The organism is Micromonospora sp. DT48 (genome assembly GCF_049844495.1).
GTDB lineage: Bacteria > Actinomycetota > Actinomycetes > Mycobacteriales > Micromonosporaceae > Micromonospora.
In genome coordinates, this window is the sequence record NZ_JBNCLE010000015.1 from 57,672 (window position 1) to 115,342 (window position 57,671).

The 57,671-nt window shown below is 69.2% G+C and carries 39 protein-coding genes, 1 tRNA gene and 2 pseudogenes (2 of these 42 cut by a window edge); 23 read left to right on the forward strand and 19 right to left on the reverse strand.

Going from position 1 to position 57,671, the window contains the following annotated elements:
* From ACLQ2S_RS19190 to ACLQ2S_RS19210, 5 genes are all read right to left on the reverse strand, one after another.
* Nucleotides 1-105: the beginning of a hypothetical protein gene (locus tag ACLQ2S_RS19190; protein ID WP_425702231.1), read on the reverse strand. 138 nt of this gene lie to the left of the window's left edge; the window shows 105 of its 243 coding nt (coding positions 1-105); its start codon is at nucleotides 103-105; its stop codon lies off the left edge, out of view.
* Nucleotides 106-249: 144 nt separating this feature from the next.
* The gene (locus ACLQ2S_RS19195) at nucleotides 250-2,454 is read right to left on the reverse strand and encodes a cell division protein FtsK (RefSeq protein WP_425702232.1); all 2,205 of its coding nucleotides are present in this window, start codon (nucleotides 2,452-2,454) and stop codon (nucleotides 250-252) included.
* Between the two features lie 91 nt (nucleotides 2,455-2,545).
* On the reverse strand, nucleotides 2,546-3,412 hold the full coding sequence (locus tag ACLQ2S_RS19200; RefSeq protein ID WP_425702233.1) for an ABC transporter permease: 867 nt from the start codon (nucleotides 3,410-3,412) through the stop codon (nucleotides 2,546-2,548).
* Nucleotides 3,409-3,783: an RRQRL motif-containing zinc-binding protein gene (locus ACLQ2S_RS19205; RefSeq protein ID WP_425702234.1), complete on the reverse strand. Its 375-nt coding sequence runs from the start codon at nucleotides 3,781-3,783 to the stop codon at nucleotides 3,409-3,411. Before ACLQ2S_RS19205 ends, ACLQ2S_RS19200 begins: the two co-directional genes overlap by 4 nt.
* Nucleotides 3,783-4,025, reverse strand: a complete 243-nt coding sequence (locus ACLQ2S_RS19210) for a DUF6284 family protein (RefSeq protein ID WP_425702235.1) — start codon at nucleotides 4,023-4,025, stop codon at nucleotides 3,783-3,785. The genes ACLQ2S_RS19205 and ACLQ2S_RS19210 overlap by 1 nt, the downstream gene beginning before the upstream one ends.
* 638 nt (nucleotides 4,026-4,663) lie before the next feature.
* On the opposite strand from ACLQ2S_RS19210, the gene ACLQ2S_RS19215 reads away from it, so the two are divergent.
* Complete coding sequence (locus tag ACLQ2S_RS19215; RefSeq protein ID WP_425702236.1) at nucleotides 4,664-5,524, forward strand: GntR family transcriptional regulator; 861 nt, start codon at nucleotides 4,664-4,666, stop codon at nucleotides 5,522-5,524.
* Nucleotides 5,521-6,063: a kinase gene (locus ACLQ2S_RS19220; RefSeq protein ID WP_425702237.1), complete on the forward strand. Its 543-nt coding sequence runs from the start codon at nucleotides 5,521-5,523 to the stop codon at nucleotides 6,061-6,063. The genes ACLQ2S_RS19215 and ACLQ2S_RS19220 overlap by 4 nt, the downstream gene beginning before the upstream one ends.
* 71 nt (nucleotides 6,064-6,134) lie before the next feature.
* Here ACLQ2S_RS19220 and ACLQ2S_RS19225 read toward each other — a convergent pair whose 3' ends face one another.
* From ACLQ2S_RS19225 to ACLQ2S_RS19245, 5 genes are all read right to left on the reverse strand, one after another.
* Nucleotides 6,135-6,866 carry a hypothetical protein gene (locus tag ACLQ2S_RS19225; protein WP_425702238.1) on the reverse strand — a complete coding sequence of 244 codons (732 nt, stop codon included), beginning with the start codon at nucleotides 6,864-6,866 and terminating at the stop codon, nucleotides 6,135-6,137.
* Nucleotides 6,867-7,737: 871 nt separating this feature from the next.
* On the reverse strand, nucleotides 7,738-8,514 hold the full coding sequence (locus tag ACLQ2S_RS19230; protein ID WP_341719155.1) for an ATP-binding cassette domain-containing protein: 777 nt from the start codon (nucleotides 8,512-8,514) through the stop codon (nucleotides 7,738-7,740).
* Nucleotides 8,515-8,517: 3 nt separating this feature from the next.
* The gene (locus ACLQ2S_RS19235; protein ID WP_425702239.1) at nucleotides 8,518-10,482 is read right to left on the reverse strand and encodes a dipeptide/oligopeptide/nickel ABC transporter permease/ATP-binding protein; all 1,965 of its coding nucleotides are present in this window, start codon (nucleotides 10,480-10,482) and stop codon (nucleotides 8,518-8,520) included.
* A complete protein-coding gene (locus ACLQ2S_RS19240; protein WP_341719157.1) occupies nucleotides 10,479-11,531 on the reverse strand; it encodes an ABC transporter permease in 1,053 nt (350 codons plus the stop codon). Before ACLQ2S_RS19240 ends, ACLQ2S_RS19235 begins: the two co-directional genes overlap by 4 nt.
* Nucleotides 11,528-13,084 carry an ABC transporter substrate-binding protein gene (locus ACLQ2S_RS19245; protein ID WP_341719158.1) on the reverse strand — a complete coding sequence of 519 codons (1,557 nt, stop codon included), beginning with the start codon at nucleotides 13,082-13,084 and terminating at the stop codon, nucleotides 11,528-11,530. The genes ACLQ2S_RS19240 and ACLQ2S_RS19245 overlap by 4 nt, the downstream gene beginning before the upstream one ends.
* A gap of 289 nt (nucleotides 13,085-13,373) precedes the next feature.
* Between ACLQ2S_RS19245 and ACLQ2S_RS19250 the strand changes: the two genes are divergently transcribed.
* Entirely contained in the window at nucleotides 13,374-14,627 is a 1,254-nt protein-coding gene (locus ACLQ2S_RS19250) for an MFS transporter (RefSeq protein ID WP_341719159.1), read from the forward strand.
* Nucleotides 14,628-14,831: 204 nt separating this feature from the next.
* Here ACLQ2S_RS19250 and ACLQ2S_RS19255 read toward each other — a convergent pair.
* Nucleotides 14,832-15,692: pseudogene (locus ACLQ2S_RS19255) on the reverse strand (pyridoxal-phosphate dependent enzyme); the annotation flags it as partial.
* A gap of 316 nt (nucleotides 15,693-16,008) precedes the next feature.
* Here ACLQ2S_RS19255 and ACLQ2S_RS19260 point away from each other — a divergent pair.
* On the forward strand, nucleotides 16,009-17,232 hold the full coding sequence (locus tag ACLQ2S_RS19260) for an ATP-grasp domain-containing protein (RefSeq protein ID WP_341719160.1): 1,224 nt from the start codon (nucleotides 16,009-16,011) through the stop codon (nucleotides 17,230-17,232).
* Here the strand turns inward: ACLQ2S_RS19260 and ACLQ2S_RS19265 are convergent.
* Nucleotides 17,229-17,966 (reverse strand): class I SAM-dependent methyltransferase, encoded by a 738-nt coding sequence (locus tag ACLQ2S_RS19265; protein WP_341719161.1) that lies wholly within the window; start codon nucleotides 17,964-17,966, stop codon nucleotides 17,229-17,231. The two genes, ACLQ2S_RS19260 and ACLQ2S_RS19265, sit on opposite strands and share 4 nt — an antisense overlap.
* Nucleotides 17,967-18,064: 98 nt before the next feature.
* Here ACLQ2S_RS19265 and ACLQ2S_RS19270 point away from each other — a divergent pair, with 98 nt between their 5' ends.
* The 4 genes from ACLQ2S_RS19270 (at nucleotide 18,065) to ACLQ2S_RS19285 (ending at nucleotide 22,197) form a co-directional block, all read left to right on the forward strand.
* The gene (locus ACLQ2S_RS19270) at nucleotides 18,065-19,075 is read left to right on the forward strand and encodes an enolase C-terminal domain-like protein (protein WP_341719162.1); all 1,011 of its coding nucleotides are present in this window, start codon (nucleotides 18,065-18,067) and stop codon (nucleotides 19,073-19,075) included.
* A gap of 67 nt (nucleotides 19,076-19,142) precedes the next feature.
* The gene (locus tag ACLQ2S_RS19275) at nucleotides 19,143-19,865 is read left to right on the forward strand and encodes a class I SAM-dependent methyltransferase (RefSeq protein WP_341719163.1); all 723 of its coding nucleotides are present in this window, start codon (nucleotides 19,143-19,145) and stop codon (nucleotides 19,863-19,865) included.
* Nucleotides 19,862-21,043 carry an MFS transporter gene (locus tag ACLQ2S_RS19280; RefSeq protein WP_341719164.1) on the forward strand — a complete coding sequence of 394 codons (1,182 nt, stop codon included), beginning with the start codon at nucleotides 19,862-19,864 and terminating at the stop codon, nucleotides 21,041-21,043. The genes ACLQ2S_RS19275 and ACLQ2S_RS19280 overlap by 4 nt, the downstream gene beginning before the upstream one ends.
* The gene (locus ACLQ2S_RS19285) at nucleotides 21,040-22,197 is read left to right on the forward strand and encodes an acyl-CoA dehydrogenase family protein (RefSeq protein ID WP_341719165.1); all 1,158 of its coding nucleotides are present in this window, start codon (nucleotides 21,040-21,042) and stop codon (nucleotides 22,195-22,197) included. The genes ACLQ2S_RS19280 and ACLQ2S_RS19285 overlap by 4 nt, the downstream gene beginning before the upstream one ends.
* Before the next feature lie 83 nt (nucleotides 22,198-22,280).
* On the opposite strand, the gene ACLQ2S_RS19290 is transcribed toward ACLQ2S_RS19285, so the two are convergent.
* The gene (locus ACLQ2S_RS19290; protein WP_341719166.1) at nucleotides 22,281-22,541 is read right to left on the reverse strand and encodes a superoxide dismutase; all 261 of its coding nucleotides are present in this window, start codon (nucleotides 22,539-22,541) and stop codon (nucleotides 22,281-22,283) included.
* Between the two features lie 5 nt (nucleotides 22,542-22,546).
* Nucleotides 22,547-23,161, reverse strand: coding sequence for a superoxide dismutase (locus tag ACLQ2S_RS19295; protein WP_341719167.1), 615 nt, complete (start codon nucleotides 23,159-23,161; stop codon nucleotides 22,547-22,549).
* 56 nt (nucleotides 23,162-23,217) lie between these two features.
* Between ACLQ2S_RS19295 and tsaD the strand changes: the two are divergent.
* The 9 genes and pseudogenes from tsaD to ACLQ2S_RS19340 all read left to right on the forward strand — a co-directional run.
* Nucleotides 23,218-24,219: pseudogene (gene tsaD, locus ACLQ2S_RS19300) on the forward strand (tRNA (adenosine(37)-N6)-threonylcarbamoyltransferase complex transferase subunit TsaD); the annotation flags it as partial.
* Nucleotides 24,220-24,533: 314 nt separating this feature from the next.
* Nucleotides 24,534-25,106, forward strand: a complete 573-nt coding sequence (locus tag ACLQ2S_RS19305) for a type IV toxin-antitoxin system AbiEi family antitoxin domain-containing protein (protein WP_341719168.1) — start codon at nucleotides 24,534-24,536, stop codon at nucleotides 25,104-25,106.
* 119 nt (nucleotides 25,107-25,225) lie between these two features.
* Complete coding sequence (locus ACLQ2S_RS19310; protein WP_341719169.1) at nucleotides 25,226-26,065, forward strand: nucleotidyl transferase AbiEii/AbiGii toxin family protein; 840 nt, start codon at nucleotides 25,226-25,228, stop codon at nucleotides 26,063-26,065.
* 57 nt (nucleotides 26,066-26,122) lie between these two features.
* The gene (locus ACLQ2S_RS19315; RefSeq protein WP_341719170.1) at nucleotides 26,123-27,580 is read left to right on the forward strand and encodes a DUF3375 domain-containing protein; all 1,458 of its coding nucleotides are present in this window, start codon (nucleotides 26,123-26,125) and stop codon (nucleotides 27,578-27,580) included.
* 1 nt (nucleotide 27,581) lies between these two features.
* Complete coding sequence (locus ACLQ2S_RS19320) at nucleotides 27,582-28,193, forward strand: DUF4194 domain-containing protein (RefSeq protein ID WP_425702240.1); 612 nt, start codon at nucleotides 27,582-27,584, stop codon at nucleotides 28,191-28,193.
* Nucleotides 28,190-31,576, forward strand: coding sequence for an ATP-binding protein (locus ACLQ2S_RS19325; protein ID WP_425702241.1), 3,387 nt, complete (start codon nucleotides 28,190-28,192; stop codon nucleotides 31,574-31,576). Before ACLQ2S_RS19320 ends, ACLQ2S_RS19325 begins: the two co-directional genes overlap by 4 nt.
* Before the next feature lies 1 nt (nucleotide 31,577).
* The gene (locus ACLQ2S_RS19330) at nucleotides 31,578-32,786 is read left to right on the forward strand and encodes a Wadjet anti-phage system protein JetD domain-containing protein (protein WP_341719173.1); all 1,209 of its coding nucleotides are present in this window, start codon (nucleotides 31,578-31,580) and stop codon (nucleotides 32,784-32,786) included.
* Between the two features lie 232 nt (nucleotides 32,787-33,018).
* A tRNA-Ala gene (locus ACLQ2S_RS19335) sits at nucleotides 33,019-33,150 on the forward strand.
* A gap of 334 nt (nucleotides 33,151-33,484) precedes the next feature.
* Nucleotides 33,485-34,192: a DUF4304 domain-containing protein gene (locus ACLQ2S_RS19340; protein WP_425702242.1), complete on the forward strand. Its 708-nt coding sequence runs from the start codon at nucleotides 33,485-33,487 to the stop codon at nucleotides 34,190-34,192.
* Between the two features lie 123 nt (nucleotides 34,193-34,315).
* Here ACLQ2S_RS19340 and ACLQ2S_RS19345 read toward each other — a convergent pair whose 3' ends face one another.
* From ACLQ2S_RS19345 to ACLQ2S_RS19365, 5 genes are all read right to left on the reverse strand, one after another.
* Nucleotides 34,316-35,218: a sulfite exporter TauE/SafE family protein gene (locus ACLQ2S_RS19345; RefSeq protein ID WP_425702243.1), complete on the reverse strand. Its 903-nt coding sequence runs from the start codon at nucleotides 35,216-35,218 to the stop codon at nucleotides 34,316-34,318.
* Nucleotides 35,215-35,820, reverse strand: coding sequence for a rhodanese-like domain-containing protein (locus ACLQ2S_RS19350; protein ID WP_425702244.1), 606 nt, complete (start codon nucleotides 35,818-35,820; stop codon nucleotides 35,215-35,217). The genes ACLQ2S_RS19345 and ACLQ2S_RS19350 overlap by 4 nt, the downstream gene beginning before the upstream one ends.
* Before the next feature lie 90 nt (nucleotides 35,821-35,910).
* A complete protein-coding gene (locus ACLQ2S_RS19355) occupies nucleotides 35,911-37,323 on the reverse strand; it encodes a rhodanese-like domain-containing protein (protein WP_425702245.1) in 1,413 nt (470 codons plus the stop codon).
* Between the two features lie 176 nt (nucleotides 37,324-37,499).
* Complete coding sequence (locus ACLQ2S_RS19360) at nucleotides 37,500-37,769, reverse strand: metal-sensitive transcriptional regulator (RefSeq protein WP_309222628.1); 270 nt, start codon at nucleotides 37,767-37,769, stop codon at nucleotides 37,500-37,502.
* A gap of 230 nt (nucleotides 37,770-37,999) precedes the next feature.
* Nucleotides 38,000-40,153 (reverse strand): N,N-dimethylformamidase beta subunit family domain-containing protein, encoded by a 2,154-nt coding sequence (locus ACLQ2S_RS19365; RefSeq protein WP_425702246.1) that lies wholly within the window; start codon nucleotides 40,151-40,153, stop codon nucleotides 38,000-38,002.
* Between the two features lie 1,596 nt (nucleotides 40,154-41,749).
* On the opposite strand from ACLQ2S_RS19365, the gene ACLQ2S_RS19370 reads away from it, so the two are divergent.
* The 6 genes in view from ACLQ2S_RS19370 to ACLQ2S_RS19395 are tightly spaced (at most 3 nt apart) and all read left to right on the forward strand, a layout consistent with a single transcriptional unit that may run on beyond the window.
* Nucleotides 41,750-42,013, forward strand: a complete 264-nt coding sequence (locus tag ACLQ2S_RS19370; RefSeq protein WP_230462305.1) for an acyl carrier protein — start codon at nucleotides 41,750-41,752, stop codon at nucleotides 42,011-42,013.
* Nucleotides 42,010-45,165: a type I polyketide synthase gene (locus ACLQ2S_RS19375; RefSeq protein WP_425702247.1), complete on the forward strand. Its 3,156-nt coding sequence runs from the start codon at nucleotides 42,010-42,012 to the stop codon at nucleotides 45,163-45,165. The genes ACLQ2S_RS19370 and ACLQ2S_RS19375 overlap by 4 nt, the downstream gene beginning before the upstream one ends.
* Nucleotides 45,162-48,506, forward strand: a complete 3,345-nt coding sequence (locus ACLQ2S_RS19380) for a non-ribosomal peptide synthetase (protein ID WP_155215052.1) — start codon at nucleotides 45,162-45,164, stop codon at nucleotides 48,504-48,506. The genes ACLQ2S_RS19375 and ACLQ2S_RS19380 overlap by 4 nt, the downstream gene beginning before the upstream one ends.
* 3 nt (nucleotides 48,507-48,509) lie before the next feature.
* Nucleotides 48,510-53,915, forward strand: a complete 5,406-nt coding sequence (locus ACLQ2S_RS19385; RefSeq protein ID WP_425702248.1) for an SDR family NAD(P)-dependent oxidoreductase — start codon at nucleotides 48,510-48,512, stop codon at nucleotides 53,913-53,915.
* A gap of 1 nt (nucleotide 53,916) precedes the next feature.
* Nucleotides 53,917-57,195 carry a non-ribosomal peptide synthetase gene (locus tag ACLQ2S_RS19390; protein WP_425702249.1) on the forward strand — a complete coding sequence of 1,093 codons (3,279 nt, stop codon included), beginning with the start codon at nucleotides 53,917-53,919 and terminating at the stop codon, nucleotides 57,193-57,195.
* Nucleotides 57,192-57,671: the 5' end (the start) of an amino acid adenylation domain-containing protein gene (locus tag ACLQ2S_RS19395; RefSeq protein ID WP_425702250.1), read on the forward strand. 5,535 nt of this gene lie beyond the right edge of the window; 480 of the gene's 6,015 nt are visible here — the first part of the coding sequence; it begins with the start codon at nucleotides 57,192-57,194; the stop codon falls past the right edge of the window. Before ACLQ2S_RS19390 ends, ACLQ2S_RS19395 begins: the two co-directional genes overlap by 4 nt.

The following is a 57,671-nucleotide window of genomic DNA, read 5'->3' on the forward strand; positions in this document are numbered from 1 at the left end:
GTGGCAGGCGCGGCAGCGCGGCATCGGCGCGGCGTAGCACAGGATGAGATGCCACGCTGCGTAACCAGCGAGGGTGAGGCTAGCGAGTAGGGCGAGGGTGACCACGAAACGCCTCCCAGGGGCCGTTTTCAGGGTGAGCGGGGCCGTCGCCGCTAGGGGCTAGGGCGCTGGCCAGGTTTCGGATTGGTCGCTAGTGGTGCCGCTAGGTCTAGCGGGCGTGCGTGCTAGACCTAGCGGCGATCGGCGCGGCTAGCTGGCGGCCCTGCCGCCCTGCTCGCGGTCACGCTTGGTGATGGCGGTGAGGATGTGCGCGCGGTCGATGCCGCGCCGGTTGGCACCCCGCCCGGTGTCGGGGTCCGTGCCCCATACCTGTCCGGTGGTGACGCCGTACGGCTTGAGCGCGGCGGTCAACTGCTCCCGCGTCAAACCGGCGTACACGTCGGGCCGTAGGCCGGTAAGGCGTTCGCAGACGACCTCGGACCACAGCTTGGCCTCGCTGTCGGACATCACGGCCGCGATGTCGTCCAACAGCGTGTCTAGCCGCACAGCGGTGGTGTCCATGACCTGCCCGGCCGCGTGGCCGGACAGCGTGCCAGCCTGCTCCCGCAACGTCCGCGCACGGCGAATGACCTGCTCGGCGGTCGGCCCATCGATGTAGAACGTCCGGGTGATCGTCGGGTCATCACCTTCACCGGCGAGGTAACCGATCCCCCGGTCCCGGCGAGAGAACATGGTCGCCTTGATGCCGGCCTTGTGCATCGACGTACCAAGAACCATGTCGTTCTCGGTGTGCCCCATGACCTTGAGACAGAACCGCAGCACCGCGTTCGCGGAGATACCGGTCGGCAGACTCTTCGCATCCGGCCGCTGCGTGGCCAGGATCAGCGTGATTCCGGCGGCCGGGCCACGCTTGATCAGGTCGGTGCAGATCTCTTCGAACTCATCGCCGTAGCGCGGGTGCTCAAACCACACCTGGCACTCGTCCACCCCGATCACGATCGGCTGCAACCCGAGGCGCTTCGTGCTGGCCAGGTCCGGGGTGACCTTGTTTTCCGGGCACAGGTCACGCGGCAACTCCCGAATCACCTTCGTCCGGCGGCGCAGCTCGGCGCGTACCTCGCGCATCGCGGCGAGGCCGTAGGCGATGTCCTCATCGTCGTCACCGGCGCGGTAGCGGTGGCAGATCGGCGCAAGCGGCGACAGGTCACCGGTGCCCTTCAAGTCGAACGCGAGGATCCAGGCGCGCGGGTCGAGGGCCGCGCCAAGCATGGCCAGACGCAGGGAGAACGTCTTACCCATACGCGGAATCGACCCCACGATCATCGAGGCGAACATCAGCGTGAGCGTCACGGCCCGGCCGCGCGGGTCGGTGCCGAACGGGAACGGCTTGAACAGGTCCACCGCACCCGACTTGAGCAGCGGCCAGGCGGCCTGCTTCGACCGGGACAGATCCTTGTCGGCCACGAACAGCACCAGGCGGCCGGGGTGCACCTCGGCGTTGGCCTCGGGCCACACACAGCCCAGCGGGCGGGTGAGCGCGGCGGCCAGCTCCTCCCGCTTCTCGACCACCGCCGAGGCCGTCACCCCGCGCGGCAGTTCGACGTCGGCCCGCCACCCGGTGCCGTTCTCCCGCGTGATTGGTGCGGGGAACCACCGCTTGCCGGTGTCGCCTCGGCGTAGGGCCTGGTTGATGCCGGAGATATTCAGCGCCGCCAGGGCGCGCACCACCTCATCCGAGGTCAGCGGCGTCACCGGGCTGCGGACCACGGCGGTGTCGAGCAGCGGCCGGTCCGCCGGTGCGCCGAGGATCCCGAACACCACCACCACGGCGGCGACCGTCGCGATGACGGCGGAGGCCGGGGCGGTGGCGAGCAGGCCGAGGCCGACCAGCAGCACCACGGCGGTCGGGACGGCGGTCAGGCCACGCCACCGGACCCGCCGATCCCGCTGCCGGGCAAGCGTTTGGTACAGGCGGGCCTCTTCGGGCCGGTCGATGGCCGCGCGGACCACCGATTGGCGGACCGGTTCGCCTTCCAGGTCGAACAACCACCGCGTGTATCCGCGCGTGACCCGGTACACGCCGACCGGGGCACGCCACGCGAGTTTCCCGGCGTACTTCGGCACCCGCAGCAGGTGGTAGCCGGCGGTGTGCGCGGTCAGCCCGGCAGCCCACGCCAGGTTGCCGGTGAACTCCGTACGGGAACGCAGCCAACCAGGCAGGATCGGCCGACGCTGCGCGTCGCGGAACCCGGCCAGGGTGAACCGCGGGCGACGCTGCGCGTCGATGCTGTCGACCAGCACCAGCCCACCCTCACCGCTGTCATCGGCGGGGTCGGTGGCGGCGCGGCGGGAACGGGCCGCGTCCAGGTCGACCACCTCGGCATCCGGCCCGGTGTCGGTCAGATCACGCTCGGCGGCCTGCCAGTCGAAACGGTCATCATCAGGGGCAGTCATGATGGGGGTTCCTCCAACGGTCGGGAGATCGGAAGGGGACCGGCGGCACAGCGAGGTTTCCTAGGCCCGTGTGCTGTGCCGCCGGGCGGAACTAGTCGTGCGAACGCACCAGGTGCGCCAGGGCCGCGCCCATGCCGAGCACCGCCACCGGCAAGCAGGCAACGGCGGTGGTGATCCACCACGGGGCCGACTCGACACCGGCCGCGACCAGCAGGTGATAGGCCACCTGGCCGAGCGCGCCGACCAGTAGCGACGCGATAGCCGACCACTTCGCGAACCGGCGTGCCCGCTCGGGCACGCGGCCGGACAGCCACACGTACAGCGCGTACGCGCCGTACGTCTCGACGCCGATCGGCAGGGTGATCGCGGTGTTGATGGCGAACCCGTCCGCGATACCGGGCAGCGGGTGCACCACCCCGAACCCGGTGAGTCCGCCGAGTCCGACCCACCCGGACCAGATCGCCACGAACGCCGGCAACGCCAGCAGGATCACCGGCCACACCACCGCCGACCGGACCGGCGCTGTCGGGGTGGGCGTGTCCGGGTGACCGACCGTGCCAACCTCGGCGACCGGCTCGGCCGGTGGGATCTTCACCGGCTCGGCGGGCGGCGGCGCGTGCTCGGGCACGACCGGGGTGGGTGCCGGGTCCGGGCCGATCGGCTCGGCGTACTCCAACCGGGGCGTGGGCGGGGTGTCGGTGTCGGTCTGTGGTGCCAGCAGGGCACCCCGAACGGCCATTGCGGTCCGCAGGGTGTCGGTGCGGGTCCGGTCGGCGTGCTCGGCCCGCAGTCGGGCGAGCAGTTCATCGGCCTTCGGTGCGCCGATGCGGAACTCGCGCATCAGCCGGTTGCGTGACGGGAACTCCTGCCCGTCGGGCAGTTCCAGCGCGCGGGCGGCGGGCAACAGCTTCTCGACGGGTTGCGGGTAGCGGGTGTCGTTGATCGTGGGGGCGGTCATGCTGCTTCCTCCATCGGGTAGGCGCAGTCGACGCACTCGCCGAGCGAGCGCGGGATGCAGTAGGGCCGGACAACTCGGCAGGTCGGGCAGGTACGGCGCGCGGTCAACGCCGCGCGTATCGCGCGCAGCTGCGCGGGGGTGGCGGTGCGCTTCGGCCGGGCCAGGTCCAGGCGGTACAGGTAGGCGGTGCGGGTACCACCAATGCCGCGCCAGAGGATCTGCGCGGCGATCGGCTGACCACCGGGGCACAGGCCGGCGGCGCGCAGTTGGCGGCGGGTGGCGTAGCCGGCGGGTGCGCCGCGCCACCAGAACGTCGGGATGCCGTACCGCGACCCGTCCGGGTCGTGGAAGGCGGCGCGGATGCGGGACATCAGGCCGCGCGCTGCGGGTCGGTGGCGCGGTGGGCGAGGTCGGCGGCGGCGCGGGTCACACGGGCCTCAGCCCGACGCAGCCTGCGCCAGTCCAGCGGCGAGGGTCCGCCGTGGTCCTCGGCGTAGATCAGGGTGATCTCGGCGTCCAGCTTGTCCAGCTCGGCGGCGATCAGCGGCCACTCGGTGTCGATCGCGGCCAGGTCGGCGGCGGTCGGCTCGACGGTAGGCAGGTTGGTGATCACTTCGATCGGTTCCTTCCAGAACGGCGAGAGCGCGACATCGGCCGGCAGGGGCGGCAGTGACGCTCATCGGGTGCCAGCGGGGCGAGCCCGCCGCAGCGGTGGCAGGTACGCCACACGGCGCTGTTGCGGGTGGTCACTCGAACGGCAGCGAAGACGCTCACGGTCATGACGGCTCACCTCCACAAGCGGGAATCAAGACGGGAAACCCGGGGTGAGGCCGCGCAACAGAGCAGCGCGACACCCCACCCCGGGACAGGTGCAGATACGAAGAGGCAGAAGACAGTCCGCGCGCCAAGACCCGACCCGCTCGGCCCGCTCGCTCGGGATCTACCGAGGTCGGCCACCGTGTGACTCAAGGCGGGAATACCGCAAGCCAAATCAAACGCGGCGCTTCTGCTGTGAAGTTGTCAGGTAACGGCCAGACACAGCAGCACGTAGGCGCGCAGCGACGAGCCGCTGCCTTCCCCGGTTGCTGCTGGCTGGGGTGTGACGCAAGCAACCTAACAACTGATATGACAACGGGTCAACTGTGATGGCCGAAGTCGCGCATGACCAGGCACGACGGTACGGAGCGACCTATCATCTGGTAGGCCGCTGATAGGCTCCGAGGGTTGCCGTTGCCACGCGAGAGGACTCCCATGCCTACCCCTGAGCCCCGGCTAGCTCGGTCTGAGGCGCTGCACCAGCAGGTGGCCCGAAACCTTCGCAACGACATTGAGTCGGGCGCACTCCGACATGGCGAGGCGTTACCGACGACTCGGGAGCTGGCCGAACAGTGGGGAGTGAGCGTATTCACGATTACTGAGGCAATGCGTCTGCTCGCCGCAGAGGGCCTAGTGGTCAGCAAGTCGCGATCTAAGCGGGTTGTCAACGCGCCAGAACAAAGCAGGCGAGTAGAAATCCGGCCCAGCAACCCGCATGTGTTGATGATTGGTGGGTACGCTGGCAGCGGTAAAACCGAGTTGGGTCGCATCCTTACCCGTGAAACGGGTTGGCCAATGCTTGATAAAGACACGCTGACGCGCCCAATTGTTGAAGCGGCCCTTGAGGTCATGGGTCTTTCGCCTAACGACCGCGAATCAGACGGGTATCTCAAACTCATGAGGCCGCGCGAGTATGAGTCACTAGTGGCGGCCACAATCGAGAATGTCTCGTGCGGCAACAGCGCGATCGTTACAGCGCCCTTCGTGGCGGAGTTCAAGGATCCAGCTTGGCTAGAGCGCATGCAGGCGTCTCTAGCCGAGATGAAGGCTGTAACCACCTTTGTTTGGGTCTACTGTGACGCCAGTACGATGCACACCTACATTCGCCACCGAGGAGCGGCCCGAGACGCTGCCAAGCTAGCTAATTGGTCCGAATACCTAAGCAGAATCGACTTGGATTTCCGGCCCGGAATTCCTCATGCGCTGGTGGATAATTGTGCATCCGGAGTACCGCTACAGGCGCAGGCGCGTAGCCTGCTTCGACAAGTGTTGAAGGCTGAGGGTGGTCGTCAATGAGTTCAGCAGGCGTAATTTTGTACGGCCCACCGGCGGCGGGCAAGGACACCGTGACCCGCGAACTAGCCAAAATTGATGACAAGTTTGCTTTATTCCCCCGGTTGAAAGCGGGTGGCGGCCGAACCTACGGGTACCGTTTAGTAACGCCTAGCCATTTCGTCGAGTTGCGTAAGCATGGTGACATGATCTGGGAGAACAGGCGATACAACTCACTGTACGGTGTCGACCGGCCAGCCCTCGTATGTTTTGCCGAGCACCGGGTACCGATCCTGCACCTCGGTCAGATAGAGGCGATTGATGCTGTCAAGCGATCAACGCCAGGTATCTGTTGGGTTGTTGTTTGCCTCTGGTGTGCTCGGGATGTAGCTGCGGAGCGAATTGCAGCGAGAAAAACCGGCGATACCCTGGAACGCCTTATCGTTTGGGATCAAACCCAACCAGGAATCGCCGCAGACCTTGAATTCGACACGGGAAAGATCGACCCGGCGGAGGTTGCCCAACAAATTTCAGCCCGAATTGAGGCTAGGCGGGCAACGTAGACGATTCGAGCGCACGACGGCGGCGCAACAATAGTCATTCCTACCCGCACCCCCCGTGTGACGGATCGACATCAGCTTCCAGTAATCGCCTTGACTACCTCTGCGGTACTGGCCGCCGTTGAAGCGATGGCCTCTGCCCCTTGGGCATGCTCGCTTAGCTTTCCCCATAGGCGGGCGACGAAGGAGCCAGCCTGCGCGCGCTCTCCGCTATCCGGCTCTGTCGCCCGCATCGCCGCAAACGTGAGAGAATCCATGGCTTTCTCGACGCTCGCATACCCACCAATGCGGACGTTGAGTAGCGATACTTCAACGTCTCTCAGGCGGTCGACCAGAAGCTCCTTCAGGCTCTCCGGAAGGTCACTGACAATTACGTCGTCAATGATCGCTCGAACGTCGTTCACAAGCTGTTTTACGGAGTCATCCGCGATCAGCGGCTCGATCCGACCGTTGCGTCGCAGTGCTCGTGCACAGCTTGCCACGCTGTAAATCACTCCGACGTGGGCATGCTTTGCAAATTCGACCATCGACACCTTGCCAACAATGGCAAATGTCTCGATGAGCTTTCGGAGCAAAGGTAGGTAAGAGAGAAGATGTTCCGGATCCTCGTCCTTCGGCAGGGCAAGCACATCGGCCTCCAACTGATCGACCAGCCGTCCGAGGTCGGCCGCGCCCTGGAGTACACCGAGGTAATCGGGCACATCAAATACCCTCATCCAGGCTCTAAGGGCGGGGTCGGTCGCATTCTCGTCCCGCACCCTTTCCAAGATCGCTGTCAGCCTGACCGCAGAGTTGTCCGTTCCCACGCCTACGCCTCTCGCTTGTGTTCACGGCGAAGTCTAGAACCAGCAGACGATCTTTCCTTCGACCAGTTAGCCGCGCAAGAGACTCGGCCGTGTCGGATAAGTGCCGAACCTTGATCGTGCCGTCCATGACTGACTTTGCCCCAGTCAGAACCCACGCGCCAGCTCGAAGGACACTCCCTCGCAGGCACGCGCGCCCGTGTCGGGCCGGTTGCCTGTCACCGCTGTCACCCAAGTCACCTGACGGTGCTTGAGCTGCTTAAACTGCCCCGAAGCGGGGTGACACATTGGGTGACAACAGCGGGGTGTTGCGTCTGGCGGCCAGGTTCGAGAGTCGTGCCAGTTCCATGCCAGTTCACCGAGTCCTCATCGGGGTCTAGCGGTGCGTAGCAGGGGAGTCGATGACGGTGTCACGCTCGCTAGCTGGCCAGGACAACAGCAGGCTGCCGACAGCCCCCCTGGCAGTGTGGGGGTCAGGGGTTCGAGTCCCCTCGGCTCCACCTTGTGTTTGTGCAGGTCAATCGACGTCAGTTATCAACTGACGTCGATTGCTTGTGATCTTGTGGTCACCGCCGTGGTCACACAGCGCCCCACACTTCGCCTCGGCGACCAGTGTTGAAACTCCCGAAGAAGTCGCCTCTGACCAGGGATTATTACGGGGCCCCGGCTGTTCACGCATACCTGGCCGAAATGTGGGGCGCAAAACCGTGTAGTACGGCGGTGCCGGCCCGTGTCGCTACGTTCAATTTCGTGTTTCCGATCGACGGGGGTTCCGTGCCAAACGGCGCTCGGCGCTCGCCTGCGAGGATTCAGCCGCCGGGCCGCGGTCGAGCGGCTCCGGAAGGACTGAGGCCGTGTCCGTCCAGTCGCAGCCTCAGGGGACTTGGAGATCGATCGTGGGGGTCGCTGCGAGTAGGGCCTGCGTGTATGGGTGGCAAGGGATGGTGGTGATCTCCAGGGTCGGGCCCTGCTCGATGATTCGGCCGTCGCGCATGACCGCGATCCGGTCGGCGAGTTGTCGGACGACGGCGAGGTCGTGGGAGATGAACAAGCAGGCCAGGCCGAGCTGGTCTCGTAGATCGAGTAGTAGGTTGAGGATCTTCGCCTGGACTGACACATCGAGTGCGGTGACTGGTTCGTCGCAGACGAGCAGTCGTGGTCCGAGAGCCAGGGCGCGGGCTATCGCGACGCGCTGCTGTTGTCCGCCGGACAACTGGCGGGGCCGGCGCGTGCCGACCTGACGGTCGAGGCCGACGAGGTCGAGCAGTTCGTCGATCCGCGTGGACTGTGCTCGAGAGTCGCCGATCCGGTGGATGCGCAGCGGCTCGACGAGGGCTTGTCGTACCGTCTGGCGCGGGCTGAGGGTGAGGTACGGGTCCTGGAACACCATCTGGACGTGCCGCCGGTGTGCCCGCAGTGCTCGGCCGCGCAGGCTGTGGACGTCGACGCCGGAGAATCGGACCACGCCGGTGCTGGGCCGGTGGAGTCCGGTGACAACGCGGGCGAGGGTGGTCTTGCCGCAGCCGGACTCGCCGACGAGCCCGACGATCTCGCCCGGCTCGACGCGCAGGGTGACGTTCTCGATCACGTTCGCCCGGCCGCGGTCGTGGTGGTGGGGGTAGCCGGCGGTGACCTGCGCGATGTCCAGCACCGGTCAGGCCCTGTCCCGCTCGAGGGTAGCCCCGCCCACCAGAGTGTCCTCGCCGGACTGCTGGGGGCAGGTCGCATGGTGTGCCGGGCCGAGCGTCAGCAGCGCCGGCTGGTCATGGGTGCACGCGGTGACGGCGATGGGGCAGCGGGGGGCGAACGCGCAACCGTCGGTTTCGTCCGGGCCGGCGCCGGAGTGTCCGGGCATGGTGCGGAACCGCGTGCCGGGTGGCGCGCCGGGATGCGGTACGGCGTCGAGCAGGCCGCGGGTGTAGGGGTGGGCCGGGTTCGCGAGCACGGTGGCGAGCGGTCCGGATTCTACGATCCGGCCGGCGTACATGACGGCGACCGTGTCCGCGAGCCGGGTGACCACTGCCAGGTCGTGGCTGACGATGATCATGGCCATGCCCAGTTCGTCGCGGAGCCGGGCCAGCAGGTCGAGCAGTTGCGCCTGGACGGTGACGTCGAGGGCGGAGGTCGGTTCGTCGGCGACCAGCAGTTCCGGCTTGCCGGCGAGGGCGATGGCGATCTGTACCCGCTGCCGCATCCCGCCGGAGATCTGGTGGGGGAACTTGCCGGCGATACCGGCCGGGTCGGGCAGCTCGACAAGGTGTAGCAGCTCTTCGGTGGCCCGGCGGGTGGCGGCGCGCCGGCCGCCGCGTCCGGTGTTGCGGACGGCCTCGTCGACGTGCGCGCCGATGGTCCGCAACGGGTTGAGCGTGGCGAGGCTGTCCTGGAAGACTACGCCCACACGGCGGCCATTGATCTGGCGTCGCTCCCGCTGTGGAAGGTCGACGAGTTGGCGTGCCTGGGTGCCGGCTGCCAGGGTTGCCGACCCGGTGACGACCGCGCTGGGGTCGAGTAGCCCGAACGGCGCCATCGCGGAGGTGGTCTTGCCGCTGCCGGTCTCGCCGACGATGGCCAGGACGTGTCCCCGGGGTACCTGGTAGGCGACGTCGGCGACGACCTGGCGGCGCCGGCCGTCGTGCGGATAGCTGACCGAGAGGTCCCGTACCCGCAGCAGGGTGCCGTTCTCGTCGGACATGGCCGGGGCGACGGTCGGAAGGGCCGCTGCCAGTGGCACGGTGGTGGCCCGGCGGGCGGACGGGGCGCGAAGACGCGTCGGGAGTACCCAGCGCAGGATCGAGGGCCGTTTGTCGCCTGTGGCGAGACGCTCGCCGAGGAGGTTGCTGGCGAACACGACGGCGGTGATCGCGATGCCGGGCGGGTAGGCAAGCCACCAGGCGGAGGCGAGGTGGGGGCGGCCCTCGATGAGCATCTGGCCCCACTCGGCGTGCGGTGGGGGGATGCCGAGGCCGAGGAAGCTGAGCGTGGCGACGCCGAGCACGATCGCGCCGACGTCGGTGCTGGCGTAGACCAGGCACGGGGCGAGGGCCGGTGGGAGCAGGTGCCGGCCGACGATGCGGGCGGGTCCGGCGCCGAGCAGCCGTAGGGCGTCCAGGTGCGGACTGCCGCGCAGGCCGGCGACGCGGGCGCGGGCGATGCGGGCGTACGGGGCCCAGGCCCACAGCGACATCGCGAGGATGAGGTTCTCCGCACCGGGACCGCGTACGCCGATGACGGCCAGGGCGACGAGCATGCCGGGTAGGGAGACGGCCATGTCGATGATCCGGGAGATGATCCGGTCGACCGGGCCGCCGAGGTAGCCGGCGACGGTGCCGGTGACGCCGCCGACGGTCAGCGAGATCGTCAGGACCGCTGCCGTGACCGCGAGGGAGATCTGGGCGCCGTGCAGGATTCGGCTGAGCTGGTCGCGGCCGAGTTGGTCGGTGCCGAGGGGGTGTTCCGCCGACGGCGGCAGCAGGCTGGCCGCCAGGTCGGTGGCGGTCGGGTCGGCCGGGGCGAGCAGCGGCGCCAGCAGCCCCACGATCGCGAACGCGAGCAGCGGCAGGGCGACCAGCGTGGTGCGCACGGACGGTGGGATGGCTCGGCGGCGGTGTCGGACGTTCATGTCGTCTCCGTCCGAGGGCGTGCCGTGGTCTCGCCGGTGCCACTGCGCACCGGTTGGCGCCATCGCTGGCGGGGCGGGCGGTGGTGTGTTTCGGCGTCGCGGCGGGATCGGGGGTCGATGAGGGCCTGTGCGACGTCGGCGAGGCGGTTGGCGAGGATGAATCCGCCGCCGAGGACGAGCGCGCTGGCCTGTAGCGCTGGCACGTCCCGGGCTGCGGCGGCCTTGACGAAGTAGGCGCCGAGGCCGGGCCAGCCGAAGATCTGCTCCACGACGATGGTTCCCACCAGCAGGGTGCCGACGGTGAATCCGGCGACGGACAGGATCGGCCCGGCGGCGTTGGGCAGGCCGTCGCGGAGCACGATCGACGTCGGTCGGCTGCCACGGGCCAGGGCGGCGAGCACGTACGGCCGGTCGAGCGCCTCGCGCAGCGTCACGGCCACCACCCGGCTCAGCGCACCGGCAGCCGGCAGCCCGAGCACCGCCAACGGCATCACCCAGGTCGTGGACCCCGCCATCCCCGAGGTCGGCACCAGTCTCAGCCGCAACGCCAGCACCAGCACCAGCAGATAGCTCAGCCAGAACGCCGGCACCGACGTGGCCAGCAGCGCTGCGGTGCGCAGGGCTCCGCGCGCCAGGCCGCGTTCGAACACCGCCCCGGCGACGCCGACTGCCACGCCGACCACGAGGGCCAGCACGGCGGAGCCGGCGACCAGCCCCAGCGTCACGCCCATCCGGTCGGCGATCTCCGGGCCGATGGGTGTGTTCGTCCGCAGCGACACCCCGAAATCGCCGGTTACCGCGTCGGCGAACCACCGCAGGTACCGCAGCGGGGCGGGGGCGTCCAGACCGAGTTCGGCGCGGACGGCCTCGACCTGCTCGGGCGTGGCGGGCCGGCCGGCCCGGGTCGCGGCCAGCATCGCCGCCGGATCACCGCGCGCGAGCAGCACGAGCGCGAAGGTGCCGGCGGACAACGCCACGAGTACGCCGACGGTGTCGACGAGCCACCGCGCGAGGTAGCGTCCGGCGGACCGCAGCCGTCGTGTCCTCACCCGACGGTGACCGCGGTCAGTTTGAGGTCGACGTCGCTGGGCGAGACCGCGAAGCCGTTCACCCCGTCACGGACCGCCCACATTCGGGGCCGGTAGACCAACGGCACGAACCCGGCGTCGGCGGCGACGGCGTCGTAGAGATTCTGGTAGGCCACCGTCCGGGCGGTCGGGTCGGCGGCGAACAGCGCCTTGTCGACGAGACCCTCGATGGCCGGCGTCGCCCACAGCGGCGCCCGCGCCTCGTCGGTGAACAGGGAAACGATCGAGCTGGACGGGTCGTACGGCGCGCCGAGGGTTTCGAAGAACGTGATGTCGTATCTGCCCTCGGCGCGCTCGTCGTAGTAGACGGCGGCGTCGACCGGGACGATCTCGACCCCGATACCCACCTCCTTCAGCGCAGCGGCGATCGCCGAGGCCGTGGTGCGCGGGTCGAGTTGTCCCTCCGCCGGGGTCGCCGGAATCAGCAGCCGCAGCGAGAGTCGCTTTCCGTCCTTGACCCGGGTGTCGCCGTCGCGCACGTAGCCGGCCGCGTCCAGCACGCTGCCGGCGGCGGCCTTGTCGAAGCCGACCGGCAAATCGGCGCCGGAGTCCGGCACTCCCGGCGGGAACACTCGCCGGGCCGGTTCGGCGTAGTCCAGGAACAGCGCCTTCGCCATTGCGGCGGTGTCGATCGCTTTGCCGACAGCCTGACGTACGGCCTTGTCGCCGGCCGGGCCGTCGGGGTTGAACCCGAGCATGATCGAGACGTCCGGGGCGCCGGTGAGCAGCTTGACGTCGTCGCGGCCGTCCAGGGACTTCGCCTCGACCGGGGTTATCGGGGCCAGGTAGGGGCCGCCGATCAGGTCGATCTCGCCATTGGTGAGGGCGTCGACGCGGGCCTGGGAGTCCGGGATGACCTTGAATTCGAGACGTTCCAGGCGCGGTTTCTCCCCCCAGTAGTCGCCGTTGCGTTCCAGGGTGGCGCCGGTCGCCGTGTTGGAGACCAGCTTCCACGCGCCGGTGCCGACCGGGTTCTGAAACGTCCCGTCAGCGGCGGCCGACTTCGGGCTGAGTAGCCGGACCGGGCGCACGATCGACAACTCCTGCAGCAACGGTTCGTACGGCTCGGACAGGGTGAGCCGGACAGTGTCTGGATCCGGGGCCTCGACGGCGGAGATGACCTGCGACGCCCGGAAGAACGAGAAGCGTTTGTTGCCGACCCACCGGTCGAAGTTCCACTTGACGGCGGCAGCGTCCAGCGGTGTCCCGTCGGTGAAGCGTACGCCGTCGCGCAGGTCGAGGGTCACCTGTTTGCCGCCCTCGGCGACGGTCCACGACTCGGCGAGGCCCGGCTCCAGCCGCCCGTCCTCGCCGTAGCTGACCAGCGGCTCGTAGATCGCGTCGAGCAGCAGGAAGTTGCCGGTGAACGCGTGCGGGTCCAGCGGACCCGACTCCGCGCTCATCCCGATGCGCAGGACGGTGGTTGAGCCGGCATCACCGGAGTCGGAGCTACACGCGCTGACGAGCGCGACCGACACGGCGAGGGCGGTGACGAGGGAACGTGATCGCGGCACGGACTCTCCTGGTGGGGTTGGCAGGTCAGGGCACGGCGGATGGCCGGGGGACGTTCCCGCATCAGTAGTCGGCTTCATCACGCGGCTGGTTCCCGAAAACTTGCCGTGACAGACGGTCCGTTCCGAAGACGGGTAGGGTCCGGCCTGGTCGCCAACACGACGACAGCAGGCAGATCGGGCGGTCTCGGGTGCGGGATCGGGCCGGGAGGTCACGGGTGAGCTGGTACGCGGCACGGAGCCGTCGTTTCGGCGAAGCGTCCCTGGCTGCGGCGCGGGCGCCGGTCGGCTGATGGCGGCCCCGACATCGTCCCGGACCGGGTCGGTCGCGCGTAACCGTCTGCTGTCGTTGCGGGATCACCCCTTCACGGGCGCCCAAATCGCGTTGCTGCTGGGTGGTCTCCTGGTCAACGTCGGCTCGTTCTCGGTCTATCCGTACCTGGCGGTTCTGCTGCGCGACCGGACGGGGCTCGGGATGGCGCAGGTCGGGGTCGTGCTCGGGGCCGCCACGCTGGTGCAGTTCGCCAGCGCCCCGCTCAGCGCGGCGCTGGCCGAGCGGATCGGGCTGCAGCGCTCGCTGCGCGGTGCCATGGTCCTCTACAGCCTCGGCGGCGGCGCCTTCCTTCTCGGAGCGACAGGCCCGGTGTCCACCGTCGTGGGACTGTTCCTCATTTCCAGCGGAGGTTCGCTGTATTCACCGGCGTACCGCAGCTACCTGGTACACGGAGCCGACCCGCAGCAGCGGCCCCGGCTGGTCTCTGCCGGCAACGCCGCCAGCAACCTGGGCGTCGCCCTCGGGCCGGTGCTGGGCGCCCTGCTCATCCAGCGTCCGAGCAGCATGTTCGCGGTCGTCACGGTGGTCTACGCCATTCTCGGGGTCTGGCACTTCTTCCTGCCCAGGGAGCGGATGGTCCCCGACGCCCCGCCGGTCGAGCCGTATCACCGGATGTTGCACGGCATCGTGGTGCTGCCCTTCGTCGTCACCGCCCTGTCGGTCTACCTCTACATGCAGTTCTACCAGTACCTCTCCAGCTACGCGGAGGGCCGAGTAGCCGCGCTGTTCTACGGCGTGGCGATGATGGGTTACTCCCTCGGGCTGGTCCTCGTGCAGCCCCTCGTGGCGCACCGGGTCGAGCGGATGAGCCATCCGTCGGCGATGGCGATCGGTTTCGGCTTCCTGGCGACGGGGATGGTCGCGTTCGCCGGTGGAAACATGTTCACGATCGGGGCCGGAGTCGCGGCGATCAGCGTCGGCAACGCGGTGCTCTTCCTCAAGAACGACCTTATGGCGTTGGCGGGCTCGAAGCGGTCAGCGACGGCCGTCTTCGGTCAGCAGCGGCTGGCCGTAGGGGTCGGTTCCTTCCTCAGCGGTGTCGTCGGCGGCAGCGTGTACGGACTCTTCGAGCGGGCGGGTCAGCTGTCGGGGTTCTGGCTGGTCGTGGCCGCCCAGTGCATCCTGCTTCCGCCGCTGGTGGTGGCGGTGGTTCGGCGCCTGCGTCGGCTCGTCCCCAGAACCGAGGAGGTTCGGAGCGCCCGATCGGGTTGATAGGCGGCGCCGGTGCCCGATGTGTTCCTGGACGGGGGGATAGGGCCGCTGATCCCAGTCCATCGTCGACCACGGCGGTGTCAGATCTCTGAGGGTATCGATCTCGGTGGGCTTCAGCGCGGCTCGGTCCAGCGCATCCCGGTGCCGGGTAAAGACCTTGTCCACGTACCGGTGCCCCGTGTCCGCGCCGATGACGAGATGCTCGCGTCCGGGGTGACGCTGTGCCTCCCACGCCGCTACCAGGAAGGCCGCTCCGGTGGACAGGCCGGCGAAGACGGCGTGCGTACGCATCAGGTCGATCGTGCCGGCCATGGCGTAGTGGAAGGTCAGCCAGTGCACTTGGTCGTAGAGGTCGGGGCGGACGTTGTCGAAGGGGATGGCGCTGCCGATACCGGCGATGATTGCCTCGGGGTCCTGGAAGCGTTCGCTGCCGAAGCTGACGCTGCCGAACGGCTGGACCCCGACCAGTCTGGCCGCCGGATCGTGCCGGCGTAGCGGCTGGATCAGGCCGGCGCTCGACGCGCCGGTGCCGACGCTGGCCACCACAGTCAGGGGCCTGTCGGGCAGCGCGACGTGCACCAGGCCGGCCAGCTCGGCGTACCCGAGGTAGTGGATGGGGTCGTGGTACTGACGCATCCAGTGCATGCCGGGGTTGGCGCGCAGCAGCTGACGGATCCGCGCGACCCTGCGGTCCTGATCGAGGCGCAGGTCGGACTCGGCCGGCATCTGGTCCACCGTCGCGCCGAGGATCTCCAGCTGTGACCGGATCGTCGGTGTCACGGTGGTCGAGGCGACGATGTGGCAGCGGAGATCGTAGCGGTGACAGACCATGGCCAGAGCCAGTGCGTAGATGCCGCTCGAACTGTCGATGACGGTGTCTCCGGGCCGTACGGTGCCGTCGGCGAGCAGTGCCCGGACGGCGCCGAGAGCGGCGTAGATCTTTAGCGTCTCGAACCGGACGAGCACCATGTTCTCCGACAGGCGGATGAGGCTGGGCGCTCTGACGGCATCGGTGACATGACCGTGGACGGTCGCGGAGACATCGGGCGGGACCATGAACGGCATGGGCGGTCGTCCCTCGTGTCGTGCCGCCGGGGCAGGGCGGCAGGGCGGCAAGTGTGCGAGACCAGTTATCTCCGTCGATTTTCTGGTCCCCCCGGGTAGGTCGCGCGCACGACTGCGTTAGTTCCGGCGCCGGGGGTCGTCGCCGAGGACGAATCAACCGAATGTTGCGGGAACCAGGCGCGGTATGCGGCCGACCAGCTCAGCGGGCGAAGGTGCCCGGCGTGCTCCGCGACCTGCGGACTGGATCACGGTGACTTGCCCACAATGGACGGCAGTCGATCGGAACTCTTTGGTCTGCCCGCCCGACATATTCAACGTGACCATTGCGTGCCTCGAGATGCTCTCCTTCGGCCTTGCCCATCTCGCCAGGGCCGCCCACTCTTCGGGCGAACGGCTGGCGCTGCTGACCGGTGTCGAGTCGCTCTACCTCCACGAGCTGGCCACGCTGCCGCCCGGCACGATCGACGTCGTACCGGTCGACACGCACGACCGCCAGGCGGTCACCGAATCCCTGCACGCGATCGGTGACCTGCGGGGCCTGATCAGCTCGACGGACACCTGGGGAGTGATCGGCGCCGAGCTCGCCGCCGAGTTCGGCCTGCCCGGCATCGATCCGGCGGTGATCCGGCTGGTGCGCGACAAGGCCCGCGTCCGCGATCTGCTGAACCAGAAGAGCCTGAGCCCGGTGGCGCCCTTCGGGGTGGACGATCCGGCCACGGTGAGCCTCGACCGGCTCGCGTCGGCCGTCGGGCTGCCCGCCGTCGTCAAGGACACGGCCGGCACGAGCAGCGCGAACGTGTGGCTTGTCCGGGACGCCGACGACCTCGCCCGGCTCCGCCGCGAGGCCGCGGACGCAGCGCTGTTCGGGAGCCTGTTCGCCGAGCCGTTCCTGGCCGGGCCCGTCTACAGCGCCGAGACCCTGACCTGGGCCGGGCAGACCCGGCTGCTGGGGCTGTCGAGCCGCCTCATGTCGGCCCAGCCCTGGTTCCGGGAGGACGTGACGGCATTCCCCGTGGCGCTGCCACCCGCCGAACTCCGCGAAATCGAGGTGTGGCTCGGGGAGGTGCTGGCGGTCCTCGGGTACACCGACCGGTTCGCCCACATCGAAATCGCCATGACCACCCACGGACCCCAGCTGATCGAGGTGAACCCCCGCATCGGCGGTGCGCTTGTCGGCGAGTCGATGTGCCGCGCACTCGGGGTCAACGTCTACGCCGCCCTCGTCGACCTCGCGCTCGGCCACCGCCCCCGCCTGCTCGACGCGGCCCTGCCCGGCGGCCCGGCGGTGGCGTTCGTCCTGGCCTACCCGGATCAGGCCGGTGAACTCGTTGCCGTGAACGGAATCGACGACCTCGACCGCTATCCGGGGCAGCCGCGATGGTATCCGACCAAGGCGATCGGCACACAGGTCGCGCACGTCACCGACGGGCGCGGCTACGCGGGCATCGTGCTCGCCGAGGGCCCGACCGCAGAGATCGCCACGCACCGTGCCGTCGCCGCGGCGGGCGCCGTCCACGTCCGCACCCGGCCGTCGTGCTAGACACGTCGGCCGCGCACAATCAGCCGCCGGGCATGGTTGTCGAACGGCTCCGCATCGAAGCCGCCGAAGCAGTCGACCTCGGCGAAACCCGCCGCGCGAAGCATCGCCTTGAGCTCAGCGGCGCTGTAGAGGGCATGCTCGACGACGGCCGTACGCGTCTGGCCCTCCCGGACCAGGAGGAAGTCGTCCCGGAACCGGGTCCAGTCGTCCAGGACCGTGCCGCGCACGAGCAGCGTTCCGCCGTCGACGTCGATGATCTTCGGTTCGTGGCCGTCGCGGGCCGCGATCTCCTTGCCGTACATGTCGACGAGCATCCGACCGCCAGGCTTGAGACTGGCCAGCACATTGCGCAGAACACGCATGTTCTGCGCGTGGTCGGCGAACAACCCGAACGACGTGTACATGCTGATCGCGAGGTCATACCGGTCCGGCTCGACGAACTCACGCATGTCCGCCCGGACGAGCCGGACGTCGACACCGGAGGCGGACGCGGCCGTCGCGGCCCGGTCGAGCAGCGCCGCGCTGAGGTCCACGCCGGTGACCGTGGCGCCCCGGCGGGCCAGCGGAATCGTGTACGTCCCCGGCCCGCACCCCAGATCCAATACGGCGGCCCCGGCCGGCAGGCGCAGCAACGGAGACGCGGCCACCCGCGCCTCGGCTTCGGCGGCACGCTCGGCGGAGAACATCACCTCGGTGAACCCGGTCCACAGCGCCTCATCCTCGAACCACTCCATTCACTGCTCCATCCGCCGCCGTTGATGTCCGTCGTGTCTAACAGTCGCGGCCGGGCCCGGTCTGGTTCCGGCAGGCCGCACATCGGGAGGATCCGCCCATGGAACTGTCCGTCCGTCGCGAGACGCTGCGGCTCGTCGAGGTGGTGCGAAGCTCGCGTGGCGAAATCGACTCCGTCGCAACCTGCATGGTCACCCTGACGCACGACGGGATCACCGCCTACGGCGAAGGCACACCGACCGGGTACGACGGCGTCACCGCGGACGACGTCGTGGCGGCGATCGACGTCGGAGGAGCGGCGGCGCTCGGACGGGATCTGCGGGACCCGGCGGCCGTCCTCGACCGGATCAGTCGGTGGGACGCACCGGCGGGCGCCCGGATGGCACTCGACGGCGCCGTGCACGACTGGATCGGCAAGGCCGCCGGGCAGCCGACCTGGAAGCTGTCCGGGGCGGCCCGGACGCTCGGGCCGACCGTCTACACGATCTCGATGGCCGGACCTGAGGAGGCGGCGAGCGCGGTCCGGAACGCACCGGGAGTGGGCGCCTTCAAGGTGAAGGTCGGCGGCCCCGGCGACATCGAGACCCTCGAAGCGATCCGGGCGGTGACCACGCTGCCGGTCCGGATCGACGCCAACGAGGCGTGGGACCTTGCGACCGCCCGCGCACTCACTCCTCGGCTACGGCGGCTCGGCATCCAGTTGATCGAGCAGCCGTTCCCGGTGACCGCGATCGACGACTACCACCGCTACCGGGAGGTGCCCGACCGGCTGCCGGTCTTCCTCGACGAGGGCTGCACCGACGAGGCGAGCGTGCTGGCCGCCCGGTCGTACGCCGACGGCTTCGTCGTGAAGCTGTGCAAGGCCGGCGGGATCCGCAGCGCACGGCGGGTCATGGAGGCCGGTCGACGGGCCGGCCTCGGAACCATGATCAGCTGTATGTGCGAATCGGAACTCGCCATCAGCCAGGCCGCGCAGCTCGCACCGCTGGCCGACCACATCGACCTCGACGGCCACCTGTACCTGCGGGAGCCGCCGTTCCAGGGCCTCGGTCTCCAGGACGGCCGGATCGTCCTCGGCGACGCACCCGGTCTGGGCGTCGTGCCGTCCTGAGGAACTTTCCCGGTCATCGATGCGACATGTTGACAGGACGCGGGACACCGCAGGACGGGAGGTCACGGTGAGCTGGTACGAGGATCTGTCCCTGTGGTCCGGCTTCTCGGACGTGCTCTTCTCCGCCGAGCGGGCGCGACAGGCCGCCGACCTGGTGGCCACCTCGCCGCTGCTGGCATTCCCGCCGAGAAGCCGCGTACTCGACCAGTGCTGCGGTGTCGGCTTCTTCTCGGCACCGCTGGCCCGCCAGGGCTACCGAGTGACCGGCGTCGACATCCATCGTGAGCTATTCGAACGAGCCGAGGCCGAGGCCGAGGCGTCGTTCGTGCGCGCGGACGTGCGTGAGTACGTGTCACCGGACGCGTTCGACGTCGTGGTGAACATGTACACGTCGTTCGGGTATTTCGACGAGCACGACGACAACGTCCAGGTCTTGCGCAACGCGTACCGCTCCCTGGTGTCCGGTGGGGTGTTGATCGTGGATCTGTTGAGCAAGGAGATCTACGCCTCCTGGGTCGGGCCACCGAAGATCGTCGACGTGCCCGGCGGCATGGTGGTCATGCGCGACACGATCCTCGACGACTGGACCCGCTATCGCACCGACTGGACGCTGGTCCGCGGGAACAACGCCGAGCACACCTCGCTCACCTGCTGGGTCTACAGCGCCGCCGAACTGAAAGACATGTTCATCCAGGCCGGGTTCGAGAAGGTCCAGTGCTTCGGCAACTTCGACGGCGGACCGTACGACGGCGCAGCCACCCGACTGATCGTCCGGGGAACCAAGGCGTGACAGGCATTCGCTGGTTCACCCGGGTGCAACTCGCGCTGCTCGGAAGCGGGTTTTTCGTCAACCTGATCAACTTTTCGGTGTACCCGTACCTGGCGGTTCTGCTCCGCGACCGGATGAGTCTGGGCATGGACCAGGTGGGTCTCATCCTGGGGCTCGCGACGTTCCTTCAGTTCGCCGGCGGGCTGCCGGGCGCGGCCCTCGCCGAGCGACTCGGCCTGCAACGGTGCCTGCTGGTCGCGATGGTGCTGCAAACACTCGGCTCGCTGGGCTTTCTCGTCGGCGGCGCCTGGCCAGCGCTGACGATCGCCGCGCTGTTCCTGCGATCGGCGGCCTCGGCGGTCTACTCGCCCAGCGTTCGAGGCTATACGGTGCTCGGCGCGACCCCGGACGAGCGGCCACGGCTGGTGTCGGCGAGCTACGCCACGGGCAACGTCGGCATCGCGCTCGGGCCGGTGGCGGGCGCGCTGTTCATCCACGACCCGGCCGCGATGTTCGCCGTCGCCACCGCGCTGCACGTGGCAATGACGATCGGGCACGCCTACCTGCCCACGGAGCGGGGCGACAAGCAGGAGGCGGTCGAGCCGCTGCGCCGAGCGTTGAACGGCACGGCGGTGCTGCCGTTCGCCGTGACCGCCCTGACCCTCTACCTGCACATGCACTTCTACCAGTACCTGTCGTCGTACGCGCAGGGCCGGGTGCCGGCCGTGTTCTACGGGTCGGCCATGATGGCCTATTCGCTGATCCTGGCCGTGATCCAGCCGCTGATCTCCACATGGGTCGAGCGGATGCGATACCCGCACGCGATGGCCCTCGGCTTCGGCGGCCAGGCCGTCGGCATGCTCGCCTTCACCGTCGGGAACGAGATCGCGATCGCCGCCGGAATCCTCGCTATCGGCGCGGGCAACTCGGTGATCTTCCTCAAGAACGTCCTTGAAGCGCTCGCCCGTACGCAGCGATCTCCCACGGTCGTCTTCGGCCAGCAGCGGCTCGCCGAAGGCGCCGGCGCGTTCCTCAGCGGTCTCGCGGGCGGTGGCCTCTACCACCTGTTCGAGTCCATTGGAAACCTTCCCGGATTCTGGCTGGCCATCGCCGCGCAATGCCTGCTCCTGCCGCCGATCGTGCTCCTCGCAGACCGCATGCTCCGTCGCCCCACACTCGAACCGGCAGGTGTGTCATGAACCCGGCAGACGCGATCACCACCGCCCATGCTATCGCCGAGAGGCTCCGCGCGGACGCCGTGGAGCGGGACCACGCCAACCGACCGCCGCAGGCCGAGATCGAGCTGCTCCGCGACAGCGGCCTGCTCGCCCTCGACCCCGACGACCACCCGACCACCCACGCCGTCACCCGGATCGTGGCGGCGACCGACGCCTCGATCGGTCACCTCCTCGGCTATCACTACCTCCATCTGTGGCGAGCCTCGCTCTACGACAACGCCGAGCTGGCGACCTCGCTGCGCCAGGAGGCCGCCACCGGCCGGGTATTCGTGGCCGCCGTCAGCAACCAGCGCGACACCATCACGGCCGCCCTGACCGGCGACGCGGTCACCGTGTCCGGTCGGGGCGCGTTCGCCACCGGCTGCGCGGTCGCGGACCGCCTGCTCGTCAGCGCGATCCGCGACGACCACACGGCACGCCTGGTCGTCGTCACGCCTGGTACCGGCGGCGGAATCTCGCACCCACCAGACTGGGACAACCTGGGCCAACGCTCGACGGCGAGCGGAAGCATCGCCTTCGACAACGTCCGGGTCACCCGAGGCGACGTGCTGGGCACGTTCCCGGCCGACGAAGAGGCATCCAACCCGGGCCGCCTACGCCTGTCCCTCGTATCGCTGGCCTTCCAGGCGGTACTCACGCAGGTCCTCGTCGGCGTCGCGAACGGCGCGCTCGACGAGGCCGCCAGGTACACGCGGACGCATTCGCGCCCCTGGCCCGCGAGCGGGCTGGAGCGGGCCGTCGACGACCCGCACGTGCTCGCAGGTTACGGGGAACTCGCCGCGACACTGGACGCGGCCCGCCTTCTGGCCGACGACGCGACCCGCGCCCTCGCCGAGGCCGACACCCGGGGTCTCGCCCTGACCCCGACCGAACGTGGCCGGGCGGCGCTGACCGTCTCTGCCGCGAAGGTCGTGTCCAGCCGGCTGGCGACCGAGGCGACCAGCCGGATCTTCGAGTTCACCGGCGCCCGTGCAACGGCCCGTACGACCGGCCTCGACCGGTTCTGGCGCGACGCCCGCACGCTCACCCTGCACGACCCCGTCGCATACAAGGCCCGGGAACTCGGCACCTTCCTCCTCACCGGCCGGTACCCACCCATGACGGCATACAGCTGACTGGGGTCTGGGGGCTCGTGTTCCGGTCGGTGCCGCCGGCATGTCTGCTGGTGCCGACGGCACCGACCGGATGACCACCGCCGTCAGCTGTCGGGCGGTGTGGCGGTGGCGGCGACGAGTAGGGACAGTTCCCGTACGAGGTCGTCCATGGACTGGCCGCTCTGCGCGCGGAGCAGTCCGAGGCTCAGGTCGGCCAGGAGGTAGAAGCCGAGGGTCTTGGCCTGTTCGGAGCCGAACGCGGCGAGGAGTTCCTCGGCGCCGCAGAGGTCACCGCGATGCTTGGCCGCGATGACCCCGGCGGCGCGTTGGACCAGTTCCGCCCCTGCCGGGGTGGGTCCGGTCACGCCGATCAGATCTTTGGCGTGGCGGCGCGGGCGGCGTCGAAGCGGCCGATCACGTCCGACCAGTTGACCAGGTTCCACAGCTTGTCGACGTAGTCCGGCCGGACGTTCTTGTACTGCAGGTAGTAGGCGTGCTCCCAGGCGTCGAAGACCAGCAGCGGGGTGGAGCCCTGCCCCACGTTGCCGTGGTGGTCGTACACCTGCTCCACGATCAGCCGCTGCCCCAGCGGCTCCCAGGCCAGCACGCCCCAGCCGGAGCCCTGCACGCCCTTGGTCGCGGCGGAGAGTTGCCCGGCGAACGCGTCGAACGAGCCGAAGTGCTCGTCGATCGCGGCGGCCAGCTCGCCATCGGGACGGTCACCACCGTCCGGGGATAGGTTGCCCCAGAAGATCGTGTGCAGCACGTGACCGGAGAGGTTGAACGCGTACGTCTTCTCCAGGCCGACCAGGGTCGAGAAATCACCCTTGGCGCGGGCCTCGGCGAGCTGCTCCAGACCATCGTTGGCGCCCTTGACGTACGCGGCGTGGTGCTTGCTGTGATGCAACTCCAGAATCTGGCCGGACATCACCGGCTCCAGAGCGCCGTAGTCGTAGGGCATGTCGGGCAGGGTGTAGACCGCCATCAGAACTCCTCAGGGTGTTGCTGCCATGTTGATGCTCTTGCCACTATCTTGCAACAGAAACTGTCGACGGCATCGTCGCCGACGGTGTCCTGCTCGGCGACGCCCTCGCCACCAGCATGGACGAACACGCCCGCTTCGGCGGCGTCGTCCCCGAGATCGCGGCCCGCGCCCACCTACACGCCATCACCCCCATGGTCCGCCACGCCCTCGACCGCGCCGGAATCGGCTTCGCCGACATCGAGGCCGTCGCCACCACCGCCGGGCCCGGCCTCGCCACCGCAGTCCAGGTCGGCCTCGCCGCCGGCAAGGCCTACGCCCTCAGCCTCGGCGTACCCCTCTACGGCGTGCACCACCTCGCCGGCCACGCCGCCGTCAACACCCTCGAACACGGCCCACTCCCTGACCGCTGCGTCGCCCTCATCGTCTCCGGCGGACACACCTCACTCCTCCTCATCGGCGACCTCGCCCGAGACCCCGTCGTCCACCTCGGCGACACCGTCGACGACGCCGCCGGAGAAGCCTTCGACAAAGTCGCCCGCCTCCTCGGCCTGCCCTACCCCGGCGGACCCGCGATCGACCACATCGCCGGTGACGGCAACCCCACCGCCATCGCCTTTCCTCGACCGATGACCGGCCCCCACGACCCGCCCTACCAGTCCTCCTTCTCCGGCCTCAAAACCGCCGTCGCCCGCTGGATCGAGAAACACGGAGACCAGGCCGTGTCGGTGGCCGATGTTGCCGCGTCGTTCCAGGAGGCGGTGGCGGACACCGTCACCCGCAAGGCGCTGGCGGCGTGCCGCGACCACCAGGCCGACACCCTGCTGCTCGTCGGCGGCGTCGCCGCAAACAGCCGGGTACGGCACCTCGCCGAACGTCGCTGTGCCGCCGCCGGAGTGCGGCTGCGCGTACCGTCACCACACCTCTGCACCGACAACGGCGCCATGATCGCCGCCACCGGCGACCTCCTCATCCGCGCCGACATCACACCCGACCGACTCGACCTCGGCGCCGACCCCTCCGCCGTTCTGCACGGCGCGTTGCTGCACGGCCCACGCTGACGCCCAGATGGGTGAGGATCTCGGCGGTGGCCGATTCGGATCAGACATCCCATAGCGGGACGAAGCGCTACGCGTCCGCGGAATTGGCTGGTCTGCTGCTGTCGGGCCCAGTCTCAGGAGCGCCATGGGCTCCATCGCGGGCTAGGTGTGGCGGGACTGGTTCTACTCGACGTGATCGCTCAGAGCGCTGCGGGTGGGCCGGTGTCCGGTCGCGTCGCTCTGTGCACAGAAGCGTGCCTCATGGGTACGATTCTGCGCATGAACATGACCAGAGCCTGTGCGCACTAGCGTACCGCTGCGGTACGCTAGTGCGCATGACTCGCTCGCTGCTGGAAGAGCTCGTCGACGTGGCTGTCGATCAGCATGGTTACGTGCGCACACGGGACGCCACCGCGCGGGGCATCGATGGCGCCAACCTGCGCAAGATGGCCGCCCGGGGGCGCTTGGAGAAAGTTGGCCGAGGGTTGTACCGCGTCCCGTTCCTTCCTCGGGACGAGCATGACGAGTACGCCGAAGCGGTCCTGTGGGCCGAGGGGCGCGGGATCATTTCGCATGGCTCCGCGCTGGCTCTGCATCAGCTGTGTGATATCAACCCATCGCGGCTGCACCTCACTGTTCCCCCGACGTACACGCCCCGGCGAACCGGTGGCGAGTTGTACCGAGTGTGGCGACGTAAGCTCGATCCGGGCGAGGTGACCGCGGTTGACGGCATTCCCGTCGTCACTGCCGAGCGGGCCGTTGGTGACGGCATTGCCTCCGGGATCGATCCTCAGATGCTGACCCAGGCAATCGCCACCGCACGCCGAGAAGGGCTGCTTACTGTGGCGCAGGCAAGGCAGCTTCGACGCCAGTTGGCCGCAAAGCTGCACCGAGGAAACGGCCGGTGAAAAGTCATACCCCTGTTGGCAGCCCGGTCCCCGCAGCTCGTCGTGCCGCATCACCACCGACCAACCTGCGCTCCCTGCAAGACCGACTACGCAACTTTGCCCGGAGTCAGGGAACGCTTGTGGGGCGGGTTCAGCGACAGCTCAGCGCCCTGGTTGTCACCGAAATGCTCTCTCGGGTCGAGCAGCCGATCAGCGGCCCACCACTGCTGGTCAAAGGTGGAACTGCGCTCGAGTTTCGTCTCGGGCTGTCCGCGTCGCGTACCTCCAAGGATCTTGATGCAGTCGTGCGCGGTGACCTCGATGACTTCATGTCCCTCGCGGACGAGGCCGTCAAGATCCCATGGGCTGGCTTCACCGGTCGTGTCACCCGCCGTGCCGAGGTGGACATCCCCGGCCTGACCGTCAAGCCCCGCCGTTTCGAGGTCAAGCTCAGCTTCCGCGGCAAAGCATTCGCCACCGTCCCCGTCGAAATCAGCGCCGCTGAAGCAGGCGCGGCGGCCGAGTACGAAGAAGTTAGTGCGCCGCCGCTTGACGGCCTCGGGTTCGAGCCCGCCGCACCGGTTCCCTGCCTGTCAATCCGCTTCCAGATCGCCCAGAAGATCCACGCTTGCACCGATCCGTTAACACCCGGTGTGGTAAACACGCGCGCCCGTGACCTGGTGGATCTACTGCTGATGGAACCACTCGTCGACGATGAACAACTCCCCGCAGTAAGGGAAGCGTGCGCGCAGATATTCGCGGCACGCGCACGTCATTCGTGGCCGCCGGTGCTGCAGGTGCCCGCGGTCTGGGTGGAGCTATACCCGGCGGCAGCCGAGGGCCTCGAAGACTACGTACCAGCCGATGTGCACCGGGCCGCCGCGGCGGTCCAGCTGCTCATCAACCGCATCGCGCAGCACAGTCCTGACGACGGCCAACCGGAGATCGATCTGGCGTGGTCGGTGGATAGCACTCGGTAACAGAATTCCGTAACATCTGGGCGGTCACTGGGCGCGGAGTGGGCAGGGGCGGGCAGAGTGGATTTCGACGGCCTTGACTGGCTTCGTCGAAACAGTCCCGCTTGGCGCCTGCTCCGGGCAGACCACGCCGCCCTGGTGTTGTCGTTCCTGGGGCGGGTTTTCGTCGAGGAGAACATCCGCTCGATCTCCGCATTCGAGTTGGCCGGGCGGTTGGAGGACGAGCTCTTCGCGCTCAACGAGCGGTTCGGGGAGGGTACGTATCCGCGTACGGCAAAGGCGTACCTGGACGAGTGGGCACAGCCCGACGTGGGCTGGCTGCGCAAGTACTACCCGCCCGGATCGGACCAGGTGCACTTCGACGCTACGCCAGCGGTGGAGCGCGCGCTTGCTTGGGTGCAGTCGCTGCGCGCTCGCTCCTTCGTAGGCACCGAATCGCGGCTGAACATCGCGCTGGAGTTGCTGCGGCAGATGGCGTTCGGTGCCGAGACCGATCCGGAGGTCCGGCTGGCGGAGCTGCGGCAACGACGCGCGGAGTTGGACGCCGAGATCGCCCGGGTCTCCGCTGGCGAGGTCGACCTGCTCGATCCGTCGGCGCAACGCGACCGGTACCAGCAGTTCGTGGCGACCGCCCGAGGGCTGCTTGGCGACTTCCGGGAGGTGGAGGCGAACTTTCGCACCCTCGATCGGGAACTGCGGGAGCGGATCGCCACCTGGGACGGGTCGAAGGGTGAGCTCCTGGACGAGGTGGTGGGGAACCGTAACGACATCGCGGAGTCCGACCAGGGCCGAAGTTTCCACGCCTTCTACGATTTCCTCCTGTCACCCCGGCGTCAGCAGGAGTTCAGCGACCTGTTGGCTCGGGTGCAGTCGTTGGCGGCGATCGGTGAACCGGACCCGCGGATGCGGGGCATCCACTACGACTGGCTGGACGCGGCGGAGCGTACCCAGGCCACCGTCCGGCTGCTCTCCGAACAGCTACGACGGTTTCTCGACGACCAGGTCTGGCTGGAGAACCGACGGGTGATGGACATCCTGCGTAGCGTGGAGATTCATGCCCTTGCGCTGCGCGACCACACGACGGGTGACCTGCGGTACGAGATCGACGGCGTGGCTCCCCATGTCGTCCTGCCGATGGAGCGACCGCTGTACCAGATCAGGGCGAAGCAGGTGCTGGACAGCGGTTCCGACGCCGACGCGGCCCCGCCGGAGGTCGATGTCTCGGCCCTTTTCGAGCAGGTACACGTCGATCCAACGCGGCTGCGGGAGGCCGTCCGGGCAGCGCTCAGCGGCGGCACGCAGGTTTCGTTGCCCGAGCTGCTGGCCGAGCATCCCCTGGAGCAGGGGCTGGCGGAACTTGTCACCTATCTGTCGCTGGACAAGGACCTGACGTTCGAGTTGGTCTTCGATGAGCGGCGGCAGGAGCACGTACGCTGGCACGACGCAGACGGCCGGCAGCGGGAAGCGATCCTGCCTGCGGTGGCTTTCGTGCGCAGATCCCTCCCCGGAGGCGAATAAAGTGTCTCGAACGTCCCGGCCTGCCGAGCCCAACCTCTCGATCGCCGTCACGCACCTGATGAAGGGCGTTGTCTACCGGGACGCCCACCCGGTTCCGTGGCTGCACCTGACGCAGCTGCAGACACAGGTACGCGACTACGTCGCGGTGATGGGGCTGACCGTGGCGATCGATGAGGCTGAGGGATATGCCTTTTTGCGCTCTCGACCGGACGATTCCGACCTGGACGGGCCCGCCGTGCCCCGGCTGATCCCGCGTCGGTCGCTGTCGTTCCACGTCAGCCTGCTGCTGGCGCTCCTGCGCAAGAAACTCGCCGAGTTCGACGCGAACAACAGTGACACCCGGCTGGTGCTTACCCGCCAGCAGGTGATCGACCTGCTCACGACCTTCATGCCGACGACGATCGGCGAAGCCCGGCTGGTCGACCAGATCGACACCCATCTCCACAAGGTGGTCGAGCTGGGGTTCCTCCGCCGGCTCGACGACGGGGAAGCGAGCTACGAGGTGCGGCGGATCATCAAGGCCTTCGTCGACGGGCAATGGTTGGCTGACTTGGACACCCGGCTCGCCGAGTATGCAGCCGAGCTGTCCGGAACCACGGCGGGGCCACAGTGACCGATCATGGCCAGACCGGTGCCGTCGCGACAGCGCCGGGATTCCGGCTGCTGCGGCTGGAACTTCGCAACTGGGGTACCTTCGACGGCCGGGTCTGGACCTTTCGGCTGGACGGCGCCACCGCGCTACTGACCGGCGACATAGGTTCCGGAAAGTCGACAGTGGTTGATGCCATCACCACGCTGCTGCTCCCAGCCCACAAAATCTCTTACAACCGGGCTGCCGGTGCCGAAACTCGGGAACGGTCGCTGCGCTCATACGTGCTGGGTTACTACAAGTCGGAGCGGAACGAGGCGACCGGGACGTCCAGGCCGGTCGGGTTGCGTGGCGGCAGCAGCTACTCGGTGCTGCTCGGGGTTTTCGGCAACGCGGCGACCGGCGCCACCGTCACGCTCGGACAGGTCTTTTGGACCCGGGACGGCAACTCCGGGCAGCCGGAGCGGTTCTTCGTGACCGCCGGCGAGGAGCTCACGGTCGGCACCGACTTCGTCGATTTCGGCAGTGAGGTCGCCCAGCTCAGGAAGCGGCTGAGACAGTCCGGTGCCAAGATCTACGACCACTTCCCGGAGTACGGCAAGGACTTCCGGCGGCGTCTCGGTATCGCCTCGGACCAGGCGATGGACCTGTTCCACCAGACGGTGTCGATAAAGGCGGTCGGCGATCTCAACGACTTCGTCCGTAACCACATGCTGGAGCCGTTCGACGCTGCGGACTGGATTCGCCGGCTGGTCGCGCACTTCGACGACCTGACCCGTGCACACGAGGCTGTGGTGAAGGCCCGCGAGCAGCTCGCTGAGCTGCAACCCCTCCTGGATGCGTGCGACGCGTACGACGGCCATGCGGCCCAGATCGCGTCCTTGGACGCCCAGCGCTCGGCTTTGCCGTACTTCTGCGCGCGGGGTAAGGCGGAACTGTTTCGGGCCGAGGTCACCACACACAGCTCGGCGTTGGCGGCAGAGCAGGCCGCGTTGGCGGGCGTGAAAGGGCGGATTGCTGAGCTGGGGCAGCGACGGGACCGGCTGACATTGGAGCGCGCGGGGCATGGCGGTGACCGGGTCGCCGAGTTGGAGCGACAGGTCAGCGAGACCGAGACAGCGCGGGAGGAGCGGCGGCGGCGTTTTGATCGGTACGCTGGGTTGCTCGCCGAGGCGGGACTGGCACCCGTCGAGGCGCTGCCGCAGTTCACCGACCGCCGGGGGGAAGTCGCCGACGAGCTGGCCCGATGCGGCCAGGACCGCGCCGACCGGCAGAACGAGCTGACCGAGGCCGCAGTCGCGGTGCGGGAGCTCGCGGGTCAGGAGCAGGAGATCAATGCCGAGCTGCGCAGCCTGCGGGAACGGCGGAGCAACATCCCCCGTCGCAGTCTCGAACTCCGGGCCCGGATCTGCGCCGAGCTGAACCTGCCCGAGGTCACGCTGCCGTTCGCCGGTGAGTTGATCCAGGTACGTCCCGAGGAATCTGACTGGGAGGGAGCCGCCGAACGGGTACTGCGTGGATTTGCGCTGTCCCTGCTGGTGCCAGACGCGCACTACTCGGCCGTCGCGGACTGGGTGGACCGGCGGCACCTCGGCGGACGGCTGGTCTACTACCGGGTGCCCGCGACCCTGCCCCGCCAGCCCGAACCCAGCTACGACGAGCGACAGACCCTCTTCGCCAAACTGGAGCTGCATCCTGAGTCACCGCTGCGGCCCTGGCTGGAACGGGAATTACGCCGACGTGCCCGCTACCAGTGCGTAGACTCGCTCGCCGAATTCCGCCGGGTCGACCGGGCGCTGACCCGGACTGGCCAGGTCAAGGATGTCGGTGGCCGGCACGAGAAAGATGACCGGTCCCGCATCGACGACCGCAGCGGCTACGTGCTCGGCTGGAGCGTCGAACAGAAGATCGACGCTCTGCTGGCAAAGGCACAGCTACTTGCCGAACGGCAGATTCGGGCCACCGCTGACCGGGATGGGCTCATCAAACAGCTGAATCGGCTGACCGGACGCCACGGCACGCTGAGCAAACTTGTCGAGTTCACCGACTTCACCGAGCTGGACTGGGCAGCGGCAGTGCAACGCATCGAACGGCTGCGCTCGGAGAAGCGGCAGCTGGAGGCGTCCTCGGGGGAACTCGCCCGGCTCACCGCCGAGCTGGAACGGGTCACTGTGGAGCTCACTGAACTCGGCGACGAGCGGGACACCAGGCAGAGCCGGATCGGCCAGGTGCGGGGACAGGTCGACCGGGCCGAGCAGGGGTTGCGGGACACGCGGCGGCTGCTGGACGAGCCTGGGTACGGCGCGGCGCTGGAGTGTTTTGACACGTTGGGCAAGCGCGCAGGTGACACGGTGCCTGCGGAGCCGGCCGGCTACGACCGGCTCCGCGACGAGATCGAGGCCCAACTCCGGTTGGAGCGGGACGAGGCTGCCCGCCGGCAGGCCGCGGCGAGTAACCGAGCGGTCGGCCGGATGGCGGACTTTCGGCGCCGTTACCCGTTGGAGGCCGCCGAGCTGGACAACTCCATCCAGTCCGCGGGGGAGTACCGGGTGATGCGGGACCGACTGATCCGCGATGACCTGCCCCGGTTCGAGGCGGAGTTCAAGAACTACCTGAACACGAACACGATCCGGGACATCGCGAGCTTCCACTCGCAGCTGAACAAGCAGACGGCGCTGATCCGAGAGCGGATCGCGACGATCAACCAGTCGCTGGTCGGCATCGACTACAACCCGGGCCGGTACATTCGGCTGGACGGCAATCCGTCGCCGAACGTGGAGATTCGAGACTTCATCGGCGACCTACGGGCCTGCACCGACAACTCACTCGGCGGCGACGATTCGGACCAGTACTCGGAACAGAAGTTTCTCCAGGTCAAGCGGATCATCGAGCGGTTCCAGGGCCGGGAAGGCTTCACCGACGTCGACCGGACCTGGGCACGGCGGGTCACCGACGTGCGTAACTGGTTCGTCTTCTCCGCTTCCGAGCGGTGGCGGGAGGACGACGCCGAACACGAGACGTACACCGACTCGGGCGGCAAGTCCGGCGGGCAGAAAGAGAAGCTGGCCTACACCATCCTGGCCGCGTCACTGGCCTACCAGTTCAAGCTCGACTCTCTGGCCAGTGACGCGAACACGTTCCGGTTCGTGGTGATCGACGAGGCGTTCGGGCGCGGCTCCGAGACGTCGACCCGATTCGCGCTCGCCCTGTTCCAGCGCATCGGCCTGCAACTGCTGATCGTGACCCCGCTGCAGAAGATCCACGTCATCGAGCCGTACGTGGCGGCAGTCGGATTCGTGGACAACCCGAACGGCAACTACTCGCGGCTGCAGAGCCTGACCATCGAGGAGTACTACGAGCGGCGGCAGGCACACGAATCGAACGCGTCGCCCGCGTCGGAGGTCTGACATGGGCACTGCCGGGCGGATTCCACGGTGGACCGGGCCCGACGATCTGGTCGAGCGGCTGCGTCGTCGGTGGGAGGCGGGGGAGTTTCTCACCGCGCTGGGACGGGGCACGCCGTGGGAGCCGATCGTGGTGCCGCTGCGCGCTCCGACCGCAGCCGAAATCGCGGGCCAGTTCGGTCCGGCTCAGGACTGGATCGGGCAATGGAAAGAGGCCAACGGGGATCTCGTACGGCTTGAGTACCGTACGGTCGGCGGCCGAGTGATCGGGACCAACCGTGTGCCCGCCCGAGCGGTGATCGACACTGCACCGCAACTCTGGGCACTGCTGCGCGTCGGTGCACAGGTGGCGACGTATGAACGACTGCTGGAGGTCACTCAGGCGAGCGCACCGGCATTACTGAACTGGGTGGTGGCCCATCCCATGCAGGTGCTCGGGCAGGCGGAGCGCTGGAGCAGGCTGGTCGACACAGTGCTCTGGATCTACCGCCACGGGCAGCCGGAGACGTATCTGCGTCACATCGATGTGCCGGGCGTCGACACCAAGTTCATCGAGCAGCACCGTGGAGTGCTCGCCGGACTGCTCGACTGTCAGCTTGAGCCGAGCCGGATCGACCAGGCACACACGCCGAGCCGGTTCGCGCAGCGATACCGCTTCCGAACGAAGCCGATGTACGTCCGGCTGCGGGCGCTGGGACGAAGGCCGCCGACGCCCGGGCCGTACCGGGAGGTGACGGTACGGGTGGAGGAGCTGGCGGCGACTCCGGCCGAGGCGTCGCGGGTCATCGTGGTGGAAAATGAGATCACCTATCTGGCGCTGCCACAGGTGGACGATGCCGTCGCGGTCCTTGGCGGCGGGTACGCGCTGTCCGGGCTAGCGCCGCTGAACTGGCTAAAATCCCGTGAGCTTATCTACTGGGGCGACATGGACACGCACGGCTTCGCCATCCTGGACCGGCTCCGCCAGAACTTTCCGCACGCCCGGTCGATCCTGATGGACCGGGCGACGCTGCTCGCCCATCGCGACCACTGGGGCCGGGAGCCGAGTCCGATCCGGGCTGAGCTGCCCCATCTACACCCGGACGAGGCCGATCTCTACGCCGACCTGCTTACCGGACGGTACGCCCCGGCGCTACGTCTGGAGCAGGAACGCATCCGGTTCGGCATGGTCGAGCGGGCACTCCGTCGAGGAGATTGCCAGGTCGATAGTTGAACTTAGTTCTGCGGCGGTCACGCCGGTCCTGCTGAGCCAGCTGGTCGGATCGCCGTAACTGGCGAGCGCGGTGAACTGCTCGCTGCCGTTGGCAATCGCGAAGCCGGTCTATTGCCAACGGCCGTTCGGCAACGGCCTGGATGGGGCAGCACGGAGCCTCCCACACTGATCGTGGTCACATCGGTGGTCACCGTCCAAGATTAAATGACCATCATCGCCATATCCAGCGGCAGGAGACGTCAGTTACCTGGGAGGGGTATTTCCTGCTCAAGGCACCTGTCGGCATCCTGCGGCATGGCGTGACGGAATTGTTACCATACTGGCAGTGTGGGGGTCAGGGGTTCGAGTCCCCTCGGCTCCACCAGGATTGAACTGGTGATATAGAAGTGCGGCGATGATCTCTGTGGTTACCGCCGTGATCACAGAGATCCGTTACCGTGGTCTTCGCAGTCGTCGCGTGTGACCACGGGAGGCACAGACGAAGGTTCTCTGTGACCACGGGGCGAGGGAGTTTCGTAGCCCCTCGACCACGTTTGTGCATGCCTGAGGTCGAGCTGCCGGGTAGCCTTGCGTCTTGGTCGCCTCGCCGCTGGACGCATTCCGGCAAAGCCAGAGTCCTCTGCGGTTGGGCTCACTGAGGTGATCTCAGCGACGCATAGAGGTTGATTGGTGCGACACGGGCAAAGGTGTCGAGTCGGGTGCCGGGGCCCTGGATCCCGGGAAGGGCCGCACCCGCGCATGGCATCATCACCGATCAAGGTTCTGCTGCCAACTACACCCTGGGGCCACTGTTGTCCGCGCAGTCGTCGTTGAACAGCTTTGTCGAGGACTTGGCGACCCAACTCGCCGGGCACGGCTTCGAGCGCGGAGAGGATGGGCGTGTCTTCCGTCGGTCTTCGCCACGAGGGGACGTGCTCATCGTCGAGGTTCAGTTGTCCGACCACTCCAGCCGGCGGGAGAAGGCCTTTTACATCAACATCGGCCTGGTGCTGGCGCCGGAGTGGGAATGGAATCGGCAGCGAACCGGGCGGCCAGCTTCGGAGCTGCCCCGCCATTACGACGGCGGGTGGCGTCGGCGGCTTCGTTCCTCCGGGCTGTCGGGCGACGACCAGTGGCGTATCGCCGACGAGGAATCCGCAGCCCAGGTTTCCGCGCGGGTACGACAACAATTGGGCGACCTGATGCCGCAGCTTCTGTCGCTGCTCGACCGGGACGTCGTGCTGAACCAGACCCCGGACATTCTCGGTCCGGGCACCTGGCTGACCCGCGCCTGGATACTGGCTGGGGAGGGTTGCATCGACGAGTTGGAACGTCTGTTGTTCGTGGACAGACCGGCCCGTACCCATGACTCGGTGCCGGTCCGCATGGTGTGGAGCTATGCCACCGGCCGAGCTTGCTCAGCTTGACTGCCCGGTTTCACTTCCGACTGACGTCCATGTGGTGTGCGGGTCAGTACCTGTAGGCCCGCGTTGACCCGAAGCGCTCGCCGGGCTGCCTGATCTACGCGCCGTCCCCTGCTCCTCCCGGCGTCAGCCTCTCGCTGCGGCGGCCGCGTGCAGCGCGCGGCAGACCGGCGGGGGTGTCCAGCGGCGCCCGCCCCGGCAGCCCGCCGCGAGCGCACCCACCGCCACGATCGTGCCGGCTAGGCCAGCCACCGCGATTCCGGCGGCCCGGCCCCCGGCTAGTTGCTGGACCAGCACGAATACGCCCATGACGACGACGAACCAGCCGAACGCAGTGCGGAGTACGGCCTCGGCGACGCGCCCGGCGAACCGGCCGCCGACGAGGCTGCCGACGACGGCAGCGGTGGTCACCGCGGCCGCGAGGCTCCAGTCGATGCTGACGCTGGGCAGGTAGCCGGCCAGGCCGGCGATGGACTTCATCGCGATGACCACCAGCGAGGTGCCGACAGCCACGGGCATGGGCAGGCCGCCGAGCAGGGCGAGTGCGGGCACCACCAGGAAGCCGCCACCGGCTCCGACGAGCCCGGTGACCAGGCCGACAACGGTGCCGTCCAGCACGACGCGCAGCAGCGGGAGTTCGGGGGACGTGGGTGCGGCGGGAACGTCGCGGCGGCCCCGGATCATCGCGGCCGCCGTGGCGAGCATCATCAGCGCGAAGCCGGTGAGCAGGACCGCTGCCGGGACGAACGCGGCGAGTCGGCCGCCGACGTACGCGCCGGTCATACCGGCGACGCCGAAGATCAGGCCGGTGCGCCAGCGGATCCGGCCGGCCCGAGCGTAGGGCAGCGCACCGACGGCGCTGGTCACGCCGACGACCAGCAGCGAGGTGGCGATCGCTTCCTTCGCCGGTAGGTCGGCGACGTAGACCAGCAGTGGTACGGCGAGGATCGAGCCGCCGCCGCCGAGCAGGCCGAGGCTGATCCCGATGAGGACGGCCAGCCCGAGGGTCAGCGCGAGGCTGCCGGTCACGCCGGCCGTCCGGTGGGCGAGCCGTCGCGCAGTTGGCCGACGATGGTGTCCAGGTCGCAGCCGGCGCCCCGGTTGTACGGGAGCCTGCTGAGCAGCATCCCCATCGCGCAGGTGTTGGTGAGCGCGGCGAAGGTGAGGCCGGTGCCGATGAACGCGGCGACCCACTTCAGCCCGGGTACGAACACCGAGGCCAGGATGCTGACCAGCACGATCGAGCCGGCGACCAGGCGGACCTGCCGCTCCAGGTCCCAGCGTGGGGTGCCCTGCTTGATCGGGGCGTTGGCGCCCTGCCAGGCCAGCATGCCACCGTTGAGGATCTTGAGGTTGGGTAGCCCGGCTCCGGCGAGCGCCTGCTCGGCCTGCGTAGCGCGGGCGCCAGAGCGGCAGATCAGCACCACGTCCTCGTCGAGGTGGTTGCGCAGTTCCTCGCGGTGCTCCCTGAGCAGGTCGAGCGGCACGTTGTAGGCACCGGGAATGTGCGAGGTCTCGAACTCCGCCGGGGTGCGTACGTCCAGCAGGCGCGGGGCGCGACCGGAGTCGATCAGCTCCCGCAGGGTGGCGGCGTCGAGGGTGGCGGGGCGGGAGGTCTCGGAGGTGGTCATGTTCTCCTCGTTCAGGATTACCGGTGGGGACGGGTTCGGGGACCGGCCGCTCTCCGGTGAGGCGCGGTCCGGTCGGCGACCGGTGGGCGCTCAGGGACGGTCGGAAGCCGGTTCGACCATGGCGACGCCGGCTGCTTCGGCCTTGTCGAACCGGTCGTCGATTGCGACGACGTCGCGGCCGGCGTTCGCCAGCAGCGAGGCGGCGGCGGTGGCCCGGTAGCCGGAGCCACAGTGCACCCAGACCGTGCCGGCGGGCACGTCGGCGAGGCGCTTCGGCAGGTCGGGTAGCGGGATGTGTACCGCGCCGTCGAGGTGGCCGGCGGTCCACTCGTTGGTCATCCGCACGTCGAGGACGACGTCCGGGGCGGGCAGCCCGGCGGGGGTGGCCCCGGCTCGGGCGGCGGCCAGCGCGGAGAAGTCGGCCATCCGCAGCTCGCGCAGTTGCCTGCGGTCGGTCGCCCACTGCCCGGCCTCGCCGGTGGCTTGGGCGGCGGGTCGGTCGATGCCGATGCGTACCAGCTCGCGCTGGGCGTCGGCGACCTGCGCGGGCGTCTCGGCCAGCAGGGTGATCGGCACCCCCCAGTCGACGAGCCAGCCGAGCCAGGTGGACATCGGTCCGTCGAGGCCGAGGCTGACGGTGCCGGCCAGGTGCGAGGCCGCGTACGCCTTGCGGTGTCGCAGGTCGACGACCCACTGCCCAGCGGCGATGCGCTGCCGCAGTTCGGCGGCGTCGGCGCGGCTCACCGGGGTGAGGTCGACCGGCGCGGGTCCGGCGGCGTTTGCCACGCCCATGTGGGCGTAGTACGCCGGGTAGGCGTCGAGGCCGGCCAGCGTCTCGGTCACGAAGTCGTCGGTGGCCAGCCGCAGCACCGGGTTGATTTGCTTCTCCCGTCCGATGGTCGACTCGGGCGCGTCGGACTGGCTGGCCGAGCAGAAGCTGCCGAACCCGTGGGTGGGCCACACCTCGGCGCCGTCGGGCAGCAGGTCCGCCAGCCGCTTGGCCGAGGCGTGCTGGTGGTGGGCGAGGTCGTGGGCGTGCTGCTTGCCGAGCAGGTCGGTCCGACCGGTGGTGCCGAACAGCAGTGAGCCGCCGGTGAAGACGCCGGCCGGGTACCAGCCGCCGTCGGTGGCCTCGTCGAGGATGTACGACAGGTGGTGGAAGGTGTGCCCTGGCGTCGCGACGACCCGCAGGCGAAGGGAGTCGGAGACGGGAACTGTGTCTCCGTCGGTGACCGCCACCCGGTCGAAGTCGACCTCGTCGGCGGCCGCCACCAGGTATTCGGCACCGGTGAGTCGGGCCAGTTCCAGCCCGCCGGAGACGTAGTCGTTGTGGATGTGCGTCTCGGCCACGTGGGTGATCCGGACGCCCTTCTCGCCGGCGAGGTACAGGATCCGGTCGATGTCCCGCTGCGGGTCGACCACGACGGCCACCTCGCCGTCGTCCGCGAGATAGCTGCGGTCGCCGAGCGACGAGGTCGCGATGACGGACACCTGGACGGTCACGGTCATTCTCCTTGTCTGTCTGGTGTATACCCGGGGGGGTATGCGGAGAGCGGACGTCCGCTCGGGCTGACGGGCACGTGCGGACTACCCGTTCCCGGCGCGGTCACGCCGGGAACGGTCGGCTCCTGGTGGGGCGGCGCCTTCTCGTCTCGGCTCGACGACGATGCGCTCCGGGGTCAGGACAGGGCGAGGAACAGCTTCTCCAGCTCCTCCTCGGTCATTTCGGGCTGCTCGCCCCGCTCCCGGGCGAGGTTGCAGTGGCGCATGCCCGAGGCGATCAGCTTGTAGCCGGCGCGGTCCACCGCCTTCGACACGGCGGCCAGCTGGGTCAGCGTCTCGCGGCAGTCCTGCCCGGTCTCGATCATCTCGATCACGGCGTTCAACTGGCCGCGGGCCCGCTTGAGCCGGGTCAGCGCGTCAGCCGTCATCTCGGGTCGCAACTTCACCTGTCCACCTCCGTCTCCGAACATACCCCCAGGGGTATGGGGTCGTCCACTGCCGTCCGGGGCGACCGAGGCGGGCGCTTCCGCCCTCGAAGCCGCGGTTGCAACGCGTGGCCGCTGGGGAAGGGGACGCTGTTGTCCGCGCAGTCGTCGTTCGACGGCTTTGTCGAGGACTCGGCGATCCAGCTCGCCGAGCACGGCTCGCGCAGGTACGGAGCTTCCCCAGCTCGCCGTCACTGACGACTGACGCCCATGTGGTGCAGGACGTTGCGGGTCAGTGCCTGTAGGCCCGCGTCGATCGCGAGGGCGCCCGGGTAGTTCGTGGAGCCGGCGTTGAACACCCGACCGCCCGTCCGGCGTTCCCAGTAGATGAGGTCGGCGCCGTGACCGGGGTCGGCTCCCCAGTGCGCGACGAAGCGGGGGCCGTGGTCGGCGTGCGCGAGGACGGTCAGTCCTTCGGGGCCCGGTGTCGGCATGCCCTGCACCTCGGGTAGGCCGTCGACCTCGTAGCCGCTCACGGCCGGGCCGTCGTGTGACCTGGTCCCGATCAGGTTTCCGGGCTCGGTTGGCACCAGCTGCGGTTCGTGGAACAGGAAGTGATCGGGTGCGGTGACCGTGAACGGTGCGAACGCGGTCCGGTCCCCGCTGTCGATCCAGCCCAGCGTCTCCAGACCCAGCAGCTCGCTCGGCGGCTGCCCGAGGTGGGACCACTTGCCGCCGGGACGGCCGTCGGTGTGCCAGCGCTCACCCCACTCGTCCGGCGGCAGCCAGGCCACCCCGGTTCCCTCGCCGGGGTGCGTCGTCTTGCGGGTTTCGATGACCTTCGTCTGCCGGTCGTAACTGACGCGCCAGAAGGCGGTGTTGCCGCTGAGGCACACCACGTTGCCGCCGCCGCGCAGGTACGCCTCGACATTGTCCCGCATGTCCTGCGTCCAGTACTCGTTGTGGCCCACGATCATCAGGGCGGCGAAGCGCTCCAGCAGGCCGGGGTCGGCGTCGAGTTCCGCGTCGGTGACGCACTCGTAGGCGTAGCCCTCGCGCGCCAACCAGGACTCCGCGTGCCGCTCCGGTCGGACCAGGTGCTGGTGGACGGTGGCGTCGCGCAGGTGGCTGCGGTGCACGAAGGGCTGCACCCGTGGCAGTGGCATCCTCAATCCCAGGTTGAAGAACAGCCGGCCGCTGATGTTGCGGGTGTAGGCGGAGGACATGAGGCCCGGGATGTTGACCCCGTCGACGGAGCGCCGCGCGTAAGCGGCCCAGGTGAAGGTGGCGTACAACAGCGCGACGGAGCGCGGCCGACGGGGTTGCGGGCGCACCACGACGAAAGGCAACTCCAGCGGATCGTCGTCGGCACCGACCAGGGTCACCCGTACGTGGTAGGTCCCGCTGTCCGCGTCCTGCGGCACCACGATCTCGGCCGCCGCGGGCCATCCGCAGTCGACGAGGTCGTCGGAGGAGAAGCGGACACAGCCGCCCCGGGTCGGGTCGGTGTCCGGGTCGTAGCCCGGTTGGCCGATGGCTCGGGAGGCGGGCGGACCCGGGATGTTCAGCGTGGGGGTGTTGACCAGGGTCAGGTGCCGGTCGTTGCCGCTGACGTCCACCGCGGTCGTGCCCGACCGTTCCCGTAGCGGCCAGTGGGCCAGCAGCGCGTCCGTGGCCACCGGCACGGTCGGCGACATCGCCCGGTCCTCGGTGAGCGTGACCACCTCGTGCCGGGTCAGCGTGCGGGAGAAGAGAGCCACGCTGCTCACGTCGCCGTCCAGCAGATGGTCGACGAGGCCGCTCTGTGCGGCGGCGGCGACGCGTAGTGTGCCGCCCGTCGAGGTGCCCACCGCCGCTGCACCTTCGGCCGCGACGGTGCCGTCGACCCACAGCCGCACCCGGTCGCCGTCGATGGTGCAGGCGAGGTGGACCCACTCCCCGAGCCGGCTCAGCAGGGACGAGTCGGCGAACGTCCAGTTCACCCGGTCGTGGTGCCCGCCGTCGCCGACGTAGCAGCCCGGATGCCCGTCAGCGTCGACGCCGATCGCCCAGCCGCACCGGTCGGGGTAGTCCAGGTCGCTGACGACCGCCGCCCAACTGGACGTCTCCACGGTGGCGGGCAGGTGCCACACCCGGACCCAGGCGGAGATGGTCGAGGGGCGCTCGGTGGGGCTGTTCGCGGCGACACCGTACGAGCCGGGGTGCACGTCGTGCCGGTTGGCCGAGGTCGACGCGGCACGTCCCAGCCAGGTCACCTCGGCCCGGTCGGCCGCGTCGTCCGGCTCGGGTAGCAACAACGCGTCGCGTCCCAGGCGGCCCACGGCGATCTCGTGCGCCGCCGGAGCGGAGAGATGCACCCGCAGCGTCTCTCCCGGGCGTACGCCGAGCGGATCGACGTAGCCCATGAGACCGGAGATCCGTACGGGACGGTGTGCGGGCGCCCGATGTCCGCTCGGGTCACCGAGGCGCACCTTCCACCCGGTGGTAAGCGCTGCCTGTCGCGCATCTGTTGGCATGGGGTCTCCTGGTCGACGATGGCGCGGCGATGGTGGTCGCGCCGCTGATGCGGTGCCGGCCGACCAAAGCGATGGGTGACCAAAGGCCGCTCGTTATCGCGATTTTATTGGACATTGTCCACCGATTTATCACGGAAAGCGATTAGTGCATTGCGCCGAGTAGTCTTTCGTCTTTGTGTTGTCCCCGATATATGCGACAGGGCGGAAGTGGCAACCTTCTCGGTGCGGGGGCGGTAGTCGACCCGAAACCTTGCTGTCGGTATCGCGGAAATCACGTACAGGTATCTCCGGCATTCGGGCAATATCACTGAGCATCCAACGGAACTTCTCAAAGTAGGGCTGCGGGGGCTTTCGTCGTAGCGCTCACTGAGTGAATTGCTGCGTTGTCGGGGTGTGACCACGGGGTGTCTGAGTATCCCGATTAATCACTGTCAAATGCCACTATCGCCGATTTTTCGCTTAGTGGGGGCGGGTAGTCTTCGCGCGCGGCACCGAATGCCCGATTGGTCGGAAACCGTGCTGTATCGCAGGTGGAGGCCACACTCGGTCCTGTCGTGACGAGGTGGCTACTCTCCGAAACATTGCTGGTCTCGAATGGACCTACCCGGGTGTAGGCCGTCTGGCCTGGACATTCGCGTCCAGCCATGGCTGAAACATTGTCGTCATATGTAAGACACACATTGCACATGTGTTTTTCACGAGTGGCATGTGAGTAAAGCAGATCGGCGTTGTCGGCGAGTGCGAAAACTGCCTGCTCAAGAGCGGTTTCGGGCAGTGGGGTTGCATTGCCCGTGCCCTTGTGGGTCGTCGGAATCCTCGCCGGGGTATTGGTCCATGCGGCGGCAGAAGGTAATCCCTCTTAAGCGTGTCCGGAGGGTGAACATGTCGTTCTGTAAGGACGACGAAGTGGCGCATGTCACTGCGACCGAAGCTTTCATGGGCGTCGGTCTGGTGTGCGCGTATATACCCGAAACGATCTGGGGGTGAGCAATGGTAACAGGATGATGTAGTAGCCTTTCAGCCCTGTATCCGCTCGCAATGAGCTTGTACGCTCCTCCTGTCGTAACGGGAGGCCCCCGCACTAGCTGCCGTTTTGGATGAAAGTGCTGGTCGGGGGCTGTTTGGCGCACTATCGGGACACACGGGGGTGGTCCATTGGTCTGTCCGTATTGACCTGTATCGCGGCGGCTGCGTAGCTCATGAGAAACGCATGGGTGCGGCGGTCGTGAAAAATGCATGGATCCGGTAGCCAAATTGGTGGAACCGGCCCTGTAGTCACCCCTTCGGTCACTTAACGAAAAGGTTAAGCGTATGCACGACGCCTCTGCACACGCCTCGCACGCACCCGCCTCCGATGTCCCGACACAGGTTTCGAACGGAACGCCACCCCCGGTGCTATCAGGCGCTGCTGATCCGGCCCGTGCCGCCGACGAGCTGTACCGCCGGCTCGTCAGCACGCAACCAGGTCGGCAGCGGCGGAAGCTCATGACCTCGTTCCTGGTGGGCCAGGTGGCTGAGATCGCCGGCCTCGCCCCTACCGATATCGACGAGACGCGGCCGTTCGCGGAACTCGGCCTCACCTCCCAGTCCATCGCCGAGCTGGCGGAACGCCTGCGGGTGGCGACCGGGGCGGAGCTGTCGGCGACGGCCGGCTGGCGCTACCCGTCCATCGCCGCTCTGGGTGACCACGTGGCGGAGCTGATGGGCGTCCAGCTGGATCGCGCGACAGAGAGCGTCGGGCAGAAATGAGCGCGCCCCAGCGAACGGACATCGCGGTAGTCGGTGTGAGCTGCCGGTTCCCGGGCAACGTCCGGGGCCCGGAACAGTTCTGGGAGTTCCTCCGGACGGCGGGGGACGGCATCACTGAGGTTCCACCGGACCGCTGGGACATCGACGAGTTCTACTCGCCGGAATCCCAGGTCCCCGGCCGGATCAGCAGCCGCTGGGGTGGGTACCTGGACCGGGTCGACGTCTTCGACCACGAGTTCTTCTCCATCGCTGAGCGCGAAGCCCAGATGATGGATCCGCAGCACCGGATCTTCCTGGAGTCGGCGTGGGAGGCGTTCCAGGACGCGTCGGTCGATCCGACGACCCTGGCCGGCTCCCGGACCGGCATCGTGCTCGCGATGACCGGCATCGAGTACGCCACCGAGGTCTTCAGCGACCTGAACCGGATCTCCGCGTACTCGGCTCTGGGAACGCTGCCCAGCATGGCCGTCGGCCGGCTGGCCTACATGCTCGACCTGCACGGCCCCGCCACGGTCCTGGACGCCGCGTGCGCCTCGGGGCTGGTGGCCGTCCACCGGGCCTGCCGCGACCTCCAGACCCACGACGCGGACATGATGGTCTGCGGGGCCGTCAACCTGCTGCTCGGCCCCGAGGCGAGCATCGCCCTGTCGCAGCTCAACGAGTCCTTCGTGGGTGACGGGCGGATCAAGGCGTTCGACAAGGACGCCGACGGCTTCGTCCGGGGTGAGGGCTGTGGCGTCCTGGTGCTCAAGCGCCTGGAGGATGCGGTCCGCGACGGTGACCCGATCCGGGCGGTGATCGCGGGCTCGGCCGTCAACCAGGACGGCAGGGGCGCCGGGCTCACCGCTCCCAACGGCGCCGCGCACCGCGACCTGATCCGCCGCGCGCTCGACGACGCCGGGTTGGCACCGAACGACATCGGCCTGATCGAGGCCCACGGAACCGGCACCAAGCTGGGTGACCCCATCGAGGCCCAGGCACTTACCGAGGTGTTCGCGGGCGACGGCGGGCCGGATCTCCTCCTGGGATCGGTCAAGTCCAACTTCGGACACCTGGAGACCGCCGCCGGTATGGCCGGCCTGATCAAGGTCATCCTCGCCGTCGAGAAGGGGTTGGTCCCACCGACCTGCAACTTCTCCGAGCTGAACCCGCGCATCGACTTCTCCGGCAGCCCGCTGCGGGTCGTCACGCAGGTCGAGCAGTGGCCGGACCGGCCCGCCGGGCGGGTCGCCGGGGTGAACAGCTTCGGCCTCAACGGCACCAACGCCCACGTCATCGTCCGGGAGGCACCGCCGCGCGTGCGCCGTGCGCCCGCCGAGCAGCGTCCGGTCGCCACGCTGGTGCTGTCGGCGAAGACGCCACGGGCGCTGACCAAGACCGCCCGACGTCACCAGGTCTGGCTCCGCGACGACCTCCCGCTCGACACGCAGTGCGCCGCCGCCACCGTCGGGCGCACGCACTTCCGGCACCGCCTGGCCGTGTCCGGTCGGGACGTCCAAGAGGTACGCCGAGCGCTGGCCGAGTACGTGCGGGGTGACTCGCCCGGCCGGCTGCTTGTCGGCCAGGCGGCGAAGGACCCGGAGGTGGCCTTCCTCTTCAGCGGTGCCGGCACCTACTACGACGGTGCCGCCGCCGGGCTGTTGCAGCAGGTGGAGGCGTTCCGTGCCGCGGTCGCCGAGGTCGACGCCGTGACGAGGAAGCTGGCCGGCTGGTCCGTGCTCGAAGCGCTCGAACGGCCCGCGACGGTGGACGACCCGAACGCGCGGACGGAGCACCAGACGCTGCGCCTGTTCGCCATCGAGTACGCCCTGGCCACCACCTGGCGGTCCTGGGGTGTGGAACCGGCGGCGCTGATCGGGCACTCCCTGGGCGAGTACGTCGCCGCGACGTTCGCCGGTGTGCTGGATCTGGAGCAGGGGATCGGGCTGGTCCTGGAACGCTCGCGCCTGCTCGACGGCCTCGACGCACCGGGCGTGATGGCCGGCGTGTTCGCCGCCGAGGCGGAGGTGACGTCGATCCTCCGCTCGCACCCGAAGACCGCCGACGTCGTCATCTCCGCGGTCAACGCCGCTACCCAGGTGACGCTCTCCGGCGATCCGGAGGGCGTCGAGCAGGCCACACGCATGTTGCGCGAGGCCGGCTTCGAGGTCCGTCCGGTCGACGCGAACCGGTCGGGTCACAGCCCACTGGTCGAGCCGATCCTCGCCCCGCTGCGCGACTACTGCCGAGGGCTGGAGATGGCACCCCCGGCGATTCCGCTGGTCTCCAACGTCACCGGCCGACCCATGCCGTGGGACCAGGCGCCGGACCCGGACTACTGGTGTCGCCACACCCGTTCCCCGGTGCGGTTCGCCGACGGTGTGTCCTACCTGGCCGAGTTGGGGATCTCCACGTTCATCGAGGTGGGCCCCGGTGCCGAGCTGCTCGGTATGGCGCTGGGCAACTTCGCCGCCGGCGACGACGTCCTCATGGTGCCGAGCCTTCGCCGCCGCCAGGACGACCTGGGGGCGATCAGTACCGCGCTGACCCGGCTGTACGTCCGTGGCGTGAACATCGACTGGTCCGCGTTCTACCGCGGCGTCGACCACCACGGTGTCACCGCGCCGACCTACCCGTTCGAGCCGGTGAGGTGCTGGCACGGCATCGACTCGGCGGCCCGGCGCACGCGGACGGACAGCGTCGCCGACCAGGTCGACAGCCCCCGCGTGGACGACGGCCCGGTCGACGTCCCGAGTGGCGAGACGGCAGCGGCGGTCTTCGCGGTCACCCGCGAGGAACTGGCCAGCCGGTCGCCGAGGGAGGCGAAGGACCTGCTGGTGCAGCAGCTCACCGCAGCGCTGACCACCGCCATGGGCTTCTCCAACACGGAGATCGACCCCGACGTCACGCTCACCGAGCAGGGCGTCGACTCGCTGATGGCGATCGAGCTGCACAACGCCGTCCAGGGTGCGCTGGCAGTCGACCTCACCATGACCGACTTCCTCCGGGACGCCACGGTCAGCGGCCTGGCGTCGACCATCCTCGCCAGGATCGAACAGTCACGGACGGACGAGCCGGCCCAGAGTCCGATCGCCGTCATCGACCGCCGTCAGCTCATGGCAGAGCAGCTGCTCAGCCGGTTGAGCACTGAGGAAAACGGGACGAGCGCATGACGCAGGACTTCGACGAGCGCCTGGCCCGGTTGACGCCGGAGCAGCGTGCGCGCTTCGAGCAGTTGTTGGCCGAGCAGGACCAGAGCGTCAGTTTCCCGCTCTCCGTCCTGCAGGAGGGCATGTGGTTCCTTGAGCAGCTCCAGCCGGGCAACCCCGCGTACATCGGGGTCTCGGCGGTGGAGATCGCGGGACACCGCCTGGACGTGGGTGTCCTGGAGCGGGCCTTCGAACAGGTGGCGCGGGTCCACGAGGTGACCCGGACGACGTTCACCGTCCAGGACGGCCGTCCGGTCCAGGTGGTGTCGGCACCGGCGAAGGTGTCGATACCCGAGATCGACATGCCGGGTGCCGACGACCGGGCGGTCGCCGAGCGGGCGTGGCAGGCCGTGGCGGCGGAGGGCTTCGACATCCAGGTGTCGCCGCCGCTGCGCTTCGCGGTCATCCACACCAGCCCACAGCGGTCCGTGCTCGCTGCCGCCGCGCACCACCTGATCTTCGACCGGCAGGCGTTCGGGATTCTGCTCGGGATCCTGTCCGACGCCTACCTGGCCCTGCTCGACGGCAAGCCCGCCGAGGTCGCCGCGCCGCGCATCCAGTACGGCGACTTCGCCGCCTGGCAGCAGCAACAGCGGGCCGGTGGCGCGTGGGCCAAGGAACTCGCCTACTGGCGTCGGGAACTCCAGGGCGCACCCGCGTCGCTCGACCTGCCGGTCGACCGGCCCCGTCCGCTGGTGCAGGGGATGCGGGGTGAGCAGGTCCCGGTCACCCTGAGCGCGCAGCTCATGGAGGGGATCGCCACGCGGGCCCGGGAGACCGGCGCCACCCCGTACATGGTGCTGCTGACCGCCTTCATGATCGTCCTTCGTGGTTGGAGCGGGCAGGAGGACCTCGTCGTCGGCTCACCGGCGTCGAGCCGCGACCGGCCCGAACTCGGCGACCTGCTGGGCTACTTCATCAACGTGCTGCCGATCCGCGCCGGGATCCGTCACGACGACAGCGTCCGTACCGTCATCGGCGACGTCCGTCGGGCCTGCCTGGGTGCCTACGAGTACCACGACGTGCCGTTCGACCTGGTGGTGGCGGACCTCAACATCGCGCGTGACCTGAGCCGGCCGCCGGTGTTCCAGGCGAGCTTCACCTACGGCCGCGAACCCGTGCCGGGCAACGGCTTCGGGGGACAGCTGCGTCGCCTGGAGACGCCCAGCGAGGGATCCCGGTTCGACCTCGAGATCCAGGCGTTCCACCATGACGCCGAGCTCGAGGGCTGGCTCGAGTACGACCGGGACCTCTTCGACCGGGCGACGATGGAGCGGCTCGTCCGCCACTTCCGCAACGTCTGCGCGGAGATCGTGGCCGACATCGACCGGCCGGTCGGCGAGATCGACCTGATCGACGCGCAGGAGCGCCACCAGTTGGTGGCGGAGTTCAACTCCACCGACACCGCGTGGCCGGAGCGTCCCCGCTGGGTGGACGAGTGCTTCGCCGACCGCGTCGTCGACCAGCCGGGTCAGCCGGCGGTGGTGTTCGGGACGGAGCAGCTCACCTACGCACAGCTCGACGAGCGGTCCAACCGGCTCGCCCACGCGTTGATCGCCGCCGGGGTGGGCCGGGACCGGATCGTCGCCCTCGCCCTGCCGCGCAGCATCGACCTCGTCGTGGCGGTGCTGGCTGTGATCAAGGCGGGGGGCGCCTACCTCCCGCTCGACCTGGACTATCCGTCGGCCCGCATCGCGGGGATCGTGGACGGGGCACGTCCGGTCGTCCTGCTCACGCAGTCGGCGCAGGCGTCCCGACTGACCGATCTCGACGTCCCGGTCTGGGCCCTGGACACCGAGGTCGACCGGCTCGCGGCCATGCCGACGGCCCGCCCGGAGGTGACCCACACCCCGGACGACGCCGCCTACGTCATCTACACCTCCGGATCGACGGGCCAGCCCAAGGGCGTGATCAATACGCATCGCGGGTTGAGCAACCGCCTCTGGTGGATGCAGCAGGCGATGCCGATCGGCACCTCGGACCGGGTCATGCAGAAGACCCCGTACACCTTCGACGTGTCGGTCTGGGAATTCCTGTGGCCGCTCATGACGGGTGCCGCGATCGTCGTGGCGGCACCCGACGGGCACCGCGACCCGGAGTACCTCGCGTCCGAGATCCGGCGGACCGGGGTCACCACGCTCCACTTCGTACCGTCGATGCTCCGGGCCTTCCTCGACTCGGTGGGCGAGGTGCCCGCGTCGGTCCGCCGGGTGGTCTGTAGTGGGGAGGCGCTGAGCGCCAGCCTGCGCGACCGGGTACTCGACTCGTCCGACGCCGACCTCTACAACCTGTACGGGCCGACCGAGGCGGCCATCGACGTCACCTGGTGGGACTGCCGACGGGAACCGCGTACTCCGGTGGTCCCGATCGGCAGGCCGATCGCGAACACCCAGGTGCACCTGCTCGACGAGCAGGGACGGCTGGTGCCGTTGGGGGCGCGCGGGGAGATCTGCCTCGGCGGCGACAACCTGGCGCGCGGATACCTCGGCCGCCCCGACCTGACCGCCGAACGCTTCGTCGAGAACACCGTCGACCCGGCTCGCAGCCCCCGGCTCTACCGGACCGGGGACCTCGGTCGCCGACGTGCCGACGGTGTCATCGAATACCTGGGTCGCCTCGACGACCAGGTCAAGCTACGCGGTCAGCGCATCGAACTGGGCGAGATCGAGTCCGTCGCGCTGCGGCACCCGGCCGTGTCCGCGGCAGTCGTGGTCATGCGCGAGGTCCGGCCCGGGGACGAGCGGCTCATCGCGTACCTGGTCGCCGCCGCCGGAGCCGACGCCGACACCGAAGCGGTCCGCGACCACCTGCGTACGCACCTGCCCGACTACATGGTCCCGGCGCACACCGTCTGGTTGGACGCGATACCGCTCAACCGCAGCGGTAAGGCCGACCGGAAGGCGTTGCCCGACCCGGTCCTGACCCGGGAACCGGGCCGCGACTACGTGCCGCCGGCCGACGACCTGGAGGAGCGGATCGCGGCGCTGTGGGTCGACGTCCTCGGCGTCGACCAGGTGGGACGCGACGACAACTTCTTCGACCTCGGCGGTCATTCGCTGCTTCTCACCAAATTGCGCGATCGGCTGGCCGCCGACCTCGGTCACGAGGTGAGCCTCGTGGACCTGTTCCAGAACCCGACCGTCGCCTCCCTCGCCCGCCTCCTGGCGGGTGGCGGGGACGACGCGCCCGTCGCGGTCGCGGACCGCGCGGTCGACCGCGCCGCGAAGCGCCGCGGTTCCCTCGCCTCTCGTCGCGCGTCCGCGGCGCGACGGTCCGCCGCCTCCAGCACACGAGAAGGTTCATGAAATATGTCCCAGGACACAGATCTCCCACGCGTAGCAGTCATCGGCTTGGCCGGTCGGTTTCCGGGTGCGAACGACATCGACGACTTCTGGCGCGGTGTCGTCACCGGCCGGGACTGCCTGACGAGGTTCGACCACGAGTCGGCCGCCGAGCCGGGGCAGGTCCCGGTCAAGGGTGTGCTGGAAGGGGCGGATCTGTTCGACGCGGGACTGTTCGGTTTCAGCCCGAGAGAGGCTGAGGTCCTCGACCCGCAGCAGCGGATCTTCCTGGAGTGCTCGTTCGCGGCGCTCGACGACGCCGGCATCGTCCCCGCCTCCTTCGACGGCCGGGTCGGTGTGTTCGGCGGCTCCTCGCTGAACACGTACCTCATGAACAACGTGCTGCCGGACACCACGGCGATGTCCTCGCTGGGCCCGTACCAGGTGATGCAGGCCAGCGACAAGGACTTCCTCTGCACCCGCGTCGCCTACAAGCTCGGGCTCACCGGACCGGCCATGACGGTCCAGACCGCCTGCTCGACGTCGCTGACCGCGGTCCACCTGGCCTGCCAGAGCCTGCTGGCCGGTGAGTGCGACGCGGCGCTGGCCGGAGGCGTGAGTATCGGTGCGCCGCTGGAGCAGGGCTACCCGTACCAGGAGGGCGGCATCGCCAGCCCGGACGGGACGTGTCGGCCGTTCGACGCCGAGGCCAACGGGACCGTGCCCGGCAACGGTGTCGGCGTCGTGGTGCTGCGCCGCCTGGAAGACGCGATCGAGGACGGCGACACCATCCTCGCCGTGATCCGAGGGACGGCGGTCAACAACGACGGTGGACACAAGGCCGGCTACACCGCGCCGAGTGTCGACGGTCAGGCGTCGGTGATCCGGGAGGCCCTCGCCGTCGCCGGGGTCGGTCCGGAGGAGATCGATTACCTGGAGGCGCACGGCACCGCTACCGATCTGGGCGACATGATCGAGGTCGCGGCCCTGCGTCAGGTGTTCGGCGAGACGTCGGCCACCCCGCGGGTGCTCGGGGCCGTCAAGGGCAACGTCGGCCACCTGGACGCCGCCGCCGGGATCTGCGGCTTCATCAAGACCGTCCTGTCGCTGGTCAACGAGTGCCACGCTCCCACCGCCCACTTCACCTCGCCGAACCCCCGGCTCGCGCTGGACACCAGCGGGTTCGAGGTGCTGAGTGAAGCCCGGCCCTGGCCGCGCGGCAGCCGGCCACGCATCGCCGGGGTCAGCTCGTTCGGGATCGGCGGGACCAACGTCCACGTCATCCTGGAGGAGGCGCCGCAGCTGGCATCGGCGTCCCCGGCCACGAGCGACGACGAACCGCTGCTCTTCGAGCTGTCCTCCAGCAGCGCGCAGGCCGTGGTGGAGACCGGCCACCGCCTCGCCACGCACCTGGAGGAACAGCGCCCCGCCCTCGCGGAGGTCACGGCTGCCCTGTCGCGCCGCCGCGACCTCGACTGGCGGGCGGCCGTCGTGGCCACCGGCCACGACGAAGCGGTCCGCCGGCTGCGCGATCTGGACCCCGGTCAGGTGGTACGGAGCCGCCCGCGTCGCCGCGTGATCTTCATGTTCCCCGGACAGGGTGCCCAGTACCCCGGCATGGCCGCCGGGCTGTACGCCGCCGACGAGACCTTCGCGCGCGCCTTCGACGAGTGCGCGGCGGCCTTCAAGGAGCAGGCCGGTCTGGACCTGGCCGACCTGGTCCTCGGCGAGCGCACCCCGCAGGCCGACGAGCGGTTGGCCCGGACCGAGTTCACCCAGCCGGCGTTGTTCACCGTCGAGTACGCGCTGGCCCGCGCCTGGATGTCGGTGGGTGTCGAGCCGGCGGCGATGGTCGGGCACAGCATCGGCGAGTACGTCGCGGCCTGCCTGGCGGGGGTCATGGACCTGCCCGACGCGGTCCGCCTGGTCGCGGCCCGGGGACGCCTGGTCCAGACGATGCCGACCGGCGGCATGCTCGGGGTGACGCTCCCCGCGTCCGACGTGACGAAGCTGCTCGCCGAAGAGGCCCCGGACTGTGTCGTCGCGGCGGTCAACGCGCCGGAACTGGTGGCGGTCTCCGGGCCGGTGGACTCCATCACCCGGCTGGAGAAGCACCTGGACTCGGCCGGTGTCGGTAACCGCAGGCTGCACACCTCGCACGGATTCCACAGCCCGGCGATGGAGGGGGCGGTCGAGCCGCTCAGCGCGGTCGTGGCCACGGCGACGCTGCGCGCGCCGAACATCCCGTTCTACTCGAACACCAGCGGATCGCTGATCACCCCGGAGCAGGCCCAGGACCCCGGGTACTGGGGACGGCACGTGCGGGAGCCGGTGCTCTTCGCCGACGCGATCGCCGAGCTGCTGACCGACGACCGTACGGTGCTGCTGGAGGTGGGACCGGGCCGTACGCTGGGCGACCTCGTACGCCTGCGTCCCGACCGGGCTCCCGACCACGTCGTGGTCTCCTCGCTGCGCCACCCGAACGACCGGGTCAGCGACCGGGAGACCATGCTGGCCGCTGCGGGGACGTTGTGGGCGGCCGGTGTCGAGTTCGACCACCACCGCCTCGCGCCGACGTCCGCGCGACGGGCCCGGCAGGTGCCGGCCCGCGCGCTGACCCGCGAGCGCTACTGGATCCACCCCGAGACCCGGGCGGTGGGTACGGCTTCGGCCGATGCCTCGACGACCGGCCCGGTCGTCGTGCCGACCTGGCGTCGAGCCGCCGCCAAGCCGGTCGGCGAGGGCCGCCCCGAACAGCGTTGGGTGGTGCTCGACGACTCCACCGGACTCGGCGACGCGCTCGCACGGGCCCTCGACGCGTCCGGCCGCGCGGTCCGCCGGATCGGACCGTCGGAACTGGACGGACCGGCACTGACGCGACACATCTCAGAGGCCCTCGCCGACGGCGGAACCGAACTGGTGGCCGTGGTCGTACCGGGTGAGGCGGCTGACGAGGCCGACGGACGTCGGCGCACCGCGCAACGGCTGATCGACCTGTCCCAGGCGGTGGAGGGGCTCGACCCCGAGACGCCGCTGACGGTCGCCACGCTCACCCGAGGGGTCTTCGACGTACTCGGCGACGAGCGGACGGTGGTCACCGACGCCATCGGTCAGGGCCTCGTCGCCGGGCTGGCGCACGAGCGCCCCCGCTCCCGCCAACTGGTCGTGGACATCCCCGGGGACGACCCGTGGATTCCGGCGGTGGTGGCGGCGCTCACCGCGCACAGCGGCGTCGTCGCGGTGCGCGGGCGGCACTGCTGGATCCGGGAGTACGCCCCGGCTGTCACCTCTCCCGGGCACTCGCTGCTCCGCGACGGTGGGACGTACCTGATCACCGGAGGATTGGGCGGCGTCGGTCTGGCGCTGGCGCAGCACATCGCCTCCCGGGTGACCCGGCCCACCCTGGTCCTGGTCGGCCGGCGCGGCGAGGTCGCCGGTGAACTGGCGGAGCAGTTGAAGTCGGTCGCCGAGCTGGCGGAGGTCGTCACCCTGGCCTGCGACGTGTCCGACCCGGCGGCGGTGGCCCGCCTGGTGGACGACCTCGCCGACCGTGGTCACCGGCTCGACGGCGTGATCCACGCCGCCGGGGTCAGCGGTGGCGCCATGGTGGCCCGGTCGACCGTCGACAGCGTCGACGACGTGGTGCGTCCCAAGCTCGACGGAGCCCGTGCCGTGGCGTCCGCGTTCGCCGACCACCAGCTCGACTTCCTCATGCTGTGCTCGTCCCTGACGGTCACCACCGGTGGCTTCGGGCAGGGCGACTACGCCGCGGCCAACGCCGCGCTCGACGCGCTCGCCACCCAGGGGCTGGCCGGGCATCCGGTCGTGTCGGTGCAGTGGGGGCGCTGGGAGGGCGTCGGGATGGCATCGGCGATGCCGGTCGGGGCGCCGGGCCGTTCCGACTCGTCGGGGTCGGACCACCCCCTGATCGGCTCCCGGAACGTGGTGTCCGAGTCGGAGGAGGTCCTCACGACGACCCTGCGTACCGACAAGGACTGGGTGGTCGACGACCACCGCCTCATGGGCCACGGGCTCGTCCCGGGCACCGCCTACCTGGAGATCGTGCGAGCCGCTCTCGCCGACCGCGCGGGCGGGGGCACGGTCGAACTGCACGACATCATGTTCGTCCAGCCGGTCGTCGTGCCCGACGGTGCCGAACGCACCATCCACACCACCGTGCGGGAGGTGGGCGAGGGCAACGTCGAATTCACCATCCGCAGCCGCGATACGAGCGGTGGGGTCTGGCAGGCACACGCCACCGGATGGGCGCGGATCGCCGACGCCGTCGAGGACACCTACCGCGACCTGGCCGAGGTGCGTGCCCAATGCCGCGTCCGGGAGACCCTGGGATCGCGCCGGGAGATCCTCGAACGGGCCCGCGCGGAGCGGTGGACCGACGGTCCGCTCCGGTTCCAGGTCGGCCCCCGGTGGGAGGTCCTGGACACGTTGGAGCTGGGCGAGGGACACGTGCTGGCCCGGCTGGCCCTCAACGAGCGGTTCTGGGACGACGTCGACACGCACCACCTGCACCCCGCCCTCCTCGACATGGCGGTGGGCGTCTTCCGGATCGACGCCGACGACCCGAACTACCTGCCGTTGAGCTACGGCGCCGTCCGGCAGCACCACCCCCTGACGCCGGTGATCTGGTGCCACGCGTGGGCGGCCGAGCGGAACCGGGACTCCGTCGAGACCCTCTCGTGCGACATGGAGATCCTCGACGCCGAGGGGAAGGTGCTCGTCGAGATCACCGACTACTCGGTCAAGCGCGTACACGACGTCGACTCCCTCATGGAGCAGATCACCGGCAGCGTCGAGGCGGCCCGCGCGCTCGTCGACCGTCCGGCTGAGCCGGACGTCCTGGACGAACTCTCGCGCGGTCTGGACCTGGCGACCGCCCGAGCCGCGTTCGACACCGTGCTGGCCTGCCGGGACCTGCCCCGCCACGTGCTCGTCACGCCACGTCCGGTGGCGGAGATGGTGGCGTTGGCGGAACGGGCCACCGAGGTGCTGTTCGGGGTGTCCGACCAGTCGGAACAGGCGGGCAGCCGCCATCCTCGGCCGGCCCTCGACACGCCCCTGGTCGAGCCGCGTACCCCGATCGAGGCGGACATCGCGGCGATCTGGGAGGAGACGCTCGGCATCGACAAGGTGGGTGTGCTCGACGACTTCTTCGCACTGGGCGGCCACTCCATCGCCGCCGTGCAGATCGGCACCCGGGTGCGCAGCCGGCTCGGCGTGTCCTTCGACCTCAAGGACTTCTACGGCACGCCCACGGTGGCGCACCTCGCGGAGCTCATCGCGGGAGCCGGGGACGCCGCGCCGGAGGCGGTGCCGCTGGTCCGGGTCGCCGACGAGATCGACGACATGGTCACCGACATGACCCCTGAGGAGATCGACCGACAGCTGCGAGCGATGCTCGCGGAAGGGCACTGACATGGCCGCGATAGACCCGGATCAGCTCACCGTCGAGGAGAAGCGGGCACTGCTGATCGAAGGACTCCGCCGCCGCCGGCAGCGCGAGTTTCCCGCATCGTTCCCGCAGCAGCGGATGTGGTTCCTCGATCAACTCATGCCCGGGAACACCTCCAACAACCTTCCCCGGGCCATCCGGATCACCGGACCGCTGGACATCGAGGCGTGGTCGAAGGCGGTCAACCGGATCGTCGAACGTCACGAGGCGCTGCGTACGACCTTCCGGGACGAGGACGGCAGCCCGGTGCAGGTCGTCCACCCCTGGCTGGAACCGGAACTCGTGGTCGAGGACCACCCGGAACTGGCCGCCCCGGACGCGTGGGACGCGATCCAGGAGCGGGCCCAGCGGGAGTTCAACCGGGCCTTCGACATCGAGACCGGCCCCCTGCTGCGCCTGAGGTTCCTCCGGCTGACCGCCGACGACCACATCCTGCTGGTCACCATCCACCACATCGCCGCCGACCTCTGGTCGACCACGCAGTTCCTCACCGAACTCGCGGCACTGTACGGGGAGATCACCGGCGGGCCCCGGGCGGAACTGCCCGAACTGCCGATCCAGTACTCGGACTACTCCCAGTGGCAACACCGCCGGATGCAGGAGGGGGCCGCCGCCCCCGATCTCGACTACTGGCGGCAGACGCTGGAGGGCGTCCCGGGCGGCATCGACCTGCCGGCCGACCGTCCCCGCCCGCCGGTCCAGGGCATCCGGGGCTCCACCGTCCTGTTCGAACTCGAACCGGCCATGTTCGACCGGCTGCGCGCGTTCTGCAAGGACGCGGGGGTCACCCCGTTCATGGCCACCCTGGCCGCCTTCTCCGTCCTGCTGGCGCGGGTCAGCCGCACCGACGACGTGGTCGTCGGGGTGCCCACCGCCAACCGGGACCGCGACGAGATCAAGCACCTGATCGGCTACTTCGTCAACATGCTGCCGATGCGGGTCCGGATCGACCCCGACGCAGACTTCCGGAACCTCGTCCAGCAGGTGCGGTCCACGGCGCTGGGTGCCTTCGCCCACCAGGAACTCTCCTTCGAGCAGATCGTCGACGCGGTCCAGCCCGAACGGGACGCGGCGCGCAGCCCGCTGTTCCAGGTGTCCTTCATCTACCAGAACATCGACATCCCGACGTTCTCGGCCGGTGGACTGTCGCTCGAACCGCTCGACATCCCGAGCCGTACGGCTCGTTTCGACCTGGAACTCCAGGTCTTCGAGAGCGCCGGGCTGACCGGCTGGTTCGAGTACAGCACCGACCTGTTCGACCCGCCGACCATCGAGCGGCTCGGGCGGGAACTCACCACCCTGATCGCCGGGCTGCTCGACGAGCCCGACAAGCCGGTGTCCGCCGTCAACCTCCTCGACCCGGCTGACCTACGGCAGATCGAAGCCCTCGGGCGGGGACCGCGCAAGGACTGGGGCGGCAGCGGCCTGGCCGACGACCTCGTCCGGCAGAGCGCGGCGCTGCGTCCCGACGACGTGGCCGTGATCGGCCGTGGGAAGTTGACGTACCGCGAGTTGATCAGCGAGGTGGACGCGCTGGCGGTCCGGCTCCAGGCGCGCGGGGTGGGCCGAGGCAGCCTCGTGGGCATCTGCCTGCCCCGGGACGAGCGGATCATCATCTCGCTGCTCGCCGTGCTCAGCTGCGGTGCCGCGTACGTGCCGATCGACCCCGCCTTCCCCGAGGCGCGGATCCGGCACACGGTCGAGGACTCCGGGCTGAGCCTCGCCATCGCCGTCGAGGAGACCAGCGGGCCGCTGGGCGGAGTGGCGATCGAGCTGCTGGACCTGCCGGGCAGCGCCCCGGCCACCGACGGTGGCTCGGTGCCGCGCCCGGTCGACGGGCGCAACGGTGGGGACACCGCGTACGTCATCTACACGTCGGGCTCCACCGGCGTGCCCAAGGGTGTCGTCGTACCGCACCGGGCACTCGACAACTTCCTGCGCTCGATGGCCGAGCGGCCCGGCATGTCGGCCGGTGAGGTCCTGGTCGCCGTGACCACCTTCTCGTTCGACATCTCCATGCTCGAACTGCTGCTGCCGCTGAGCATCGGCGGCACGGTGGTGCTGGCCGAGCGCGACGTGGTCGTCGACGCCGTCCGCCTGGCGGCGCTGATCGACGAGAGCGGCGCCGACCTCATGCAGGCCACGCCCACCACCTGGCGGATGCTGCTCGACCAGGGGTGGCGTCCGGCGGGCTCGTTCCGCGCGCTCGTCGGTGGGGAGGCCCTACCGCCCGCGCTGGCCACGGACCTGACGGCCGTCGTCGACGAGACGTGGAACATGTACGGCCCGACGGAGACGACCATCTGGTCCTCGGTCGACCGGGTGGGTGACGGTCCGGTCCGCCTGGGTGAGCCGATCGCCAACACCGACCTGCTGGTGGTGGAACCGAGCGGCCTGCCCGCGCCGATCGGTGTACCGGGTGAGCTGTGGATCGGTGGCAGCGGCGTGAGCCTCGGCTACTGGCAGCGCCCCGAGCTGACCGCCGACCGGTTCGTCTCCCGTGCCGACGGGGAAGGGCTCTGGTACCGCACCGGCGACCTGGTGCGCCGGGACAGCAACGGCGAACTCGAATTCCTCGGGCGGCTCGACCACCAGGTCAAGCTCCGGGGCTACCGGGTCGAACTCGGCGAGGTCGAAGCGGCCCTCCTGGCCGACGACACGATCGTCGAGGCGGTGGCGATCGTCCGTGAGGACACCCCCGGCGACCAGCGCCTGGTCGGCTACGTCCGGCTCGCCGACGGCGCCGGACCACTCGACCGCGCCGCCCTCCAGCGGCGGCTGGCCGACCGGCTGCCGGAGTACATGGTCCCGCCGGTGATCGTGGAGCAGGAGAGCTTCCCGCTCACCGCCAACGGGAAGATCAACCGGTCGGCGCTGCCCCGGCCGGGCATGGTCGAGCGCGAGTACGTCGCGCCGCGCAGCGCCACCGAGAAGGTCGTCGCGGCGATCTGGGAAGAGGTCCTGGGCGTGGACCGGATCGGTGTCCGGGACGACTTCTTCGCCCTCGGCGGGCACTCGCTGCTGAGCACCCGGGTGCTGGTCCGGGTCCGTACCGCCTTCGGGGTGAACGTTCCGCTCCAGCGGATCTTCCGGGATCCGACGGTCGCGGGTCTCGCGGTCGCGGTGGGCGAACTCGCCGACAGCCCGGAGACGGTCGAGCGGATGGCGGAGCTGATCCTCGAGATGTCGGACCTCGGCGACGACGAGGTCGCCGCCGAGCTGCGTGGCGAGGGCGACCGATGAGTCTCCGCCTGAACCTCAGCCCGGAGCGGCTCGCGCTGCTCGACAGTCGGCTGCGGGCCGAGGGCGTCCAACGGGGGCCACGGCTGACCGTCGAACGGCGCAGCGATCCGGCGCGTCCGGTGCTGCTCACCCCGCAACAGCGGCAGATGTGGATCCTCGACCAGATCGTGGGTGAGGTCTCGCCCTACGTGATCCTGGGCGGACTGCGCATCGACGGGCCGCTCGACGTGGAGCTGTTCACCCGGGCGTGCCGTGCCATGGCGCAACGCCACGAGTCACTGCGGACGGTCTTCCGGGACTTCGGGGACGGTCCCCGCCAGGTGGTGCTGGACAACCTGGAACCCCGCGTGACGGTGTCGGAGGTCGCGGGCGACCCAGTCGAGGCGATCCGGCGCCGCCAGGACGACATGGCGTTGGAGCCGTTCGACCTGGCGAACGGCTCACTGCTCCGCGTCGACGTGCTGCGCTTCGGCCCC

Excerpts from the sequence above, each read along its gene's own strand:
- ACLQ2S_RS19195 (WP_425702232.1), bottom strand. The coding sequence starts at position 2,454 with ATGACTGCCCCTGATGATGACCGTTTCGACTGGCAGGCCGCCGAGCGT.
- ACLQ2S_RS19200 (WP_425702233.1), bottom strand. The coding sequence starts at position 3,412 with ATGACCGCCCCCACGATCAACGACACCCGCTACCCGCAACCCGTCGAG.
- ACLQ2S_RS19205 (WP_425702234.1), bottom strand. The coding sequence starts at position 3,783 with ATGTCCCGCATCCGCGCCGCCTTCCACGACCCGGACGGGTCGCGGTAC.
- ACLQ2S_RS19215 (WP_425702236.1), top strand. The coding sequence starts at position 4,664 with ATGCCTACCCCTGAGCCCCGGCTAGCTCGGTCTGAGGCGCTGCACCAG.
- ACLQ2S_RS19220 (WP_425702237.1), top strand. The coding sequence starts at position 5,521 with ATGAGTTCAGCAGGCGTAATTTTGTACGGCCCACCGGCGGCGGGCAAG.
- ACLQ2S_RS19235 (WP_425702239.1), bottom strand. The coding sequence starts at position 10,482 with ATGAACGTCCGACACCGCCGCCGAGCCATCCCACCGTCCGTGCGCACC.
- ACLQ2S_RS19250 (WP_341719159.1), top strand. The coding sequence starts at position 13,374 with ATGGCGGCCCCGACATCGTCCCGGACCGGGTCGGTCGCGCGTAACCGT.
- ACLQ2S_RS19265 (WP_341719161.1), bottom strand. The coding sequence starts at position 17,966 with ATGGAGTGGTTCGAGGATGAGGCGCTGTGGACCGGGTTCACCGAGGTG.
- ACLQ2S_RS19270 (WP_341719162.1), top strand. The coding sequence starts at position 18,065 with ATGGAACTGTCCGTCCGTCGCGAGACGCTGCGGCTCGTCGAGGTGGTG.
- ACLQ2S_RS19285 (WP_341719165.1), top strand. The coding sequence starts at position 21,040 with ATGAACCCGGCAGACGCGATCACCACCGCCCATGCTATCGCCGAGAGG.
- ACLQ2S_RS19295 (WP_341719167.1), bottom strand. The coding sequence starts at position 23,161 with ATGGCGGTCTACACCCTGCCCGACATGCCCTACGACTACGGCGCTCTG.
- ACLQ2S_RS19305 (WP_341719168.1), top strand. The coding sequence starts at position 24,534 with ATGACTCGCTCGCTGCTGGAAGAGCTCGTCGACGTGGCTGTCGATCAG.
- ACLQ2S_RS19330 (WP_341719173.1), top strand. The coding sequence starts at position 31,578 with ATGGGCACTGCCGGGCGGATTCCACGGTGGACCGGGCCCGACGATCTG.
- ACLQ2S_RS19350 (WP_425702244.1), bottom strand. The coding sequence starts at position 35,820 with ATGACCACCTCCGAGACCTCCCGCCCCGCCACCCTCGACGCCGCCACC.
- ACLQ2S_RS19365 (WP_425702246.1), bottom strand. The coding sequence starts at position 40,153 with ATGGGCTACGTCGATCCGCTCGGCGTACGCCCGGGAGAGACGCTGCGG.
- ACLQ2S_RS19370 (WP_230462305.1), top strand. The coding sequence starts at position 41,750 with ATGACCTCGTTCCTGGTGGGCCAGGTGGCTGAGATCGCCGGCCTCGCC.
- ACLQ2S_RS19375 (WP_425702247.1), top strand. The coding sequence starts at position 42,010 with ATGAGCGCGCCCCAGCGAACGGACATCGCGGTAGTCGGTGTGAGCTGC.
- ACLQ2S_RS19380 (WP_155215052.1), top strand. The coding sequence starts at position 45,162 with ATGACGCAGGACTTCGACGAGCGCCTGGCCCGGTTGACGCCGGAGCAG.
- ACLQ2S_RS19385 (WP_425702248.1), top strand. The coding sequence starts at position 48,510 with ATGTCCCAGGACACAGATCTCCCACGCGTAGCAGTCATCGGCTTGGCC.
- ACLQ2S_RS19390 (WP_425702249.1), top strand. The coding sequence starts at position 53,917 with ATGGCCGCGATAGACCCGGATCAGCTCACCGTCGAGGAGAAGCGGGCA.